Origin of the sequence: Spirosoma sordidisoli, assembly GCF_004138325.1 — a bacterium.
GTDB classification, from domain to species: domain Bacteria; phylum Bacteroidota; class Bacteroidia; order Cytophagales; family Spirosomataceae; genus Spirosoma; species Spirosoma sordidisoli.
Genome location: NZ_SBLB01000001.1, coordinates 634,388 through 692,058 on the forward strand (window position 1 = coordinate 634,388; position 57,671 = coordinate 692,058).

48 protein-coding genes (2 of these 48 running past the window's edge) are annotated in these 57,671 nt (G+C 54.4%); 18 read left to right on the forward strand and 30 right to left on the reverse strand.

What is annotated here, in order from left to right; all coding sequences use genetic code 11:
* Positions 1 to 754: the 5' portion of a DNA/RNA non-specific endonuclease gene (locus EQG79_RS02830; RefSeq protein ID WP_077920178.1), read on the reverse strand. Its footprint begins 281 nt before the window's first position; 754 of the gene's 1,035 nt are visible here — the first part of the coding sequence; it begins with the start codon at positions 752 to 754; the stop codon falls past the left edge of the window.
* A 105-nt stretch (positions 755 to 859) separates the two neighbouring features.
* Between EQG79_RS02830 and EQG79_RS02835 the strand changes: the two genes are divergently transcribed.
* Together EQG79_RS02835 and EQG79_RS02840 are read left to right on the forward strand one after the other, a co-directional pair.
* Positions 860 to 2,083 (forward strand): BaiN/RdsA family NAD(P)/FAD-dependent oxidoreductase, encoded by a 1,224-nt coding sequence (locus tag EQG79_RS02835; RefSeq protein WP_129599790.1) that lies wholly within the window; start codon positions 860 to 862, stop codon positions 2,081 to 2,083.
* A gap of 147 nt (positions 2,084 to 2,230) precedes the next feature.
* Complete coding sequence (locus EQG79_RS02840) at positions 2,231 to 2,893, forward strand: hypothetical protein (RefSeq protein WP_240699256.1); 663 nt, start codon at positions 2,231 to 2,233, stop codon at positions 2,891 to 2,893.
* 63 nt (positions 2,894 to 2,956) lie between these two features.
* Here EQG79_RS02840 and EQG79_RS02845 read toward each other — a convergent pair whose 3' ends face one another.
* The 6 genes from EQG79_RS02845 to EQG79_RS02870 all read right to left on the reverse strand — a co-directional run bounded on the left by EQG79_RS02845 (position 2,957) and on the right by EQG79_RS02870 (position 8,701).
* A complete protein-coding gene (locus EQG79_RS02845; protein ID WP_129599792.1) occupies positions 2,957 to 3,904 on the reverse strand; it encodes a bifunctional riboflavin kinase/FAD synthetase in 948 nt (315 codons plus the stop codon).
* Between the two features lie 81 nt (positions 3,905 to 3,985).
* A complete protein-coding gene (gene truB, locus EQG79_RS02850) occupies positions 3,986 to 4,720 on the reverse strand; it encodes a tRNA pseudouridine(55) synthase TruB (RefSeq protein WP_129599794.1) in 735 nt (244 codons plus the stop codon).
* A gap of 62 nt (positions 4,721 to 4,782) precedes the next feature.
* A complete protein-coding gene (locus tag EQG79_RS02855; RefSeq protein WP_129599796.1) occupies positions 4,783 to 5,628 on the reverse strand; it encodes an undecaprenyl-diphosphate phosphatase in 846 nt (281 codons plus the stop codon).
* Positions 5,629 to 5,765: 137 nt separating this feature from the next.
* Positions 5,766 to 6,095 (reverse strand): DUF3098 domain-containing protein, encoded by a 330-nt coding sequence (locus EQG79_RS02860; protein ID WP_077920184.1) that lies wholly within the window; start codon positions 6,093 to 6,095, stop codon positions 5,766 to 5,768.
* A 15-nt stretch (positions 6,096 to 6,110) separates the two neighbouring features.
* Positions 6,111 to 6,992: a cell division protein FtsX gene (locus EQG79_RS02865; RefSeq protein WP_129599799.1), complete on the reverse strand. Its 882-nt coding sequence runs from the start codon at positions 6,990 to 6,992 to the stop codon at positions 6,111 to 6,113.
* Positions 6,993 to 7,144: 152 nt separating this feature from the next.
* On the reverse strand, positions 7,145 to 8,701 hold the full coding sequence (locus EQG79_RS02870; RefSeq protein ID WP_077920186.1) for a glycoside hydrolase family 32 protein: 1,557 nt from the start codon (positions 8,699 to 8,701) through the stop codon (positions 7,145 to 7,147).
* Positions 8,702 to 8,824: 123 nt separating this feature from the next.
* Between EQG79_RS02870 and EQG79_RS02875 the strand changes: the two genes are divergently transcribed.
* Entirely contained in the window at positions 8,825 to 9,451 is a 627-nt protein-coding gene (locus tag EQG79_RS02875) for a methyltransferase domain-containing protein (RefSeq protein ID WP_077920187.1), read from the forward strand.
* 17 nt (positions 9,452 to 9,468) lie between these two features.
* Here the strand turns inward: EQG79_RS02875 and EQG79_RS02880 are convergent, their stop codons facing one another.
* The 3 genes from EQG79_RS02880 to corA all read right to left on the reverse strand — a co-directional run bounded on the left by EQG79_RS02880 (position 9,469) and on the right by corA (position 11,916).
* Positions 9,469 to 9,924, reverse strand: coding sequence for a hypothetical protein (locus tag EQG79_RS02880; protein ID WP_077920188.1), 456 nt, complete (start codon positions 9,922 to 9,924; stop codon positions 9,469 to 9,471).
* A gap of 104 nt (positions 9,925 to 10,028) precedes the next feature.
* A complete protein-coding gene (locus EQG79_RS02885; RefSeq protein ID WP_129599801.1) occupies positions 10,029 to 10,850 on the reverse strand; it encodes a mechanosensitive ion channel family protein in 822 nt (273 codons plus the stop codon).
* A 115-nt stretch (positions 10,851 to 10,965) separates the two neighbouring features.
* On the reverse strand, positions 10,966 to 11,916 hold the full coding sequence (corA, locus tag EQG79_RS02890) for a magnesium/cobalt transporter CorA (RefSeq protein ID WP_077920190.1): 951 nt from the start codon (positions 11,914 to 11,916) through the stop codon (positions 10,966 to 10,968).
* A 140-nt stretch (positions 11,917 to 12,056) separates the two neighbouring features.
* Here corA and EQG79_RS02895 point away from each other — a divergent pair, with 140 nt between their 5' ends.
* From EQG79_RS02895 to EQG79_RS02915, 5 genes are all read left to right on the forward strand, one after another.
* Positions 12,057 to 14,327, forward strand: a complete 2,271-nt coding sequence (locus tag EQG79_RS02895) for an NADP-dependent malic enzyme (RefSeq protein WP_129599803.1) — start codon at positions 12,057 to 12,059, stop codon at positions 14,325 to 14,327.
* A gap of 2 nt (positions 14,328 to 14,329) precedes the next feature.
* Positions 14,330 to 15,331: a tryptophan--tRNA ligase gene (gene trpS / locus EQG79_RS02900; protein ID WP_077920192.1), complete on the forward strand. Its 1,002-nt coding sequence runs from the start codon at positions 14,330 to 14,332 to the stop codon at positions 15,329 to 15,331.
* Positions 15,332 to 15,453: 122 nt separating this feature from the next.
* Positions 15,454 to 16,368, forward strand: coding sequence for a sugar phosphate isomerase/epimerase family protein (locus EQG79_RS02905; protein WP_077920193.1), 915 nt, complete (start codon positions 15,454 to 15,456; stop codon positions 16,366 to 16,368).
* Positions 16,369 to 16,414: 46 nt separating this feature from the next.
* Entirely contained in the window at positions 16,415 to 16,990 is a 576-nt protein-coding gene (locus tag EQG79_RS02910; RefSeq protein ID WP_077920194.1) for a phosphatase PAP2 family protein, read from the forward strand.
* 117 nt (positions 16,991 to 17,107) lie between these two features.
* A complete protein-coding gene (locus EQG79_RS02915; protein WP_236648651.1) occupies positions 17,108 to 18,265 on the forward strand; it encodes a glycosyltransferase in 1,158 nt (385 codons plus the stop codon).
* Positions 18,266 to 18,275: 10 nt separating this feature from the next.
* Here EQG79_RS02915 and rlmB read toward each other — a convergent pair whose 3' ends face one another.
* Together rlmB and EQG79_RS02925 are read right to left on the reverse strand one after the other, a co-directional pair.
* The gene (gene rlmB / locus EQG79_RS02920) at positions 18,276 to 19,073 is read right to left on the reverse strand and encodes a 23S rRNA (guanosine(2251)-2'-O)-methyltransferase RlmB (protein ID WP_129599805.1); all 798 of its coding nucleotides are present in this window, start codon (positions 19,071 to 19,073) and stop codon (positions 18,276 to 18,278) included.
* A 30-nt stretch (positions 19,074 to 19,103) separates the two neighbouring features.
* On the reverse strand, positions 19,104 to 20,543 hold the full coding sequence (locus tag EQG79_RS02925) for a GWxTD domain-containing protein (protein ID WP_077920196.1): 1,440 nt from the start codon (positions 20,541 to 20,543) through the stop codon (positions 19,104 to 19,106).
* Positions 20,544 to 20,685: 142 nt separating this feature from the next.
* Between EQG79_RS02925 and EQG79_RS02930 the strand changes: the two genes are divergently transcribed.
* Positions 20,686 to 21,468, forward strand: a complete 783-nt coding sequence (locus tag EQG79_RS02930; RefSeq protein ID WP_077920197.1) for a class I SAM-dependent methyltransferase — start codon at positions 20,686 to 20,688, stop codon at positions 21,466 to 21,468.
* Positions 21,469 to 21,986: 518 nt separating this feature from the next.
* A complete protein-coding gene (locus EQG79_RS02935; protein WP_077920198.1) occupies positions 21,987 to 23,255 on the forward strand; it encodes a hypothetical protein in 1,269 nt (422 codons plus the stop codon).
* A gap of 29 nt (positions 23,256 to 23,284) precedes the next feature.
* Here EQG79_RS02935 and EQG79_RS02940 read toward each other — a convergent pair whose 3' ends face one another.
* Both EQG79_RS02940 and EQG79_RS02945 read right to left on the reverse strand, forming a co-directional pair.
* Complete coding sequence (locus EQG79_RS02940; RefSeq protein WP_165358830.1) at positions 23,285 to 25,576, reverse strand: FdhF/YdeP family oxidoreductase; 2,292 nt, start codon at positions 25,574 to 25,576, stop codon at positions 23,285 to 23,287.
* A gap of 12 nt (positions 25,577 to 25,588) precedes the next feature.
* Positions 25,589 to 26,662, reverse strand: a complete 1,074-nt coding sequence (locus tag EQG79_RS02945) for an App1 family protein (protein WP_077920200.1) — start codon at positions 26,660 to 26,662, stop codon at positions 25,589 to 25,591.
* A gap of 48 nt (positions 26,663 to 26,710) precedes the next feature.
* On the opposite strand from EQG79_RS02945, the gene EQG79_RS02950 reads away from it, so the two are divergent.
* Positions 26,711 to 27,589: a diacylglycerol/lipid kinase family protein gene (locus EQG79_RS02950; protein ID WP_129599809.1), complete on the forward strand. Its 879-nt coding sequence runs from the start codon at positions 26,711 to 26,713 to the stop codon at positions 27,587 to 27,589.
* Here EQG79_RS02950 and fdhD read toward each other — a convergent pair.
* From fdhD to pyrR, 3 genes are all read right to left on the reverse strand, one after another.
* Complete coding sequence (fdhD, locus tag EQG79_RS02955) at positions 27,586 to 28,437, reverse strand: formate dehydrogenase accessory sulfurtransferase FdhD (protein ID WP_129599811.1); 852 nt, start codon at positions 28,435 to 28,437, stop codon at positions 27,586 to 27,588. The two genes, EQG79_RS02950 and fdhD, sit on opposite strands and share 4 nt — an antisense overlap.
* 78 nt (positions 28,438 to 28,515) lie before the next feature.
* The gene (locus tag EQG79_RS02960) at positions 28,516 to 30,990 is read right to left on the reverse strand and encodes a DUF5686 and carboxypeptidase-like regulatory domain-containing protein (protein ID WP_129601127.1); all 2,475 of its coding nucleotides are present in this window, start codon (positions 30,988 to 30,990) and stop codon (positions 28,516 to 28,518) included.
* 219 nt (positions 30,991 to 31,209) lie between these two features.
* A complete protein-coding gene (pyrR, locus tag EQG79_RS02965; protein ID WP_077920504.1) occupies positions 31,210 to 31,749 on the reverse strand; it encodes a bifunctional pyr operon transcriptional regulator/uracil phosphoribosyltransferase PyrR in 540 nt (179 codons plus the stop codon).
* 86 nt (positions 31,750 to 31,835) lie between these two features.
* Between pyrR and pth the strand changes: the two genes are divergently transcribed.
* Together pth and EQG79_RS02975 are read left to right on the forward strand one after the other, a co-directional pair.
* Entirely contained in the window at positions 31,836 to 32,399 is a 564-nt protein-coding gene (gene pth, locus EQG79_RS02970; RefSeq protein ID WP_077920204.1) for an aminoacyl-tRNA hydrolase, read from the forward strand.
* Between the two features lie 240 nt (positions 32,400 to 32,639).
* On the forward strand, positions 32,640 to 33,080 hold the full coding sequence (locus EQG79_RS02975; RefSeq protein ID WP_077920205.1) for a hypothetical protein: 441 nt from the start codon (positions 32,640 to 32,642) through the stop codon (positions 33,078 to 33,080).
* 348 nt (positions 33,081 to 33,428) lie between these two features.
* Here the strand turns inward: EQG79_RS02975 and EQG79_RS02980 are convergent, their stop codons facing one another.
* The 6 genes from EQG79_RS02980 to EQG79_RS03005 all read right to left on the reverse strand — a co-directional run bounded on the left by EQG79_RS02980 (position 33,429) and on the right by EQG79_RS03005 (position 44,096).
* Positions 33,429 to 35,915 (reverse strand): outer membrane beta-barrel protein, encoded by a 2,487-nt coding sequence (locus EQG79_RS02980; protein WP_129599813.1) that lies wholly within the window; start codon positions 35,913 to 35,915, stop codon positions 33,429 to 33,431.
* A gap of 256 nt (positions 35,916 to 36,171) precedes the next feature.
* A complete protein-coding gene (locus tag EQG79_RS02985) occupies positions 36,172 to 36,885 on the reverse strand; it encodes an outer membrane beta-barrel protein (protein ID WP_077920505.1) in 714 nt (237 codons plus the stop codon).
* A gap of 286 nt (positions 36,886 to 37,171) precedes the next feature.
* Complete coding sequence (gene rodA / locus EQG79_RS02990; protein ID WP_129599815.1) at positions 37,172 to 38,452, reverse strand: rod shape-determining protein RodA; 1,281 nt, start codon at positions 38,450 to 38,452, stop codon at positions 37,172 to 37,174.
* Between the two features lie 27 nt (positions 38,453 to 38,479).
* Positions 38,480 to 40,432 carry a peptidoglycan D,D-transpeptidase FtsI family protein gene (locus tag EQG79_RS02995; protein WP_129599817.1) on the reverse strand — a complete coding sequence of 651 codons (1,953 nt, stop codon included), beginning with the start codon at positions 40,430 to 40,432 and terminating at the stop codon, positions 38,480 to 38,482.
* A 143-nt stretch (positions 40,433 to 40,575) separates the two neighbouring features.
* Positions 40,576 to 41,598: an SMP-30/gluconolactonase/LRE family protein gene (locus EQG79_RS03000; protein ID WP_129599818.1), complete on the reverse strand. Its 1,023-nt coding sequence runs from the start codon at positions 41,596 to 41,598 to the stop codon at positions 40,576 to 40,578.
* Positions 41,599 to 41,621: 23 nt separating this feature from the next.
* Positions 41,622 to 44,096 carry a TonB-dependent receptor plug domain-containing protein gene (locus EQG79_RS03005; RefSeq protein WP_129599820.1) on the reverse strand — a complete coding sequence of 825 codons (2,475 nt, stop codon included), beginning with the start codon at positions 44,094 to 44,096 and terminating at the stop codon, positions 41,622 to 41,624.
* A gap of 73 nt (positions 44,097 to 44,169) precedes the next feature.
* Between EQG79_RS03005 and EQG79_RS03010 the strand changes: the two genes are divergently transcribed.
* The gene (locus tag EQG79_RS03010; RefSeq protein ID WP_129599822.1) at positions 44,170 to 44,820 is read left to right on the forward strand and encodes an oxidoreductase; all 651 of its coding nucleotides are present in this window, start codon (positions 44,170 to 44,172) and stop codon (positions 44,818 to 44,820) included.
* A 19-nt stretch (positions 44,821 to 44,839) separates the two neighbouring features.
* Here EQG79_RS03010 and EQG79_RS03015 read toward each other — a convergent pair whose 3' ends face one another.
* Positions 44,840 to 47,152 (reverse strand): PAS domain-containing sensor histidine kinase, encoded by a 2,313-nt coding sequence (locus EQG79_RS03015; RefSeq protein WP_129599824.1) that lies wholly within the window; start codon positions 47,150 to 47,152, stop codon positions 44,840 to 44,842.
* Between the two features lie 164 nt (positions 47,153 to 47,316).
* Positions 47,317 to 49,800 (reverse strand): glutaminase family protein, encoded by a 2,484-nt coding sequence (locus tag EQG79_RS03020; RefSeq protein ID WP_129599826.1) that lies wholly within the window; start codon positions 49,798 to 49,800, stop codon positions 47,317 to 47,319.
* A gap of 206 nt (positions 49,801 to 50,006) precedes the next feature.
* Here EQG79_RS03020 and EQG79_RS03025 point away from each other — a divergent pair, with 206 nt between their 5' ends.
* The gene (locus EQG79_RS03025; protein ID WP_077920214.1) at positions 50,007 to 50,480 is read left to right on the forward strand and encodes a GNAT family N-acetyltransferase; all 474 of its coding nucleotides are present in this window, start codon (positions 50,007 to 50,009) and stop codon (positions 50,478 to 50,480) included.
* A complete protein-coding gene (locus EQG79_RS03030; protein ID WP_129599828.1) occupies positions 50,480 to 51,388 on the forward strand; it encodes a serine hydrolase in 909 nt (302 codons plus the stop codon). The genes EQG79_RS03025 and EQG79_RS03030 overlap by 1 nt, the downstream gene beginning before the upstream one ends.
* Positions 51,389 to 51,452: 64 nt before the next feature.
* On the opposite strand, the gene atpH is transcribed toward EQG79_RS03030, so the two are convergent.
* From atpH to EQG79_RS03060, 5 genes are all read right to left on the reverse strand, one after another.
* The gene (gene atpH, locus EQG79_RS03035) at positions 51,453 to 51,992 is read right to left on the reverse strand and encodes an ATP synthase F1 subunit delta (RefSeq protein WP_129599830.1); all 540 of its coding nucleotides are present in this window, start codon (positions 51,990 to 51,992) and stop codon (positions 51,453 to 51,455) included.
* 6 nt (positions 51,993 to 51,998) lie between these two features.
* The gene (locus tag EQG79_RS03040; protein WP_129599832.1) at positions 51,999 to 52,493 is read right to left on the reverse strand and encodes a F0F1 ATP synthase subunit B; all 495 of its coding nucleotides are present in this window, start codon (positions 52,491 to 52,493) and stop codon (positions 51,999 to 52,001) included.
* Between the two features lie 219 nt (positions 52,494 to 52,712).
* Entirely contained in the window at positions 52,713 to 52,961 is a 249-nt protein-coding gene (gene atpE / locus EQG79_RS03045) for an ATP synthase F0 subunit C (protein WP_077920218.1), read from the reverse strand.
* A gap of 52 nt (positions 52,962 to 53,013) precedes the next feature.
* Positions 53,014 to 54,117, reverse strand: a complete 1,104-nt coding sequence (gene atpB, locus EQG79_RS03050) for a F0F1 ATP synthase subunit A (RefSeq protein WP_129599835.1) — start codon at positions 54,115 to 54,117, stop codon at positions 53,014 to 53,016.
* Between the two features lie 486 nt (positions 54,118 to 54,603).
* A complete protein-coding gene (locus EQG79_RS03060) occupies positions 54,604 to 54,873 on the reverse strand; it encodes an AtpZ/AtpI family protein (protein WP_077920221.1) in 270 nt (89 codons plus the stop codon).
* Between the two features lie 118 nt (positions 54,874 to 54,991).
* Here EQG79_RS03060 and porW point away from each other — a divergent pair, with 118 nt between their 5' ends.
* Together porW and EQG79_RS03070 are read left to right on the forward strand one after the other, a co-directional pair.
* Positions 54,992 to 57,241 carry a type IX secretion system periplasmic lipoprotein PorW/SprE gene (gene porW, locus EQG79_RS03065; RefSeq protein ID WP_077920222.1) on the forward strand — a complete coding sequence of 750 codons (2,250 nt, stop codon included), beginning with the start codon at positions 54,992 to 54,994 and terminating at the stop codon, positions 57,239 to 57,241.
* A gap of 87 nt (positions 57,242 to 57,328) precedes the next feature.
* Positions 57,329 to 57,671 carry the 5' end (the start) of a penicillin-binding protein 1A gene (locus tag EQG79_RS03070; protein ID WP_077920223.1) on the forward strand. Its footprint extends 2,015 nt past the window's final position, so 343 of the gene's 2,358 nt are visible here — the first part of the coding sequence; the start codon lies at positions 57,329 to 57,331; its stop codon lies beyond the right edge, outside the window.

A 57,671-nucleotide genomic window follows, 5' to 3' on the forward strand; every position in this document is an offset into this window, starting at 1 on the left:
GTACGGGGCCGGTGATGACGTACAACCCGTTATCGCGGACGGCCCACTTGCGGACCAGTTCCTCCAGTTCACGCCAGATGCCCCGGTTGAACTGCGGAGCCTGCGGGCTGATGTTACTCATGTAAAACGATTCGCGGGTCATGCGCTGGGAGAACTTAAAATCACCCGCCGGAGCCAGGTGCCCACGGTCGTAGCCGGATCGGGTGTAGTCGGAAGGCAGGGCCGAACCCGTTTCGACCAGCGGATCGGGCTGAAACTGCTCCCGGTCGCGGTCGGCATCGCCGGTGATCTCGTACGCCAGTAAAGGGTAAGCTACCCAGTCGGCCTGCTCGTAAGCCTCGCGGTAGCGCAGCACATACCCGTCATGCCGGATAATAGCATCGTCGGGGCGGAACGCTGGCAGCAGAAAATCAACCTGCTTCTCAAAATCGAAACGAACGTTACCGGTTGCCGTCCCTTTTTCGGCCGGTTCAGGCGCGTCGCGACGGTCATCAGAGGCTTCACTTTCGGGTTCGGGCCGATCGCTGGCTACGTCTTCGGTGGGTTCAGGGGCTTTGTAGGGGTTACGCTCCTGCCTGGTCGTTGACGGGCCGAGTCCAACAATCCGCCGAATATCGTTCCAGAAAGCAACAACGGGCTGAGTACGACCGCCGTAGTGCAGAAACAAGCCAATCAGAAAAAAGACGAACAGCAACACGAGGGTGTTGCCGCGTAGCCGGAAGCCCCGACGCATGTATTTTTGTGGTGAGCGCATAGGTGTAAAACTACGAACGGTTTGTGGTTTACGGCAGATCGGGCGCAAGTTAACCGACTGTCACGCGTTTGTGAACCGTAACCGATAAACCCCTGTTTTGCCAGTATGTCTTTGCGTATTGTTGTTATCGGTGGCGGAGCCGCCGGTTTTTTCGGAGCCATCACCGCTGCCGAAACCTTCCCCGATGCCTCCGTCACTATTCTGGAAAAGAATCGTACCGTTCTCAATAAAGTACGCATCTCGGGCGGTGGCCGCTGCAACGTAACCCACGCCTGCTTCGACAATCGGCAACTGGTCAGGTACTATCCACGGGGCGAAAAACCCCTGCGTACCCTGTTGCCTATTTTCGATGCTGCCGCTACCGTGCGCTGGTTCGAGAATCGGGGCGTCAGCCTGAAAACCGAAGCAGACGGGCGGATGTTTCCAACCACCAATACGTCCGAAACCATCGTTGACTGCCTGCTCGACACGGCCCGAAAACTGGGCATTTCGGTCCGGACAAGCTGCGGTGTCGAATCGCTTGACCCGACGGGCGGCAGTTGGACACTACACCTTCTGAACGGCGAACGCCTGGAGGCCGATCGGGTTCTGGTGGCTACGGGCGGGTATCCACAACGCCCCTCCTACGACTGGCTGCCGGAGCAGGACGAACCCCTGATTTCGCCGGTCCCTTCCCTCTTTACGTTCAACGCGCCCGGCAGTTTCCTGCTGCCGCTGGCGGGTGTTTCGGTGTCGGATGCCAAAGTGTATGTGGTAGAGACCCGACAGGAACAACGCGGGCCGGTTTTGCTGACCCACTGGGGCTTCAGCGGTCCAGCCGTGCTGCGGCTGTCGGCCTGGGCGGCCCGCGAGCTGGCCGAGCGGGACTACCGGTTCACGCTGCGGATCAACTGGACGCCCGACCTGAACGACAACTCAGTTCGGGTAGCCCTGCAAAATTTCCGGCAGCAGAACGGCCGCAAGCAGGTTATTTCTCAGAATCCGTTCGGCTTACCGGGTCGGCTCTGGCAGGCGCTGGCCAGCCAGTCAGACATTGCTGCCGAACAGCGCTGGGCCGACCTACCCGCCAAGCCACTCAACCGCCTGGCCGAGCGGATGACCAACAGCCAGTTTGGGGTAGAGGGCAAGAGCACATTCAAGGAAGAGTTTGTCACCTGCGGAGGTATCTCTCTCGACGCGCTGACGCTTCAGACGCTCGAAAGCAGGGCACAGCCGGGCTTGTTTTTTGCGGGCGAAGTCCTGAATGTCGACGGAATTACCGGGGGATTTAATTTCCAAAACGCCTGGACAACAGGCTACATAGCGGGTCGGCACATCGGTACGGTCTAAAAATTACAACGGGCGTTCCAACGGTGTTCATCCCGATCGAGTCATACCTATACGTTTCCGGAACGTGTTGCCTGATTTTTTACCATTATCGACTAGTACATGAAACGATTTGCTATGTCTGTTCTGGCGTTGGTATCATGCTTGACCATGAGCTGCCAGGATAACAACTCAACCATAAATCCCGCGCCGACAACCGGCGTTCTCATCAACGATGCGTTTGCTACCAGCCAGAACGGCTGGGATGGCGACGTATCCGACTACGCTGTCGAACAGCAGTCGCTGATCGAGTTTTCGTTCTCGCATGCCGGGCTCCCCGCCCCACTCGACCAGTCGCAGAAAGCCCTGCGGGTCTTCGGTCGCAACCGCAGCGACGACATTTTCATGTTTGTACGGAAGCAGCTGACGGGCCTGCGTCCCAATACCGACTACAAATTACAGTTCGATGTGGAACTGGCTTCCAGGTATCCGGCCAATAGCATCGGCATTGGTGGCTCGCCGGGCAGCAGCGTCTTTTTGAAAGCCGGCGCTTCGGCCACAAAACCGGAGAAAGTTCTCGACGGGACATTCTATAAACTCAGTGTTGACAAGGGGTCGCAGTCCGATGCCGGCCCGGCAGCCGTACTGATCGGTAACGTGGCCAATGGCAAAGACGTGGAAGAATACACGCTCATTCAGCGGACAAACAAAGAACAGCCCCTGACAGCCCGCACGAATGACAAAGGCGAGTTATGGGTTTTTGTGGGCAGCGACTCAGGCTTCGAGGGTGATCAGGCGCTGTATTACAGTAAAATCAAAGTAACAGCCCTGTAAGTATGTGATAATACAAAACCGCTGGTTTCGCTCCTGCCCGGATGATGCAAAACCAGCGGTTTTTTAGTGACCGGCCAGTACGGTACGCGCCGATTCTTCGTCGCGCTTCAACTGCTCGACCAGCGCCGGCAGCCCATCGAACTTCTGCTCGGGCCGCAGGAACTCCCGAAACCGCAGGGTCAGGTGTTCGCCATAAATATCTTTTTCAAAATCGAAGATGTAGGTCTCGATCGTCTGGTTCGTTCCGGCTACGGTTGGGCGAAAGCCGATGTTGAGCATACCACCCAGCAGCTGATCATTGGCCGACTGCCCGGCGTATAGCACATCGACCGCGTATACGCCGTTGGCCGGAATGAGTTTAACCGGATCATCGACCTGCATGTTAGCCGTCGGGAAACCGATAGTCCGGCCCAGCTGACGTCCCTTTACAATGGTGCCGGTCAGGCTGTAGGGCCGCCCCAGGAACAGGTTCGCCGTGTGCACGTTTCCTTCGCTGAGAGCCGCCCGGATTTTGGACGAGCTAACGCCTACCGCTTCTACGTCCTGCCGGGGTATCTCTTCCACCTCGAACCCGTATTCGCTCTGGTGCGCCCGTATGTAGTCGAAGCCCCCCTCCCGATCACGCCCGAATCGGTGATCATACCCGATAACCAGCTTTTTGGTACCGATTTTATCGATCAGAATCTGACGGATATATTCTTCCGACGTTAGTTGGGAAAATGATCGCGTAAACGGAATCACCACCAGGTGATCAACGCCAGCCTGCTCGAGCAGCGCAATTTTCTCATCCAGCGTGGTCAGCAACTTAAGATCCTGACTGTCGTTGGCCACTACCGTACGGGGATGCGGCCAGTAAGTAATCAGCACCGATTGACCATCGCTAGTCCGGGCTACTTCGGTAAGCCGTTGCAGAATTGTCTGGTGACCGCGATGAACGCCATCGAACGTACCGCTCGTCACTACGGCATTGGGCAACGGCTGAAGGTCGTCAAGACCACGATAAACACGCATTCGTTTCGAAATTGATTGTCATTGGCAAAGCCCTGTCCGGAAGACCGCTAGCCTACCATCGGTGTCCGCTTTACCGTCTTGTTAGTCAGTAGCCGTATCTGATCCGGGCTGCGGCTCAGCGGCTTTAGCGGCCGCTGACGATTTATACCGATCGATAAAGGCTTCGAGCGTTTCGGCCTCTTCGATGCGGAACTCACCGATACGGGTCCGGCGCAGCGCACTCATGTAGGCACCGTTGTTGAGCAGCAACCCCAGATCACGAACCAGACTACGAATATACGTGCCTTTTGAACACACAATCCGGAAGTCGACGGCCGGAAAACGCTCGGCGTTGGTCTCGAACAGCCGCACCGTAACCTGGCGGCTCTTGATCTCCGTCGTTTCGCCCCGCCGGGCTTTTTCGTACAGTCGCTCGCCCCCTACCCGCACCGCCGAGTAGATGGGGGGCACCTGTAAAATATCGCCGGTCAGCTGACGGGCTGCGTCCTGAATCTGGTCGGGCGTGATGCCCGTCGTATCGAATTCGGCGTCGAACTCAGTTTCCAGATCGACAGAGGGGGTGGTTTTTCCCAGTACCAGCGTACCGGTATATTCTTTCTCCTGCGCCTGATACTGATCGATTTGCTTGGTCATTTTGCCGGTGCAGAGAATCAGCAGTCCGGTAGCCAGCGGATCGAGCGTACCGGCATGCCCAATTTTCCTGAACTTACAGGCATACTTCAGTTTATTAGCCACATCGAACGAGGTCCACGTCAGTGGTTTGTCGATCAGAATCAGTTGGCCTGGGTCGGGCGATTGCCCCGTTGGTTGTGACACAGAAATAGACAGAAAAAAGGAGTTTGTAGAGGGGCTTGCCCCCGCACAAACCATAGTCGATTTTACAATACGTCGAGCTTTACGCCGGAAGCTAAGAGGCCCAGCAGCAGCAGGCCGAGCGCAATCCGGTAATAGCCAAACACTTTAAAGCCATAGCGCGTCAGGAACCCGACAAACCCGCGAATGGCAATCAATCCAACCACGAACGCGATGCCGTTGCCGATCAGCAGAATCTGGTAATCGTCGGGCTGCAGCAGCTTGTAACTTTTCAGGAGTTTGTACCCCGACGCAGCCGCCATGGTAGGTACCGCCAGGAAAAACGAAAACTCAGCCGCCTGCGTCCGGGTTAGCCCCTGATACATGCCGCCAATGATCGTTGCCGCCGATCTCGATACGCCCGGAACCATGGCTATGCACTGGAAAAAGCCGATTCGGAGCGCATCAGGTGCCGTGACGTCACGGTCTTTGGGCTGCCGCTTGATGATATCATCGATGAAGACCAGGATGATCCCCCCTACCAGTAACGAAATCGCCACAACCACTACGTTCTCGAGCAGGGAGTCGATAAAGTCATTGAGCAGAAAGCCAATAACGGCCGCGGGGAGGAAAGCAATCAGAATTTTCGCGTAGAAATCGACCAGCCGCTGGGTCTTTTGAGGAAACCGCAGCACCCAGTTGGGCAGCGGAATATCGCCCGTCCGGGTGTCGGTTAGGAACCGACGGTGGTACAGCACCAGCACCGACAGGATACAGCCAAACTGTATATCAACGGTATAGAGTTTGGTGAATTCATTCCCGGCAATACCCGCCAGCGAGGAATAGATAATCATGTGGCCGGTCGAAGAAACCGGCAGGAACTCGGTAAGTCCTTCGATAATGGCCAGGACAATGGCGTGAATCAGATCCATCAAAAGAGGGTATAAAACGGTCCGCCGTACCAGTGATACGGTTGTAACACTGCAAAGATGGGTGAGGTGAACCCAACTTTACAACTTTACCCACGCATAACCGCTACGGCGGACTAATTTATACCGATCTATTCCGGTTAACTCCGGGGCCGGGCCAGAATAGCAAAGAACTCGAGCACAAAGCCACTGAAGACGACCAGGGGGCCCAGGGTCAGGCCCAGAAATCCGAAGCCAAACTCTTCCTTGTCGAGGCTCATGATGAAGAATCCCAGCAGAATAACGCCAATACCGGCCAGCATGATCATGTAGTTACGCCGGCCAAACGGCAACGCAGCCGTTGGCGCCGGTTCTGACGAGCCAAACCGGCTGGTTAAAGGCTTGGGAGCGGCCGTTGCCACAACCGGTGCTTTTTTGGCGGGCTCTTCACGCACCAGCGTGGTTGAACCCAGTTGCTTATCTTTTGCCATAATCGTGTTTTCTTCTCAATACAACTCATCCAGGGTCAGGCCAAGGTACCGATGTACCGCCTGAAACGTACTCAAAAAGCCAATCACTACACCCAGGCCAACCAGCCCCGCCAGCAGCATGGCCATCTTTTCATAATCCTGAAAAGCACCCAGCTCGGGTAGGTTGCGGATGGCGAGCTGCAACGTAATCAGCAGCAGGACCACCGCAATGACCCCTGCCAGAAAACCCTGCCAGATACCGCGGCCTAAAAACGGGCGGGTAATGAACCCGTTGGTTGCTCCGACCAGCTGCATACTCCGGATCAGCATCCGCTGAGAATGCAACGCCAGCCGAATCGTATTGTTCATCAGCACCACGATAATCACGAGCAGCACCAGCGCAAAGGCCGACATGATCAGGTAAATCCGGGTAATGTTGCGGTTGATACTGTCGACCAGGTTTTCCTGGTAAACAACCTCGAATACGCCGTCGATCTGCTCCAGATCAGTTTTTACCCCCTGTAGTTTAGCCTCATCAAAGTACTCTTCGTTGAGCTTTATCCGGTAGCTGTCGCGCAGTGGATTTTCACCCAGAAACTTCGAAAAATCTTCTTTCGTCTCCGCAATAAACTCTTTAGCCGCTACTTCTTTGGTAACCAGCGTTACCTGCGCCGACCCGTTGTTTTTCAACACATAAGGCCGTTCTGACAATGTCCGAAACAGCGCAGCAACTTTGGTTGAGTCGAGATCTTTGTCTAAGAACGCCCGCATCTCGTAGTTCTCGCGGATGTACGTCACCAATCGTTTGGATTGGATGGCCAGCAGCCCGCAAAAACCAATTAAAAACAAAGCCAGTGTCAGACTAAATAAAATCATGCCACTGGGGTACGTACCTACTTTCTTCTTTTTACGAGCCATTCAGGGGTTCGTGTTGGTAAAACAAAATTACGTGAATCAACCGGCGAATGGGCTAATTTAAGAAAATTTAGGGTTTCTATCGCGTTCCGTCCCCGCTTTCGGCGGTAAGGTCAGCGTCTGGCGACCTGCTGGAAGCCGCATACCCCTGCTTTTCATCGCCATATTCCCTCTATAGGCTGTATGATTACTGAACGTAAACCGTCGCCAAAAAATGTTATGCCTGTAGCAGACGGCCCCGGAAATATCTGATTCGTCATGGTAACCTGCCCATCGTTGGCGAAAATCTCGACCGATGATCGGTCAACCCAGACCTGCAGGGTCACCCGACCGTTCTGCGGTTTGAGCGGAGCCGTGAAGCGACCCGGAAAATCTTTGCTGAACCCAGTTTGGCCAGACCGGCTCCGATCCAGGAACAGCTGCTGCCGGACCGGATCGTACCCAATGGCCGTTGCCTCGGTTTCATCCTGGCTGTTTTTTCGAAGCTGCACCCGTACGCCCGGACTTATCTGTTTGGGTTCCAGCTCGAGCGTTAACAGGTACGTATCTGTCGGCAGGCTCGAACCGGCTGTATGGAGCTGTTCGTTTAGCTGGGCCACATCGGTACCGGTCCAGCGGAAGGGGGCTCCCAGTAACGGTTTGAGCTCCTGAATGGGCCGCTGCCGGAGTTCGTAACGTGCCGGTGTGCCACTGTTCTGGAGTTTAACGAGCCGCAACTCGCGGGGCAGCGTCATGGCCCCCCGAAACGGGGCCGTGGGCAGGTCGTTGGCGTACTGCCAGTTGTTCATCCAGCCAATGCTGATAGCGCCCCGGTTGCCTCGTACGGGCAAATTGTTAAACGTGATGGCTGCGTAATAGTCTTTCCCCCAGTCTACGTACCGCACGTCGCCGGGTTTCAGCTCGCTGACGAACGACTTTCCGTCAAACCGACCCAGATAGTACTGCATACCGGACCCACCGGCTGGCGCCCCCCCGCCCATCGACAGCATCAATAGCCACTTGCGCTCCAGTGTACCGTCTACCGGCACCTCTACCAGGTCAGGACATTCCCAGATTGTGGCCGGGCTGTCGGCAGCGGTAAATTCGCCTGATTTGGTCCATTGCTTCAGGTTAGGCGACTGATAGAACAGCGCCTTTTTCTCGGCAGGCAACAGCACCACCATGACCCAGCGCTGCGTAGGCTCGTGCCAGAAGACCTTCGGATCACGAAAATCTTTCTTGTTCAGGTCGATGACGGGGTTGGCGATGTACTTGGTCCAGGTGCGGCCCCGATCCAGGCTGTAGGCAATATGCTGGCTCTGGCGGTTGGTCTGGTGAGCCGTATACACAGCGACCATCGGTATGACCCCATTCTGGCCGAATCCACTGGTGTTATTTTTATCGACGACGCAGCTGCCCGAGAAAATCATGGTTGACCCCTCCTCCGGAATAGCGGGAGGCAGCTCCTTCCAGTGTACGAGGTCGCGGCTGATGGCATGTCCCCAGGTCATATGTCCCCAGCGACTGCCGTATGGATTGTACTGATAAAACAGGTGATACTCCCCGTCGAAATAGACCAGGCCGTTGGGGTCGTTGATCCAGTTGGCGCGGGGCGAAAAATGATACTGAGGCCGGAAGGCCTGTCGGTACGTCGTATCCGTACCGGTTCGCTGCGCCAGCCCCGCTGATGACAGCAAACTACCGAGCCACAGGGCCCATAAAGCACGGATCATAATAAGGAGTAAAACACATTACTGCGCACAAGTACGCTATTCCAGCGCACATTCTGGCACGGGGCCAACAAAACATCCACGTAAATCACTTCGTTAAACAGACCAGCCTTAACCGCCTGCTTTATGATACCAGCCCAAGCATTTCAGCGATACGACGAAACCGATGACGCCCGGTTTTACATCCAGCCCCGGCTGGTCAACCACATCGATGACCGGGCCATCGAGGCTACGACAGCGCTGTTTCGCGAATACCTGCCGGCCAACGGAGCCATTCTGGATCTGATGAGCAGCTGGGTCAGCCATCTCCCCGACGACGTAGCGTATCGACAGGTAACGGGTCTGGGCATGAACGAAACCGAACTACGCGCCAATCCCCGGCTGACCGATTACGTTGTGCAGAACCTCAACCAGCAGCCACTACTCCCCTACGAGACAGCTTCCTTCGATGGCGGCATGGTAACCGTATCGGTTCAGTACCTCACCAATCCCGTTGCCGTTTACCGCGACCTGGGCCGGGTGCTGAAACCTGGGGCGCCCTTTCTAACCGTTTTCTCCAACCGTATGTTCCCCACAAAGGCGGTGGCGATCTGGCAGGCACTCGACGACGTGGGCCATCAGCAACTGGTTCGCAGCTACTACGAGCAGGCCGGCGCTTTTGAGGCAATTACCCTGCTGGACCGTAGCCCGCGTGGCTGGGGCGACCCCTTGTTTGCAGTTGTCGGGTATCGTCGGCCCGACGAAATTGTATAACCAGCCTGGTCCGTTTATCAGCTTTTTTTCCAGCGGTCCAGGACCACACCCGTAACCAGGCCGCCAAACAGGTACCAACCCACAGTCATGGCTACCGTGGCTGACGTGCGGTTGGTGGGCGCTTCGCCCAGCCCCATAGGCCCGGGAAGCGTCACCGCTCCCACTCCCGCCAGGAGCCCCAGCACACCCCCGGCTACTACCGGCTGCCTGTCGCTCAGACCGGCCAGACTGTAATACAGGCCATTCGAAATGATATCACCCAGCATGGCCTGACCATAGAGGGCATTGCCGGTAGGTGGCTGCTCCCCCGCTTTCCGATACCCTTTCTGAATACTGCGCATACCCAGCACATCGGCCCGGGGCGCGTTGGGCACAAACTGCCGAACCGTTTCGTGCAGCACATTCAGCGCCAGGGCACCGGCCAGCCCGCTGCCGAGGGCCTGGGTAAGGGCAGGATTTATCGTTGTAGACATGATTCGCTGAGTACGTTCTATGTATCCAACCCGCCCGGCAGCAAGTTGTTCGGGCGAACCGAGCTACCGGAGGGTAGAAAAGTTAGCCAGTTCGACCCGGCTGGCTACTCATTCGTCACATACAGTTGGGGCTTGGGAGCCTGAATACCGTCTTTCCCAAACTGCCTCGCCATGTTTTCGAGCAGGTAGTAATGGGTTTCCCAGTAGGTGTCGCTCTTTGTCCAGACCCGAACGTCATACTCGCGGGAGTTGGCATTGAGCCTGGCAATCAGCACGTCATGGTCCCGATCTTTGAGCGCATACGGACACGCATCGACGACCGCCCGTATAGAAGCTGCGGTGATGTCGATATCGTTCTGACTACCAACGGTATAGACCTGATCAACGCGAATAACTCCTTTGGTACTGATGTTGGTGATGGCCGAAGTCGACAGGGGGCCGTTCGGCAGAATAGTGGTTTTATTATCGAGCGTAACGAGGGTCGTATCGAAAATACGAATAGCTTCAACATGTCCCGTAAAGCCTTGTGCACTAATGAGGTCGCCCACCCGAAATGGTTTGAATATCAGAATAAGCACCCCACCCGCAAAGTTGGCCAGACTGCCCTGTAACGCTAACCCCACTGCCAGGCCAGCCGCTCCGATAATGGCTACAAACGATGTGGTGGCCACGCCGAGGGTACTGGCTATGCTGAGCAGGAGCAGCACCCGCAATGTTCCATTGACTAATGAAAGCAAAAAGGGCTGAACGTCGCGGTCTACATGCCGCCTGGTCATGATCGTTGACAGCAGCCGGGTTATCCAGCCAATAAGCCAAAGGCCGACAGTGAGAGTGAGTATGGCCAGCACAATACGGCCGCCATACAGCGTAGCGAAAGTGATTACCTGTTCGTAGATGCGCTGTGCGCTTTCCTGAGCATTCTCCATGGGTACGTCCGGTTTAGTTCACCCCTCAGACGCGCACATTCAGAAAGGTAACTCTGCCGGAAGGCCTTCGGAAAAACAGACAGCAGGCCGCCGAATAAACCAGGTCGGGTTTAGCTTACAGCCAGTTCTTACGCCGGAAAACCCATACCGTCAGGGCCGACGACAGCACCATCATCGCCAGCGCAAACGCATAGCCGTACTTCCAGTGAATTTCGGGCATCTCGTCAAAGTTCATCCCCCAGATGCTGGCCAGCAGCGTAGGCGGCAGAAACACCAGCGACACAACGGTGAAGATTTTAACGATCCGGTTCTGTTCCAGATCAATCAGACCGAGGTATGTATTCTGAAGAAATTCGAGCCGTTCAAAAATGAAATTCGTATGATCGATCAGCGAACCAATATCTTTGATCAGGGTACGGAGCCGCTGCTGCTCGGCGTCGCTGAACCAGCCGTCTGACCGGATCATGGACGAAATAACCCGCTGTTTGTCGACCACATTTTCGCGGATATTCATGGTCAGCTCCTGGTAGTCGTTGATATTGAGCAGCATTTCCCGGTCCAGGTTCGCATCCAGGTCGAGCATCCGGTTGATGGCTTTGATCTCGCCCGACACCATTTCGATCAGGTCCGCATCGTAATCGATCCGTGACTCGAAGATCGAAATCAGAATCTGAGCCCCGTCGCTAAACAGGGCCCGGCGCGACTTGATCCGTTTTACGGTATCGGCAAATGATTTCAGGTCAGCGTTCCGGTAAGTGAACAGCGTATCGTCTTTAAGAATAAAACTAACCGGTACCGTTATGTAGCGATGTTCGGGGTCAGGCACCAGAAAGTTGGAATTGGCAATCAGGTAATCGTCTTCCTCGATGTAGCGCGATGAGCTTTCGATCTCCAGCTGCTCCTGCTGGCTCAGAAAATCGACGTCGAATTTTTCTTCCACGCTTTTGATTTCGGCCGCTGTCGGGTTCTGAAGATCGACCCAGAGTGTTCGCTCTGTATCAGAGAATGAATCGATATCGCGGATTTTACGGACGGCTGTTTCGTCCTGCTGGAAGATTCGGATCATGCAATGGTTGAGCAGATAAGCGTTCGGCCGCGAAGTTCGCAGATTGCGCGCTACCACCAAAACAACCGCTGAATTTCGCCCCCTTTCCGTACCTTCGCGCTCCCGAACCGTAGAACAGCATCCATCAGCAACAAACCGTTATGCAGCAGAAAATCCGGCGTGAAGATGCCCTCGATTACCACGCCAAAGGGCGTCCGGGTAAGCTTGAAGTCATTCCTACCAAAGAATATAATACCCAGCGTGACCTCTCCCTGGCCTACTCGCCCGGCGTAGCGGAGCCCTGTCTGGCCATCGAAGCCAATGCCGACGATGCCTATAAATACACGGCCAAGGGCAACCTGGTTGCCGTTATCAGCAATGGTACGGCCGTTCTGGGCCTGGGCGATATCGGAGCCGTAGCCAGTAAGCCGGTTATGGAAGGCAAAGGCCTCCTGTTCAAGATCTACGCTGACATCGACGTATTCGATATCGAGCTCGACACCCGCGACCCCGAGGAGTTTATCCGGACCGTCAAGATTCTGGAGCCCACCTTTGGCGGTGTAAACCTCGAAGACATCAAGGCCCCCGAGTGTTTCGAAATCGAAGAACGGCTGCGGCAGCAGCTGAATATTCCGGTCATGCACGATGACCAGCACGGTACAGCCATCGTGAGTGGAGCAGCCCTGCTCAATGCCCTCGAGCTGGTCAATAAAAAAATCGAAACGGCGCAGTTTGTCATACTCGGCGCCGGTGCTGCGGCTATTTCCTGCGCCCGGCAGTATGTGGCCCTTGGTGCCAAAACCGAGCACATCGTGATGTTCGATGTGAACGGCCCGCTGCGCACGGATCGTACGGACCTCAACGACATTACCCGGCCTTTCGCGACCAGCCGTGACATAAAATCGGTGGCCGAAGCCTTTGTCGGAGCCGATGTGTTTGTTGGTCTCTCGAAAGGCAACATCGTCAGCCAGGACATGATCCGCACCATGGCGGCCGACGCGATTGTGTTTGCCATGGCTAACCCGACGCCCGAGATCAGCTACGACGATGCCATGGCCGCCCGGCCCGACATCATCATGGCAACCGGCCGGTCCGATTACCCCAACCAGGTCAACAACGTGCTGGGCTTCCCGTATATCTTCCGGGGTGCTCTCGACGTACGGGCCACGGAAATCAACGAAGCCATGAAGCTGGCGGCAACCTATGCCCTGGCCGACCTGGCCAAAAAACCCGTTCCGGACATTGTTAACCTGGCCTACGGGCAGGATAACATGGTCTTTGGCCGTACCTATATTTTACCCAAACCCGTTGACCCACGGCTGCTGGCTACTGTCGCACCGGCCGTTGCCCGGGCCGCCATCGAGTCAGGGATGGCCCGCTCTCCCATTACCGACTGGGACGCCTACGAAGCCCAGCTGGCCCGGCGACTGGGGCATGACAACCAGATTTCGCGGGTTATCCTGACCACGGCCAAGACCAACCCCAAACGGGTTGTGTTTGCCGATGCCGAAAACCTGAAAGTGCTGAAAGCCGCGCAGCAGGTACGCGATGATGGGATTGCCTACCCGATTCTGCTGGGTGAAGCAGCCAAAATTCAGAAAATCATCTTCGATAATAACCTCGACCTGGGGCAGATACCGATCATCGATCCGCGTTCGCCCGAACAGGCCGGGCTGATTCAGCGGTTTGCCGACATCTACTTCGACAAGCGCAAACGCAAGGGCGTCAACGCAACCGAGGCCCGCAAGCTGATGTATTATCGCAATTACTTCGGAGCGATGATGGTAGAGACAGGCGAGGCCGATGCGCTGATTTCGGGGCTGACGCGTTCGTATCCCGACACGATCCGGCCGGCGCTACAGGTCATTGGCAAAGAACCGGGCGTCAAAAAAGTAGCGGGTATGTACATCCTGCTCACCAAACGCGGCCCGCTGTTCTTCTCCGACACGACCGTAAACTTCAACCCGACGGCCGACGAAATCGTTGAAATTACCGAACTGACCGCCCGCACCGTCGAGCGGTTCAACATCAAACCGCGCATAGGCCTGGTTACGTACTCGAACTTCGGCAGCGCCAAAGGCGAAGATGCCGAGAAGATGAACCGGGCGGTTGAGATTCTGCAACAGCGGCATCCCGATATGATCGTAGACGGCGAAATACAGGCCCACCTGGCTTTCAACACCGAACTGCTGGAACAGAACCACCCGTTTAGCAAGCTGGTTGGTGAAGGCGCCAATACGCTGATTTTCCCGAATCTGTCGGCAGCCAACATTGCCTATAACCTGATGAGCGAAACGGCCGGTTTCGACACCATCGGCCCCATTCTGCTGGGTATACGTAAACCCGTTTACGTACTTCAGCTGGGCTCTTCAGAACGTGAAATTGTTAACATGGTCGCTATTGCGGTCGTAGAAGCACAAGGGAAGGAATAAAAATGGCACGTATTTTAACCGGTATCCAGTCGAGCGGTCGACCGCATCTGGGCAACATTCTGGGGGCTATCAAACCCGCTATTGATCTGTCGCTGCTCCCCGGCAACGATTCGTTTCTGTTCATTGCCGATCTGCATTCGCTCACCAGCCTGCGCGATGGCAACACCCGGCGCGACTACGTCCGCGCGATAGCCTCTACCTGGCTGGCCTTTGGCCTCGACACCAGCCGCACTACCTTCTGGCGGCAGTCGCGGGTGCCGGAGCATACCGAGCTGGCCTGGTACCTGAACTGCTTTACCCCGGTGCCGATGCTGGAGAACGCGACTTCGTTCAAGGATAAATCGGAGAAGCTGACCGCCGAAGCCGGTAGCAATGCCGCCAGCGCCATCAACGCCGGTTTGTTCACCTACCCGGTTCTGCAGGCGGCTGATATTCTGCTGTACGATGCCGAAGTGATTCCGGTGGGTAAAGATCAGCGGCAACACATTGAAATGACCCGCGATATAGCCGGCGCCCTAAACCGGTCGGTAGGCGCTGACATTCTGGTTCTGCCCGAAGCCCGGATCGACGAACGGCTCATGGTCATTCCCGGCATCGACGGCAAGAAGATGAGTAAGTCGTATAACAACTACATCGACATCTTCCTGCCCGAAAACGAGCTGTATAAGGTGATCAAGAAAATCAAATCAGACTCAACGGCCCTCGAAGACCCCAAGAACCCGGATACCGACATTACGTTTCAGCTCTACAGCCTGCTGGCTTCTGACGAACAGATTCGGGAGATGCGCGGGCTCTACGAAGCCGGCGGATTCGGCTACGGGTCGGCCAAGAAAGCGTTTTACGAGCTGATCGTTCAGAAATACGCCACCGAGCGCGAGCGGTTTACGTTCTACATGACCAACAACGATGAGCTGGAGCGGGAACTGCGCACCGGCGAAGAAAAAGCCCGCGCCGTAGCCAGTCAGACCATTGCCCGCGTGCGCGAGAAGCTCGGCTTCAACTGACCAGCCCAGCCGTTGGTTTCCCGAAATGCTTTCGTCTCGGGAAACCAACGGCACCGGCCAGGGTTGCTGAACTCAATGGCTATTGATAGTTTTGAACGGTATCTATTTCCTACTCCCCCCTTATGTTACACCTCGGCTTTGTATCGGCAATCCTGGCCGATTATGACCTCAACGGCGTGCTGAAATTTGCTTCGGAGCACTCATTCCGATGCGTTGAACTGATGTGCTGGCCCGCCGACAACGCCGACGCCCGCCGGTACGCAGGCGTCACGCACCTGAACGTCGACAAGCTGAACGTTGAGCAGGTGCACGCACTGACCCGTCAGTACGGTATCTCGATCTCGGGCCTTGGCTATTACCCCAACCCCCTCGACCCGGACCCGGAAAAGGCTGAATTTTACCGCGAACACATCCGGAAAATTATTCGGGCGGCAGCGCGGCTGGGTATCCCGGTGGTAAACACCTTTATTGGTCGAAACCCATCGTTGAGCGTAGCGGAGAATCTCAAACTGGTTGCCCAGCACTGGCCCGCCATCGTGAAGGAAGCCGAAGAAAATAACGTCCGGATCGGTATCGAAAACTGCCCTATGTGGTTTACCGACGACGAATGGCCGGGCGGTAAAAACCTGGCCACGACTCCCGCCATCTGGGACCGGCTATTCGAGATTATTCCATCACGGGTACTGGGGCTCAACTATGACCCGAGCCATCTGGTCTGGCAAATGATGGACGAGGTACGGCCCATCTACGACTACCGCGACCGGCTGCACCATATTCACCTCAAAGACGTGAAGGTCTACCGCGACAAACTGAACCGCGTCGGGATCATGGCCAACCCGCTGGAATACCACTCGCCCAAGCTGCCCGGCCTCGGCGACGTTCGCTGGCGCGATTTCTTCGCGGCCCTTACCGATGTTCGCTACCGGGGGCCCGTCTGCATCGAAGTAGAGGACAAAGCTTACGAAGGCAGCCCGGAAGACGTACAGAATGCCATACTCACCGCCCGTAATTACCTGAGCCAGTTTCTGGTGTTATAATCTATTTCCGGGAGGGATTTACGTACCGCCTTTACCTTTGCGCCCCATGCGCGACGCTCTGAACCGACTCGATACCGACCTTTTTCTCTGGCTCAACGGCCAGCACGCTCCCTGGCTCGACCCCATTATGGTTTTCGCCACGGAGCGTAACAGCTGGTTCCCTTTCTATGCCTTGCTGATTGGCTGGCTGGCGGTTCGCTACCGGAAACAGGCGCTGTATTATATTCTGACGCTCGTTGCCGCGGTGGTTTTGAGTGATCAGACCGCATCGGCCCTGCTCAAACCCCTTACCCTGCGCCTACGCCCCTGCCACGAGCCGGCGCTCCAGCCCCTGATCCACCCGGTGCTGGAATGCGGTGGGCTGTATGGGTTTGCCTCATCGCATGCAGCTAACACTTTTACCCTGGCAACAGGACTCTGGTTGCTGGTAGGTCGGGAATATCCGCAGGTCAAATGGGTGTATTTGTGGGCAGCCTTTGTGGCGTACAGCCGTATTTACGTAGGCGCTCACTATCCGCTCGATATACTGGCCGGCGCGGGCATCGGCGTGCTGGCTGCGGTACTCTGTACCCGGATCTACCGGGCGCTTCAACGACGGTCCAGCCAGCAGCGGACTGCCTGAATTTGTCCCGTTTGCACGAATTCCGGCGGGGTTCGACGTATAGCCTAACAATCCGGTTTTACAAGCCGTTGTCAACCTACCCTACAGTTCAAGACGACTCAACGTTTAGGGTAGCTTATGATGAAGCCAGCTAGTACCGGTGTTCTGCCCGATACCCCGACCGACCGACCTCTTTTTGACTCGCCACCTTCTTCGTCCCTGAAAATCAGCGTGGTTGTCCCTGTCCGGAACGAAGCCCATCACCTGACCGATACCCTCGATGCGCTGCGGAACCAGCAGAACGCGAGCGGGCAGGCTATCAACCCCATTATTTTTGAAGTTCTGTTGCTGGCCAACAACTGTACCGACTGTTCGTACGACGTGGCCCGGCGGTATCAGCAGCAGCATCCCGACTTTCCCCTGTTGATTGAACAGATTACCCTGCCTCCCGCCCGGGCTAATATCGGCACTGTACGGCGGTTACTGATGGATGCGGCCTGCCGGCGGTTGACCACGGTCGGGAATTCCAACGGCATCATTGCCTCTACCGATGGCGATACGGTCGTTGATAGTCAATGGATCTATTATACGCTGTGTGAGATTGAAAACGGGAGCGACGCCGTGGGAGGACGGATACTAACCCGACCCGACGGGAGTGCCGTACGACTTTTTCACCTCCGCGACGTTATGTACAGGACCCTCGTGGCGCAGGTCGAAGCCCGGCTCGACCCTCACCCCCACGATCCCTGGCCCCGGCATTTTCAACATTTTGGCGCCAGTATTGCCGTTACCTGCCGCATGTATCGCCAGGCGGGTGGGTTGCCGGAAAAGCCGTTTCTGGAAGATGAAGCCTTTTATCGGGCTATGCTCCGGACCGATGCCAAAGTCCGGAAAAGCCCCAACGTGCGGGTATTTACGTCGACCCGCACCCAGGGCCAGGTAGAGATCGGCTTTTCCGAGCAGTTGCGCTACTGGGCAACCATGGGGCTCTCGGGGCAGCGGCAACTGGCCGAACCAGCTGAAGCCGTCATTACCCGCATCCGACACCGGCACCGGCTTCGTCGTTGCTGGCTCCGCCGGGCGCAGAACAGCCAGCCCGATTGTCTGGTCAGTATTGCCCAGGGGTTGCTGATCGACCCCACCTGGCTGGCGACGGAGTTTGCGATCGCGCCTTACTTCGGGCAGCTGTGGGAAAAAGTAGACGAAAAAATGGCGGCAGGCCGGTGGGCGGCTCACTGGCAACCCGTTCCGATCACAACCGCCATCCAGACGCTGCGTGCGTTTTTACAAACGTAACAGGGGCTTACTACTCAGCCTGTTGCTGCATGGTTCGCTGCCGTACCGCTTCATACAGAACGACGCCGGTAGCTACAGATACGTTGAGCGACCCTACTGAACCCAGCAGCGGAATTTTCACGTGCGTATCGGTCATTCGTAGCAGTTCGGGAGAAATACCGTCTTCTTCAGACCCCATGATGACAGCAATCGGGCCAGTCAGATCGGTGCTGCGTTCGTACAGATCCCGGTTCGATTTTTCGGTACAGGCCACTACCGTAATCCCTGACTCCTGCAGGTACTTGACCGTTTCGGTCAGGTCAGGCTCCCGGCAAACCGATATATGGTTGAGCGCCCCCGACGACGTTTTCATCGCGTCGGAGTTGATAGCCGCAGCCCCCCGCCCCGGAATAACGATGCACTGCACTCCGGTACACTCGGCCGTACGGGCAATAGCTCCGAAATTACGGACGTCGGTGATGCGGTCGAGCAGCAGAAAAAACGGCGTTTCGCCCCGTTCGAACACATCGGCAATGACGTTGGAGAGTTTGACGTACTGCACCTGCGCCACCAGGCAAACAACCCCCTGGTGGTTTTTGCGCGTTAGGCGGTCGAGTTTTTCGACGGGTACGCGCTGGATGGTGACCCGGTTCTGGAAGGCCAGATTCTGGATGTCGGGATGACTGAGCCCCTTTTCCATGTACAGCTTGTCGATCTGCTGATCGGACCGAAGCGTTTCGAGAACGGACTGGATACCAAATACCATCTCGTCCGGCTGGGGACGAAACTGTGGACGGGAGCGAAAATTACGATTAGACTGCTGGGGCATTGATAGTAAATATAAAACCGGACCGGGCGCTTACTCCCGAATCGTTCCTGTTCGCCAGGCTTCTACGATAGGGTACCAGATTGGCTGATACTCGATGTAGCGAACCAGCTCGTAATGGTCTTCTACGAATTGGTTCGGTTTTTTGGTGAACGTAAAGTTGGTTTCCGGAACGTTGGCCCGACGGTTATAAACCCACACTTCGCGCTCGCGGTTCCGCTGTACGCGATCAGGCGCTCCCAGCACGATATAAATCATGCCTTTGTCGGTTTTCCAGCCTTCTTTATAACTGGTAAAGAGACGGTTGGCTTCTTCAACCCGATCAAAATAGGCTTTCAGCGTTCGGCGGGCTACTTCCTCATTACCCGACATGAGGCTGAGCCAGTACCGGTCAAAGGCTTTTTTGGTATCCTGGGCCTGGTTCAACTCACCAATTTCGGTACTGGTACTCATGTACAGTACCGGCCTGATGAGCTTCTCGGGGCGCGTCATCTTCGGAAATCGTTTGTCTGCCACAACCAGGCCAATGCCGCTGGCATCGGTGGTATCTTCCATAAAATAATACAGGCCTTCTTTGGGCAGAACAAACGGCTGATTTGTCGTAATGGTCAGTGTTGAGTCGACATTGAGTGATTTGGGCGCCGGCCGGGGCGAGGTATTCATGGGCGACGAAGCCGCGTCGAACTCGTGCCGATAGCGGAAGCCAAACAGCGGTTTGCTCGTACCGTTCACATCGCGGATAACCACGGTATCGCCCGCGTTGACATAGTTACGAAGCTCCGGCTTCCGGCCATTTTTCCCGTACAGGGTGAACCGATCACTCAGCCGAAGGCCTCTGAAACGCACAGCCAGGTCGTTGCGCGCCTTGGTGCCTGAGTTGATTTCGGTAAACTCGGTCAGCAGAATGGCACTGGCCGCTTCTTTGGGCCGATTAACATCAAAACTGATCGTCAGGTAATGACCATCGTAGCTGACGTTTTGTGCCGTTAGGGGTACATTGCCGTACCCCAGCCGTTCGCGGTTGTTGTAATCCGGGTAGAGCACATACGCAATGATGAAATGACTGGCAAAATCAGCGGGATTGGTAACGACTTCGCCCTGTGGGGTCCGGGCCGTGATGTCCATGAAAACCCGGACGGTAGAGGAGTCGATCGCCAGAAACTTTCCTTTGATTGATGTCACAGCCCACTCCGTAGTGGGTTTGTTGGTAGCCATGGCATCGGTGGCATTAACCGGTCCATCGGCAATCCGGACAGGCGCTGCCGCCGACGGTCGGTTGTCGGGACGACGCTCGTTACTGCCGGGGTTGGCGGATAAGGGAGGGCTGGCGGGTCGATTACCCGTTGCGGGCGCATTTCGGGACGCGGCCGTTCGGGCTTCGTACTCGGCCGTAGCCCGGTCTTTCTGCGACGGCTTGCTGCTCGAGCAGGCCGATACCAGGGCAATAAAGAATAGTATAAACAGCGTTCGCATAATCAGAGATTCGCAGGCGATTAGTATCGATCAGATCACTTGTCTGCCTATAACGAAAAATGGGGGGCGTTCGGGTTATGAAGCCGGTTCATTTTTCTTTACTTCTACAAAAGAGTAATTTTACTGTCCGAATTGCAAACGCATGTATAAGACCACTGAGATTACCTCCGCCGAGATTGCGTCCGATAACCCTGTTCACCAGCGGTTACTGTATCCATATACTAAAGCCGCCACGATGGTTACGGGCCATGTACTCGAAATCGGCTGCGGCTGGGGTCGGGGGCTGGAGCTGCTCACCAAAGCAGCCTCCCAGTATACAGGCATCGACAAAAACACCGAACTCATTACGGCACTGAGCGCTGCGTATCCGGCCTCTACCTTCATTGCCGCCAATATTCCTCCGCTGAGTGGTGCCGACGGGAAGCCACTGCCCGACAATACCTTCGATTTCATTGTAACGTTTCAGGTTATCGAGCATATTGAAAATGACGATCTGTTCATCAGGGAAGCCCATCGGGTACTGAAGCCCGGCGGGAAACTGCTGCTGACCACCGTCAACAAAACGTTTTCGCTCACCCGCAATCCCTGGCACGTTCGGGAGTACACGGCCGGTGAGCTAAAAGCGCTCATCAACCGCTACTTCAAGACGGTCGATACGCAGGGCATTCATGGCAACGAAAAAGTCATGACCTATTACGAGCAGAACAAAGCCTCGGTGCAGAAGCTGACCCGATTCGATATTTTCAACCTGCAGTATCGGCTGCCCCGGCGGCTTCTTCAGGTTCCTTATGACATCATGAACCGGCTGAACCGAAACCGACTGTTACAGGCCGATGGGCTGGCTGCCGAGATCGATTACACCGACTACCTGACCAGTTCCGATCCGGCCGGTAGCCTGGATTTTTTCTATATTGCGACGAAGTAAGCCAGCAGGCCTACTGGACCGCTCATCCAACTATGGTTACAAAGAGGCTACGTTATCGGCCCTTTGCTCCGTAAAACCCATGCAGGCGCTCATTTATTGGGCCAGGGCTGGCATTAATCAAGTTAGCCACTTAACTTACTAGTCGATTTGTAAGCTGGCCTGGTCAGCCGACTGCCGATTCTGTCTTTTTAGACAGCCTGACCGGCGTCGATGGCAGGCAGCTTTACGAATTATCTCCTAGTCCTGCCGGTTCGTTTTACCCGTCGGGTGTCCAACAACCGAGTGGCCTTTTCTTTACTTGATGGCAGTACGATAGTGCGAGGTTCGCCTATCGAATTACGAATAACAGACAGACAATCACTGTGACAGGCCAACAGCCCGTAGCTTCTGTAGCAGAGGCAGGCAATGGCCCACAGGTATTGGCCTGATTAGCTCAACGTGAACAGGGCTGGCGAATTAGGGTCAGCCCCGCCTTCGAAAAGCGGTCTTATTCGTACTCACTTCCTCTCTTACTGCGTATGCTCGTTGCTCTCGTTAAAGTTATTCTGGCGCTAAGCCTGATAGCTGCCTTCCGGTTTGTGTTACGCTTCAAGCCCCGCTTCGATGCTTTTTTCAAGGGCAGAAGCGATGTCTGGCTGGCTTTCATGTGGGTTTCGTTGCGGCTCGTTCCTTTTCTGGGCCTGTACACCATCCTTAACTTCAAGGCCACTTCGGACCTGATCGGGTTTTACAATGGCGCTGTTGCGGCCGAGCAGGGGCTGATACCTTACCGCGATTTTGTTACCGTATACGCACCCTTCTATTCGTACCTGACCGCCATACCCATCCAGTTCTGGAATGATCCGCGGGCCATTATTATTCTGATGATGGTGGTAGAGGGCCTGGCGGTCTGGCTTACCTACCGTCTTTACCGACTGACGCTGACCACCGTTCTGCTGTATCTGTTATTGCCAGCCACTCTGCTGCTCTGCGTTATTGGCGGGCAGGAAGACGTCTGGATGTGGGCTTTCGGTCTGCTCACGATTCCACTTATCCAGCGGAACCGGATCCTAAGTGCGGGTATTGTGCTGGGCCTGGCTATGGTTGCCACCAAGGCGCTGTTTGTGCTGTTTGTGCCCATCATTTTCTTCTGGGTTGATAACAAAGTAAAGCTGCTGGTGGGCATGCTGCTGGTTGGCGGCCCGGTACTGGCTTGGCTCTATACCGTGGGCGACTGGACGTTTCTGATGCCGATTCAGCTTACCCAGGATCCGCTGGCTCCTAACCTGCGGTCGGTACTCCACCCGATTCTGGGCGTTTTGCTCGACCGGTTTCCACTGCGTCTGTTCAACTACATGGCGCTGATCAGCGTGGTTATCATCTCGGTCAGTACCGTATTGCGCTGGAAAAAAGCCGGGCTCCCCTACCCGGCTATGCTGGCCCGCGCCTGGGTACTTGTTTATACCCTGATCATGTTTCTGGTGCCCAGCGCTTATGCAGTCTACGCCTTTGGTTTCATGCTGCCCATCGTAGCGGGCGGCCTGCCCATCTGGCAGCGTGGCCGCCCCCTGACCGTGTTGTTGCTGTTCAACCTGTTAACCACCGTACAGCCCACGGCCTGGTGGCGCCTGGGGCAGCGGTCCTACTTTTTCTCGGACCTCACCTCTCCGCTCTTTCTGCTGGAGTACACCATGCAGCTGGGGATAATCGGTTGCCTGCTGTACTTTGTCGTTACGATCTGGTCAACGACGCAGCCTTTAGCCCAATCCGTGGCGGGTCCTGGCGCGAGGCCCCGGCAGGCGTATTAACCGGGGCCCATTAGTCCTGGCTATCTCATCTACTCCCCGTCCGGCGTTATGGTGACGACGATGGATTTGGAGGTTGGCGTATGGCTTTTGTCGGCAACCGAGTCGATCGGAATCAGCACGTTGGTTTCGGGGAAATAGGCCGCACAACAACCACGCGGTATGGCATACGGCACAACCACGAATCGGTGGGCGGTGCGGGTTGTCTCGCCATAGTGGCTATGGAGGTTCACGAGCTGCCGGTCGCGCAGGCCCAGCATCGATATATCCTCCTGATTCATGAAAATGACGCGCCGTTCGTTATAGATGCCCCGATACCGATCATCATTGCCGTATACGGTGGTATTGAACTGGTCATGACTCCGAACCGTCATCAGGAGTAACTCGCCGGGCTTCAGCGTATGGGACGTGGGCGTGTTTACCGTGAAATGAGCCTTCCCGTCTTTGGTAGTGAACCGCCGTTCGCGCGGGCCGTTGGGCAGGTAGAAGCCACCCGGCTTACGGATTCGCTCGTTATACCGTTCAAAACCCGGAACGACCTGCTCGATCAAATCCCGGATGCCGTCATAATTGGCCGCCAGGCCACTCCAGTCTACGGTCGATTTTTCGGCCAGCGTGGCCCGGGCCAGTTCCGCCACGATAGCTACCTCGCTTTTCAGATGGTTTGAAATGGGGGCGAGTACCCCGTGCGACTGGGCCACCACCCCGGTGGTGCTCTCACAGCTCACAAACTGCTCCCCCGAGGGTTGCCGGTCGCGATCGGTACGGCCGAGACAGGGCAGAATAAGGGCCGTTTCGCCATGAATCAGGTGGCTCCGGTTCAGCTTGGTCGACACATGGACCGTCAGGCGGCAGGCCCGCAAGGCGTCGGCCGTGTAGTCGGTATCCGATACCGCCATGGCAAAGTTTCCGCCCAGGCCGATAAACACCCTGGCCCGGCCTTCGTGCATGGCCCGTACGGCGGCCACCGTGTCGTAACCTGGTTTACGCGGAGGTTCGAACCCGAATACCCGTTGCAGCGAATCCAGAAACTCGGGTTTAGGCTTTTCATAGATCCCCATCGTCCGGTCACCCTGTACGTTACTATGCCCCCGTATGGGCGAGGCTCCTCCCCCCTCGATCCCGATGCTCCCTTTCAGCAACAACAGGTTGATCACTTCATTGATCGTATCGACGGCGTTGCGATGCTGGGTCAGCCCCATTGCCCAGCAAATAATCAGCTTAGGCGTATACTTGAACAGATCAACAGCCTCCCGAATTTGATTGAGGGGCAGACCGCACTGCCCAGCCAGCTCGTTGAGATCATAGGTATCCAGATCAGCCACGAACGCGTCGTAGCCCGCCGTGTAGGTCCGGATAAAATCCTGATCGAGTACCTTACCCGGTGCTTTTGCTTCTTCTTCGAGCAGAATTTTGCACATAGCTTTCAGCAAAGCCAGGTCGGTATTGATCGGAATCTGCAGGAACAGGTCGGTCAGCTTCTCGCCCCCCAGCAACAGATCGCGCGGACTTTGCGGGTACTTGAATGCCAGCAGGCCTGCCTCTTTCAAGGGGTTTACCGAAATGATTTTGGCTCCGTTTCGCTTGGCTTCTTCCAGCGGGGTCAGCATGCGGGGCGCGTTGGTCCCCGGATTCTGGCCCATAATCATAATCACATCGGCCTTTTCGTAGTCGTCGTACTTAACCGACGCCTTCCCTAGCCCGATCGTCTCGCCCAGGGATGTACTCGTCGACTCGTGGCACATGTTCGAACAGTCAGGCATGTTGTTGGTGCCAAACTGACGCACAAACAGCTGATAGACGAAAGCAGCCTCGTTACTGGTACGGCCCGAGGTGTAAAACACAGCCTCATCGGGCGAGTCGAGAGCGTTCAGCTGATCGGCGATGAGTTGAAACGCAGCGTCCCAGGTAATGGGTTCGTAATGGGTTGCGCCCGGTTTCAGCACCATAGGCTGCGTAAGCCGTCCCTGTTGCCCCAACCACAAGTCGTTTTTCTGGAGCAATTCAGCCACCGAATAGCGCTGAAACAATACCGGCGAAGCCGTATGCTTGGTCATCACCTCATCGGCCACGGCCTTGGCTCCACTCTCGCAGTATTCGGCTATGCTCGACCGGTCGCCGTCGGGATCGGGCCAGGCACAGGACGGGCAGTCGAATCCGTCTTTCTGATTGAGGTTAACGAGGGCTTTCCAGCCACGGCCGGGTCCGGTAGCCGACAAAATATGCTGAAACGACTTCACAACGGCCGTAACACCGGCAGCTTCGGTTTTAGGCTGGCCAACGGTCAGGTCGCCGGTAAGTTCTTCGGGGGGTGTATTGGTCATGATGGGTATGGGCTATGTAGCGGCCAGGCCTAAGCCAACCGAATGTTGCCGGGCTTCAGCGCTATGGGAAAAATAACAGCAAGGTATGTGTAGAGCCTCAATCCGACTCAGCGTTTCGCGGGTTTTGTCCTGATTTCTGTCGTTTACCTGCCGAATATACACGCATCGGATCTGACGGGTAAAATGCTCGGCCACCGATGCATAGATAGTGGGGTCTTCCTGGGTATCGTCGCCGAGCAATACGAACTGCTGATCAGGATAGGTCTCTATGATCCTGACAATCCGGTCGAACTTGGTACGGTGCTTATTCTGACCGGTCTTGAGCAGCTGATGAATTTGTTTGAGCTGACTCAACAGGTAAACGCCCATCGGTAATCCGTTATTCTGCGAAAACTCAAGAATGGGATCATAGAGGTTCCATTCGCTGCTCGACACGTAAAAGAAAGCGTTGGTCGCGTCAGGCCCGCTGTCGGCTTCGGCCAGCAGCTGGTAATGGGCCACAACGCCGTCGAAAGGCTGGCGACTATGGGCGTTCTGGGTCAGCAACACCAGCAGTCGTTTCGCAATCGTAGCCGAATGCGAAATCAGAAAGGTGTCGTCGATATCGGAAATAAACGCAAATCGGGTTGGATGCGGCACCAGCACCTGACCCTCGCCCTCCGCCAGGATCGTTTCGGGGTTGATTGTCTGCGAAACCAGCTCGGCTTTGACCGGATGCCAGCCGGGCAGCACGGGTTCGGGCATCGGCAGGTCGACTCGAAAATAGCCATCTACATCGGCGCGGGTCTCGGTCGTCTGCCCGTTACACTGCACCCGAACCGTAGCATGTGGGTAAGGCCTGGCCAAAAATAACCGCACTAGGCTGAACATATTGACCAGCACACTGTGGCGGTACTTCCGGCGGGGATGAGCCGACTGTTTAAATACCGTCCCATGAATGGTTAGCCGTTGGGCGTTACCAAAACCACGGTACACCTTAACGGTGGGCTGGTCGGTGAGCCGCAGCCACGTTAAGAAATATCGTTTCAGCGTGCCTTTTGAGCTTATATTTTGTTTAACAGATAATGCGGGTCGAGCAGCTTCCATAACGCCTGGATCGGTACACCTATTTATAACCGCCAAATCACTGATAAGTTGACATTTTTATTCGCCATAAATCCGGTGTCGGGCGGACGCGACAAATCGGACTGGGAAGAAGGAATCCGCCAGTTTTTTGCCGACTTGCCCCACACAGTCCATGTACTGGAGCTCAACGGAAAAACCGACGACGAGTTAGTCAGACAACAGATTGCCCTTCACCAGCCCGACCGGGTTGTGGCCGTTGGGGGCGACGGAACCATTAAATGCGTAGGCACACAGCTGCTCGGAACGGATACCGTACTGGGTATTTTGCCGGCAGGCTCGGCCAACGGACTGGCGCGGGAGCTGGGCATTCCACCCGATATCGAGGCCAGCCTCAGCGTACTGGTAAACGGAACGCCAAAACCGGTCGATGTTATCTCGATCAACGAGGGCGACATTTGTCTTCACCTGGGCGATATTGGCCTGAACGCGCGGGTAGTCAAACACTATCAGGACAACAACTGGCGGGGCATGTTCGGCTACCTGCGGGCGGTTATCAAAGCCCTTCAGACCCGGCAGCTGCTGCGGGTCGAGATCAACCTGGGCGAAACCTGCGTGTCGAGAGCAGCGCTCATGGTCGTGCTGGCCAACGCCCGGATGTACGGCACGGGCGCCGTAATCAACCCTGATGGCGACATGTCTGACGGGCAATTTGAGGTTGTCATTTTCCGGCGGCTGGCCATCTGGGAAATTCTGAAACTATTCTGGCGCTACCGGCCCTTCGACCCACGCAGTATTGAAATTTATCCCGCTACCTCTATCAGCGTCGAAACGCGCCGAAAAGCGTATTTCCAGATCGATGGCGAGTACAGGGGGCGCATCAACCAACTCAAAGCCGCCATCAGGCCGGGGGCGCTGACGATCCTGGTACCGCCCGAAATAGCTCCTTAACTGGCGGAGACCGAAGCCTGGCTGATCCGGTCCGGTTCGCTGTAGATGTTGAAGCGGCCGTTTCGGACAAACCCGACTAAAGTCATACAAGCCTCCTGCGCCATGTGAACGGCCAGACTTGAGGGTGCTCCTACGGCTGTCAGTAACGGCACTCCGGCGCGCCAGCTTTTCTGGACCAGCTCGACTCCGATCCGACCACTCAGAAAAACACCGTACTGGCTAAGCGGCAGCCAGCCCTGCCAGAACGCGGCTCCGATGAGTTTGTCGAGGGCATTATGCCGCCCGATATCCTCCCGAACCAGCCGTACCATTCCCTGGGCGTCGAATAAAGCAGCCGCGTGAATACCACCCGTGTGCGCAAAAGCCGTTTGCCTGTGCCGAACCGTATCGGGTAGCGCGTTTACTACCAGCGGATTAATGATCAACGATGAGTGGAGTGGCCCACTGGTCTGCGCCATCACCGCTTCGATGGTCGTTTTACCACACAGACCGCAGCTCGACGAGGTAAATGTATTCCGTTCGAGCCGGGACCAGTCTACAGCTACCCCTGGTCGGAGTTCGATCCGTATTACATTACCTTCCTTGTCGGCATCCTGAACACAATGACGGCACGATAGCACATCGCCCGGGCTTTGAATTATTCCTTCAGAAAACAGAAAACCGGCTGCCAGTTCTTCGTCATGACCCGGCGTTCGCATCGTAACCGACACCGACCGCTGCTGACGGTCGTTGGCGGGTCCGAAGCCCAGCCGGATTTCGAGCGGCTCTTCAACCGCCAGCAGATCCGGGACTTCGGACCAGCTGTCGTCAGTAACTTTATGAACGGTAGTGGGGGCAACTAAGGGCATCGCTGTATCTGGATTGATACACCAATAACGCCAATTCTCCAAAATAGTTGATGACTGGCATCGCTGCGATTATACTGATTAGAAGCCGAGAGACGCGGCTGCTTTAATAGCGAACCGATTCACTGGCAAGCCATTGGGACCGGGGTCCAGGTAAGTTAACCGATGGATAGCCTGCAGCCGGAGTATCTTAAAGATGTTTTCGATGCCATACCCAACTTCCAGATAAGGTGTACTGCTATCCAGCGTACCAAACCGAATGGGCTTTTGCCCATTGGGAAGAGGTTTGCTGGTTTCGATGGCCTGATTGGCTTTACTCATACTTCCCCAGAGCGCATCGACATTGGCTACGAGCCGCCAGTTGAGTTTCCGGATGGCCGGAATCCGGTTGAACAGCAGGCCTTCGAACCGGTGCTGCATATGAATGGCCACAAACCGATCGCTCACAAATTCATAGAACTGCATTCGGTTGAAGGTGTTGGTGGTAAGCAGCGGAGTCGGATTGCCGATGTGCGGAAATAATAACGGTACCGGTATGGTTGATGGTGTATAACCAGCGGTAAGCAGATAAGATAAACGGCCCAGCGGCCCCAGCCGTAGCGACTGCTGCGCCCGCAGCGTCAGCCGGTCGTAGCTGTAACCGCCCCCCATTGAGCGGGCCCCGTGGGTATACCGAATGGTTAGGACCGGAGCTCGTTTCGTGCCGAGCGTAATGCGCTCGTTGCCATCCATGATATACTTCTCCTTGCGCGCCAGCCGGGCCTCTACCGACCAGTATGTATCGATAATATCGGACCGCAGGGGCGACAGGTCTCCCAGCTCAGGCTGTAGTCTATACTGAAATGGAAAAGTCGGGTCGAACGTACGGCTTCCAAGTGTAGCCGTCAGCAGGATACCCCGAACGGGTTCGGTTCTGAAAAAGGCTTCCTGAACGCGTGTTCGATACGCTCCTCTGTATTTGCCAAAGCGACTCAGCGCATAAAACATACGATTGCCCCCGACCAGCTCCGGGGTAATCCCCAGCCGTTCCAGATCGTATGACATCCGAACGCCAACCAGCGTCCATCGCTGGCGGGAGAAGAGGTAATCCGCTTCAGCACCGTATTTAAACTGGTTGTCATATGTACCATAAGCCAAGTAACCACGCAGTATGACATGCCGGCTAAAGTCATCGTTAGTCCGAAAACCCAGCCGTATCCGGAGACCCTCCAGACTGTTGGCAGCCAGCATGTATGGGTACGGACCCAGATCAAAACCACCCAGTTTGTAGAAACCCGTTATGGCAATCTGGCCAACGGCTTCGGCTTTTTTGACGGCTGGAATAGCACGCAGCTGTTCGATCATGCGCTCGGCTTTCCGGTCTGAACGGCCCAGCGAGTCGGGGCCAGCCAGATCACGCTGGGCCGATGCCCAGAACGCATCATTGGGCGTAGTTACCGTATCCACTGGCTCTACAGGCTGCTCATAGAAAGAAACCGGTCGAATCTTATTAATAATCAGATGGCTGCTGCGCATCGTTAGCTCGGCGCGCATACCCAGCGAGTTTTTACCGATACCGGTTAGGTCGGCGGTTAGTTTCAGACTGACCGGGAGCCAGCCGCTGGGTTGGCCGGAACCAGCCAGCGAATCGGTAACGGGCTCGAGTTCCTGCTCGATAGTCAGTTTGCGAACATAGTTCAGGTTGGCCCGGTCGCCAATACGGGCTTCAATCTGGCAGAGAGCAAACGTACTAGTATCAATCCAGACTTTGCCGATAAAGGCCAGGTCTTCAGGGCGCTTCGGATCGAACTGGATCTCGTAACAGATCCGATCACCTAACTGAGTAGTATCGGCCAGAAAAAAATGGTACCAGTTTTTCCAGTTGTCGCCCGTTGGCGAGGCAAAGTCCTTACCCAGTATGGGAATGTAGTTGTCGTAGAAATTCTGACTAACCAGGTTTGTACCGCCCAGTAGCTGCGAACTCAGACCAGCATCATCGACAGCCACGCCCCGAATACGGGTTTTACGAATATCTTCCCGACGAACTTTTGGATTAGAACGCACATAGTAGCGAGAAACCGACTCAGACAGCAACAACGGCAGCAACCGATTTCCTTCATCGTCAAACATGGAGTCGGCCTGGCTCATTCCTTCTTTGACCCGCTTCATCAGCGGATTCTGGCTCATACGGGCCGATACATGACTCAGCGCAACGCTGGTTTTCGTATAGGTATCACCTTCATAAGCGGCCAGTCGATTGCGGTCATTGACGGTTCGGTTCTTACGCAGTTGACGGAGTACACGAAAAGCCGGATTTTCGCCCGCCCGTACAACCACCTCCTGCAGGGCATTCCCGGCGGGGGTCAATTTGAAATCAAGGGCCTGGGTTGGTCGCTCTTTATCGACAAATTGCCGAAGCATGGCATAGCCCAGCGAGCTGACAGCTATCGAATCGGTCAATACCTTGACCGTGAGTGTAAAACGCCCGTTATCGTCGGTCAGGGTGCCAGCCCGACTGCCTACCAGTACAACACTGGCAAAGGGAACGGGCTCGCCGGTTCGTGCATCGGTAACCATACCCGTTACCGTAAAGGTTGTCTGGGCATGAACAGGTAAAAGTGATGTGAATAGTAGGAATGCAATGAGTACAGGTTTCACCAGGGGTACAAGTCGTAGTTAACGGTCTGCTAAGTTACAAGTCCGTACCCTGCTCCCACAACACTTTGAGTTAAAGGAGCATTAATATGCGTTCAAGTGTATTTATGCAAGCATGAATTGCTTACCGTCCTGTACGCATTAACCGACCAGCCAGATTCGGTCGGCGTCGGCGCCCTGCTCGGTCCATTCGACCAGTACCCGCTGTGATTCAAGGGTATTGACGCGTTTGCCGGTATAATCTGGCCGGATCGGCAGGTCACGGTTGTAACGCCGGTCAATGAGCACCAGCAGTTCGACCTGGCGGGGGCGGCCAAACGCGGTCATGGCGTCCATAGCGGCCCGGACCATACGCCCGGTAGCCAGCACATCGTCAATCAGCACAACACGCTTATCTTCGATAATAAAGGGAACATTCGTGGTATTGGGCCGCAGGGGCGTGTCGCGCCGACGGAAGTCATCGCGGTAGAACGTAGCGTCCAGATAACCAAGCGGCACTGAATAACCCAACGTCCGGTTCAGCTCACGACCCACCCGATCGGCGAAATAAATGCCGCGCGGCTGCATACCCAGTATAACAGTATTGGCAAAATCCTGGTGGTTTTCAATCAATTGCTGCGCCAGGCGACTAATCACAATTTCGAGTAGCGGGCTGGACAGAATCAGGCGTTGTTGGTTCATGGGGTAAAAATAGTTGGAAGTCGTTAGTTTTTCCATTGGTAATTTTGCGTCCGCTGTATGCGTGGCATTCGTTACCTGTTTTACAAATGGCTAAGTTTCTTCTGGTAGGTCTGGGCAACATCGGACCTGAATACGCACTAACCCGCCATAATGCGGGCTTTATGGTTCTTGACCGGCTGGCGGCCCAGTATGGGTTTGATTTCAGCATGACTCGCCTGGCCTACACGGCTAAATGGCAGCACAAAGGCAAGCAGCTCTTCTTTATCAAACCAACGACATACATGAACCTGAGTGGGCGGGCGGTACTGTATTATCTCAAGCAGGAGAATATCCCTGTCGAAAATATGCTCGTGATCACCGACGACAAGGATTTGCCCTTTGGCAAGCTCCGGCTCAAACCGAAGGGATCGCCGGGTGGTCATAATGGATTACGCAATATCGATGAGGTACTTAACACCCAGGAATACGCCAGATTACGGGTAGGGATCGGAAATAATTTCTCGAAAGGCCGTCAGGTCGACTTCGTTTTGGGGCAGTTTCCGGAAGACGAATTGGTCCAATTACCCGACTATCTGGACCGCGCGGGTGATGCCGTACTTAGTTTTTGTACTATGGGGATACAGTACGCGATGAACAATTACAATCAGTAATATAACTTTTTAAAGTATTTTAAAATAATCACAAACAATATGTTCAGCATGTAACTACCTATTTGACAAAAATATTATTCTGGTAAATCGAAAATTAAGCCGAATAATTTCAGATTTAACCTAGAACACAACATTAAAAACCAAATATTATTCCGAAAAGACCCAATATTCGGTTTGTATTTTAAAAACTTCTATAGACATTTGTGTGTTCTTTAACTGAAACAAAAATAGAACAATACTATGAAATCGCGTGTTATCTTTGCATCGTTGATTCTTGGATTAGGGTTGACGATTTCTCAGGCAGACGCGGCTACCACCACCAACACTGATGATAGCCCGGCAGCCAACAAGCCGGCAAGTGCCATGCTTGTCAATGGTTCGCAAACGCAGTTCGCTGCCTATGTCGGACAAAACTTTGCCAAGTTTGCGCAGACTACCAACTGGGTAAACTTTATGAGTACCATCTCGTTGTATAATCAAAACCCAGCCGCTGTGCTTAAGCTCAGCCCCGCCAGGCGTCTTGAATTCAACCAGGCCGTTGCTCAGTTAAATAATCAACTGGCGAAAGGTAAAAATACCGAAGCCAGCCGCTGGATTACTCAGGCCAATCATACGGCCCGGATGATCAACTACCTCTGGGATGTTGAACGTTCAAACAGCGAAGGCTCTGACATTCAGTAATTTTAAATAAATACTGAAATAGTCGAGTTCTTGGAACAGAAAAGGGTAAAAGTTAGTTTTTCATGTAGAAAAGGTTAAGGGTTTAGGAATAGTCAGTATAAGGTTCTCCGCTCAGATCGGGGAACCTTATCTTTTTTATAAGCATTTGTACACCGTTTATGACCCCACCAGGGCTACTAATAAAGCCGTCTCTAAGTCGGTTTTGCCCGTTGGCTGTATCTTACCAGCCGGGTCCTGGCGGCTCTTTATTCGATTATTGCAGTCAACAAAAAAGCCATTCCTCAAGACGGGAATGGCTTTCGCGTTTTCTTAACCTAAACTAAGTCCATTTGAATGCGTTGTTGCCGGTTAGTTGTTACCGCCAACCCGTCCCTGTTCAGCTGAGGTAGCCGAGGAGCGCTGACGGGCGGCCTTTACGTTCTGGTTACCGAACCGGTATGTGAAGTTGAGCATGATCCGGCGGCTCTCCCAGCGCGATCCGACGTAGAAATTGATATCCTGTACGACCGCCCGGCCCCGGAACTGGTTCAGCCAGAACGGATCGTTGATGTTTAGTTTCAGACTGCCTTTACCGTCCAGTACCTTCTTCTGAACGCCCACCGTAAAGCCGCCCATCGGCTGGGCCTGGTAGAAACCGTACTGAGAAGCCGAATTGTACCAGCCCGAAAGCTCAGCAGACAGGGTTTTGCTCAGCGTGAAGTTGTTGGAGGTGTAGAGGTTGTAGGCCAGCAGCTTTACTTCGTAGGGTACTCCCGAATAGAACGTCTGGTAATGCTGGTAATAACCGCTCACATTATTCTGCATCCGCCACCATTTGGCTACCATGACCGGAAAGCTCACGTTCAGGTTGATGTTGTCCATGTAGCCCAGGTTTTCGGGCGTTACGTAGGTGATATTCCGCTCCGGAATCTGACGCGGGGTTTCGCGGTTGATAAAATCGGTGGTCCGGCTAAAGCCCAGTGTCGTGGTGAAGGCATCCTTGTATACGTGAGTCAGCTCAATGGAGTTGGTGTATTGCGGCCGCAGGAACGGATTTCCCTGCTGGTAGGTGTATGGGTCGAGGTAATACACGAAGGGGTTCAGATTCTGGTAGTCGGGCCGATCGATCCGGCGGCTAAACGACAGGTTCAGGACATTAGTCGAATCCAGGGGCTGCGATAGAAACAAGGTAGGAAACACATTCAGGTAACTGCGCTCTACTCGTTGGCTCAACGTAATGGAGTTACCTACCGAGCGGGTGTGTTCGGCCCGCAGGCCCGCCTGTACTTTCAGCTTCTTACCCAGTTTACCGGCAAAGTTCACGTAGGCAGCATTGATGTTCTCGTCATACTTGAAGTGGTTCGACCGGCTGGCGTCGAAGAGCCACTGCCGCGACTCCTGTTGCAGCGTATCGAAGATGGTGTTGTTGTCGGCGTTGACAAAACTGCTTTTCAGACCGGCTTCCAGTTTTGCCCCGTTTTTGAGCGGGTGTACATAATCGGTCTTGAACGCCATGATGTTGATCGTTGAAGGCATCGTATTTCGTACATCCTGCCGCGGCTGGGTCACTACGTTCTCGTTATTCAGATAGGTAGTGCTCAGGTTAGACAGGTTGGTGCCCGTATACCGAACGTAGTCGGCATCAGCTGTCCATTCGCGGCCTTTTCCGTCGAAATCGTATTTGTAATTCAGGTTACCGGTCCAGTTTGTGAGCGGGTTTTTGAAGTACGTCTGCGTAGTGGGCCGACTTACGACCTGGCGATTTTCATCCAGGATCAGGGTGTTATTCAACCCATCAGACTCCCAGTTGTTCGAGAAGCCGTTGACCAGCACGCCCACCGTACTTTTCTGACTGATGAAATAATCGAGTCCTGCCTTGTAAGAGTGCCCCACAAAGTGGTTAGGGCGGTACGACTTCTGTTCGAAATAGGTCTTGGTGCCGTTAAACGGAATGACCCGGTTAATTTCGTTGCTCTGGGCACTCTCCCGGTTCACGTAGCTGTAGTTACCGAAGAGGTTTACCTTACTGTCGCGGTGGTTCAGGTTCAGCGAGGTGTTGAACTTGGGCAGATCGTCGCGGCCGCCACTCAGATTGTTGAACCAGCCGTAGCCGGTACCGAGCGTAAACGTACCGTTGGTGCCGAAGTTCTTGTTCTTTTTCATCTTGATATTGATGATCCCCGAGTTACCGGCCGCGTCGTACTTGGAACCAGGATTGGTGATGATCTCGATGGTGGCAATATTGTCGGAAGTCGTGTTCTTGAGCAGGTTAGATACTTCCTGCTGGGAGAGGTACGTCTGCTTACCGTCTATGTACACGATAACTCCGGACTTACCCTTCAGCTGAATCTGGTCATTCTGGCGGTCAATGGTTACGCCGGGGGCTTTTTCCAGCACTTCCAGGGCAGTATTCCCGCTGGCAACAATGCTGTTTTCGACGTTGACCACGGTGCGGTCAACCTGCTGCTCGATAAAGGGTTTTTTGGCTACCACGTTTACTTCCGACAGGTTCTTCGACTCATCGGGCATGGCCAGTGCTGGTAACTCGATGGCCGGATGAGCCTCATCGACTACGAACGGAGCACTATACGTTTTGCGGTAACCGATCTGCTGAGCCACCACCATATAGCGCCCGGCCCCTACGTTCTCGAAAGCAAATTTGCCCGCAGCATCGCTGATCGACCCTTTAGCCATAGTCGAATCAGTGGCTTTCAGTAACATCATCGTTGTGAACTCCAGTGGTTTGCCGGCTGAAGTGGCCACTAATCCGCTAACCGTACCTCGGGTGAGTACCTGACCAAATGTAGCCGTCAGGGAGGTCATGAGCAGTGTTAAGAAGAGAAAGGTCCGTTTCATAATGTATTGCTTTTTTCGAAGGTCGGGTGTGTTAGTGCCGCCGTAGTACAATGTAAAGGTAGGTAGTGGGCATCACAAAGTACCTGTTCTTACACAAGCGGTCTGATCGGATGGATAAGCGGATTTGACGGGGAGATAAGCGTACTGGAGAGGATTTTCTAAAAGATGGGCTTCAGACTAACTATGTTGCATCTGCCCTGAAAAAAATTCTGGCCCGGCCGGTACGCCCTAAACCGGACCAGAATATACCAGCTGATTATAGCTTGAAACCAACCGCCCATACACTGGCATCGGGTCCAAGTCCTGGCTCAAAGGGGCTTTTGGGCTCGTAGCGGAAGAAGAGTTTAGCCTCGTGGCGGAAACCCAGCTCGGTAGTCAATCCCCAGCGCACCTGGTTGAGGTTGTAAGAACCGTGCGTCCTGACGGCCCGGGCACCCTCTGCCTTAACTTTGGTGTAACTGTCGACTCGCAGACCGGCGTAAGCTCCCAGGCCCAGGGTCAGCCCCGACCGGAACGACAGGTTCAGGATCACGGGCAGGTTCAGCTGGGTGGTGACCAGCTTAGACCGGCGCAGGTCTACGTTGGCTGATTCTACGATAAGCTGGTTGTTCTGCTCTACGAGGGTGTTGTTGCCTTCGAACATAAAATTGTTCCAGGCTATTTCGGGTCCGGTTACGAGCCGCAGCTTGGTAGCCCCCTTTGCTATGAGCGGAATCCGCTTCTGCCAGCCCAGCGCTACAAAACGCGAACCGATTGGCCGGAATTCGTACCCACGGGGCAGTGTGCCGCTGAAGTTGTTCAGGCCAATGTAGATGCTGAAATCACTGGCAATCCGCTCGGCCCGTCTGGTTGAATACGACCGCGTGGTATGCGTTGCCGAGTCTTTCTCAATAGTGATTGTCGTTTGGGCAAACGATGCGGCCGAAGTCAGAGTCAGGGCCGTGGTGAGGAGGTGATATATAGCTTTCATGACAGTTGTCAGATTGATCGTGGTTGAAAAGTTGACGGTGTGTCGATCAGCGCTAATCGTTTCCCGGTGTTGTTTGATCAGAAGATGTATAAAGCCCGCTGACAGGTTGCATGGGCTTTGCGTTTTTTTCTGTTTTTTTTCAAACACCCTTTTTCTGGTACCATACATCTCTAAAAATCAATGATTTATATAGACACTCTCCCAACCTCACTATACAAAAAAGCCCTTCATCGGCGCCGGGCAGTAGCCAGGGCGATGAAGGGCCATCCTTTCGGACAAGTTCAGTTCACCTCCGCATGAGGGCGGTACGGCGGGAATCTAGTCTCAGAAAAATGAACAGCAGGATCGAGAACGACCAGAGCGACGATCCACCATAGCTGAAGAACGGCAGCGGAATTCCGATAACGGGCATGAGTCCGATGGTCATACCGATATTGACCATGACGTGGAAGAAGATTATACCTGCCACGCAGTAGCCGTAGACCCGGGCAAATTTACTGCGTTGCTTCTCGGCCAGGATAACGATTCGGGACAGTAGTCCGATGAAGAGCGCAATGACAATCATGCTGCCGATAAAACCGTGCTCCTCCCCTATGGTGCAGAAGATAAAGTCGGTGCTCTGTTCCGGTACGAAATCGAATTTTGTCTGGGTTCCTTCCAGAAAGCCTTTCCCCTGAAGCCGCCCGGATCCGATCGCTATTTTTGCCTGGGTCACGTTCCAGCCTACCCCCAGCGGGTCGATTGTTGGGTCGACAAGTACCTTGATGCGGTTTCGCTGGTGCTTCTGCAGCACATTGTTGACAAAGAAATCGACACCGGTAACGAGCGCCATCATGGCTGCGCCGATCATGGCCATGGACAATAGGTTCCGGGTCGTGCGGTTGTAGCGGGGCATCAGGAGTACAATGATCCCGTACAGCACCACAATGCCGGCAAAAATGTACAGCTTCGGAAAAACCAGCGCCAGCACGAATAGAGCCGCTACGCTAATACCCAGGGCCGGTATCCAGCCCGGGAGCCCCTCGCGGTAGAGCATGATAACGAACGAAGCAAAAACCAGCGTTGAGCCGGTTTCGTTGGAGGCCAGAATCAGAATACAGGGCAGCACGATAATGCCGCCGATGCGAAGCAGCTCTTTGGTTCGGCCAAGGTTCATGCCCGGCACATCGAGATACTTGGCCAGCGCCAGCGCCGTAGCCACTTTGGCAAACTCGGCGGGTTGTATAGAAAACGCGCCAAACTTAAACCACGACCGCGACCCGTTTATGTTCGACCCGGCAACCAGTACCAGCAGCAGCATCAGAATCATAAACGCGTAAAACACGTACGCAAACGAGTCGAAGAATTTATGGTTGATGACCAGAATACAAATGATGAGCAGCACGGTAGTACCAATCCACATCATTTGCTTACCCGCATTGGTGGTCATATCGAACAGGCTCGTATGGTCTTCGGGACTGTATACGGCGGCATACACATTGAGCCAGCCCATGGTTACACAGCCCAGGTACAGCACCAGCGTCAGCCAGTCGATGTGTTGCGCAAAAGGATCGTTCGTACGAGACAAAGACACTAGTATATTGAGTTTACGGGATTAATGTCCACTGGCGGCAGCTACGGCAACCGGTTTGGGACTGGTAGCCGTCATGAGCGGCTTGGCTTCGGGGGTTTTCCGGACCGTATCCTTCCTGGGAGCGGCTGGTTTTTTCGGAACGGGCATCCGGCTCACCGGGGGCAGGTAGTTGGCGGCTTTCACCTGCTCATCCAGCTTTTTGGCTTCCGTTTTCCGTTTCAGATAGCGCTCGGCTACCAGAGCCGCTACAGAAGCGGCCGCCTTGCCTCCCCAGCCTGCGTTTTCGACGAAAACGGCTACGGCTATTTTGGGGTTGTTCATCGGCGCGAACCCGATAAAGATGGAGTGGTCAAACTTATGCCCGTACTTGTTATTCTGCGACGTACCGGTTTTACCGCACAAATCAATACCCTCGATATTAGCGAGTGGGGTTACGGTACCGTGGGATACGGCAGCACGCATGCCGTCGATAACGGGCAGAAAATGCTTGTAGTCGATGCCGGTCTCGTGGCGCTCGAAATATTCGGCCGGCACGCCAACGCCGGGCTTGTTTAATCCTTTGATGTAATGCGGGGTGATGTACCAGCCGCGATTGGCGATTGTGGCCGCCAGATTGACCAGCTTCAACGGGCTGATCAGCAACTCACCCTCGCCGATACTGAGCGAGTACACGTTGGAGAATTTCCAGCGCAGCGCCCCCCGGTAGGCTTTATCATAGTATTCGGGCGTGGGCAAGTTACCCTTCAGCTCGCTGGGCAGGTCGATGCCGAGCCGCGCACCGATACCGAACTTTTCGGCCATGCTGTGCCATTCCTTCAGACCAATTGCCGAGGCCTTAAAGGTATTATGCTCGCCGTTGAAATACAGGAACTTGCGAAAAACGTGGTAGAAATACGGATTACAGGAGTTCTGCACCGCCCCCCGCAGGTTATTGCCTCCGCGGCAGTGACAACGCATTGGCGAACCGCTGTGGCCGTATACGGTATTGGGGTAGAGCGACCCCTGCTGCTGAGCAATCAGCGCCTGGATCAGCTTAAACGTGGAGCCGGGCCGGTAGCTGGCCATAACGGGCCGGTTAATGAGCGGTTTGTAGGGGTTTTTAATCAGCGCCCGGTAATTCTTGGAAAAGAAACGGCTCGACAGCAGGTTCGGGTCGTAGGTCGGCGCCGATACTGACACCAGAATTTCGCCGGTAGCGGGTTCAACCGCCAGCACGGCCCCCACTTTGTTCTGCATCAGGCTGTCGGCGTATTTCTGCACCTCAACGTCGATCCCGGTAATCAGGTTTTGGCCCGCAATAGCCAGCGTATCGAAGGCCCCGTTCTTCCAGGAGCCTTTATTTACACCCCGCACGTTCTGCATCATAAACTTAACCCCCCGTTTACCGCGCAGTTGTTCTTCATACTGCTCTTCCAGGCCGTTATGCCCCACATAATCGCCCTGTCGGTAATAAAGGATATCCTGTTCTTCAAGCTGTTTTTTGCTGATTTCACTCACGTAGCCCAGCGCATTGGCCATCGTGTGGGCCGGGTACGTACGCATGGAACTTATCACCGGCTCAAAGCCCCGGTAGTCGACGAGTGCATCCTGTATGCGGGCAAAATCTTCTTTGGACAGCTGCCGCATGAACAGCGATGGCTTCACGGGCGAGTAATTTTTAGCCAGCCCCATAATGCTGTCGAACTCGGATGTAGTGATGTTCATCATCCGGCAGAAAGCAACCGTATCGGGAATCCTGACCTGTTTGGGCGTTACGTACAGGTCATAGACGGGGGTGTTGTAAACAATGAGCTGATTATTGCGATCATAAATCTGCCCCCGATACGGAATCTCGACCACCCGCTTGATCGAGTTTTTCGATGCGCCCAGCGAGTATGTATCATCCAGTACCTGTAGGTAAAAAAGGCGGGCCAGATACGTTAGCCCAACCAGACAGAACACCCCGATAATGACCCACTTCCGGTTCTCCAACATGACAATTACTACCTAAACCAAGTTACGATTCTATAACGCAAACCAAAGATAAGCAAAGCTTATGAGGTATTATGAATGATAAACGTCAGGTAGTTGGGCAGACTTGTATGCCCCATTTATCTTTCCTACTTCATCCTGCTTTTTTACCATCCACGCGCCGATGTTTTTACCCGGCAGAGGTACATGTCAGCCGTTATATAAAGCGTACGTCCATCATCGCCCCAGGCACAGTTGGCAGTAGCAACGCCGGTTTTAATATATCCCAGCAACTCGCCCGACGCCGACAGCACCAGCACCCCACCCGGACCACTGGTCCAAATGTTACCATCCCGGTCGAGCTTCAGCCCGTCGAATCCACCGCGCAGGTCCTGCTTCTTCAGCCCATCGGCGCCGAAAATTGCCTTTCCTTTTCCGACCGATCCGTCTGTCTGGAGCGGATAAGCCATTATTACCGGATTATTGGGATCCGACTGGGCTACATACAACGTTTTTTCGTCGGGCGATAACGCAACCCCATTGGGCCGGGTCAGATCGCCTACTACGAGACTTACCGCCCCGTCGGGTCCGATACGATATACGCCGAACCCATCGGTTTCCCGGCTGGTATCGTTTTCGCGTTTGGGCATACCGTATGGCGGATCGGTGAAATAGTAGCTCCCGTTCGAGTGAGCGACCACATCGTTCGGACTGTTCAGTCGTTTACCCTGATACCGGTCGGCGAGTGTTACTTTACCTCCGCTGCCATCCAGCGGCATGGCCGATACGCGCCGGTCGCCGTGTTCACAGAAGATGAGTCGGCCTTTCGGGTCAATGGTCAATCCGTTAGAGCCGGGTTCCTCGCTGTAGTTTCCCAGCCCCGTATAGCCCGAAGGCTTCAGAAACGTACTCAGCCCATCTTTTTCGGTCCAGCGGAATACGGTGTTCTGCGGCACATCTGAAAAGAGAAGAAACGACTCTGCCGGAGCTGTTCGTTTTACCCATACCGGCCCCTCAGACCAAACAAACCCACTGGCTATGACGTCTATTTTCGCGTCTTTGGGCAGGAGTTTGTCCAGCCGCGTATCCAGTCTGATTATCTGCCCAATGGTTGGGTAGGCGGGCTGAGCCAGTACCGGCGCAGGGGCTGTCAGCACCAGCAACGCCATCAGTAATCGGTTTGTGTTCATCAGATAAAAGGGTTTGGTCTGCCTTACTCGATTCGAATGGTTTGCCGACCCAGGCCGGGCATGCCTGTAGCCGTAGCTCCCTCGACCCGTAGGCGCAGTTTTGTTTTTGCATCTGATGCAAAGAAAGAAACAACGGCTTTTCCGTCAGCCCCTGTCTGAATCTGAGGATTCCAGTACAGCGTAGTGCGGTAATCAGGGCGGATGTGCTCTGGCTTTTTGACGTCGTACCGGGGGGCGTAAAACTCCCGTACCGGTGCGTAGCCCGGAAGTTTGGCAACCAGCGTGCCGGGAGCCGCTTCCTTGGCCAAGTCATAGTCAGGCGAACCGCGTTTGGTCAGCACCGATATAACCCCACCCGCAGCCCGCGAGCCGTAAATAGCCGCCGATCCTCCTTTCAGAATATCGACCTGATCGACGTCGTTTACCGATATGCTCATAACCCCCTGCAGGTCCATGGGCGTACCATCTACTACGAACAGAGGTTCTATGGCCCCGCCAAAATTGGCAGCCCCCCGAATCTGAACCTTGGCGCTGAAACCCGAACCGGTCACCTGAACGCCCGCTACCCGCCCCTGAATCACGTCCAGAATCGTTATCCGGCCCGCGGTATTGTTCTGGTCGAACTTTACCGTCGCATCGGCCGCACCGTATATTTTCCGGCTATCGGGTGGCTGATTCTTTTTGGCTTTTACGGTTACCGCCTGGAGCAGCACCTCCCGGTTATTACGAATCTGGCGCTCAATCTCCATGTACTCATTGGTGCGTCGGATAAATTCATCATACGCGTCGCGATCGAACTCAACCGGGTTGAGCGGAGGACGCACGATCGTAACGGGGGGTGTCAGCAGCTGGTCGAGCGTAATAACCAGATCCCGGTTCGTTTTTCCTTTCGTTCCCTGAATGAGCACGGTTGTCGTATCCGTGAAGTCCAGATCATAGGCTGCATAGTTGCCCCGCTCGTCGGTTTCGCCCGTCATCATCTCTCTAGAACTGTCGCGTTTGGCAACGATGAAGGTCAGGCGTACTTTACCACCTATATCTTTTTGGTTCGGTCGAACAACGCGCCCCGTCAGGGCCAGTCCGCGCTCTACCGGAAACGTAACGGGTGGAATGGTACCCGACAGCACATCAGCCCACACAAAGCGTCGCCACCCCTGCGTCATCATGAGCAGATCGAGTTTGAGAGCCCGGTCGGCATGCGCAGGATTGAAGTAGTAATCTGGCTGCTCTATAGTTCCTGTCAGATCTGACTCGAGCAGTAAATGGGACGTAATAGACGCGCGGTTGGAGTCAGTTTCCGGCGAAAGCCGATCGTCTACAACCGCCAGCGACAGGTTGGCGGGAGCCGGACTGCCGTCGGCATCGGTGGTGGTCAGGGTCAGGTTGATCTGGTCGCGGGTACGGTAAGCCGACTTCCCAGCCTTCACCTGAACGTTTATTCGTTCATTTTTATCGATGAAGATCAGCCGCTCGCAGACGGGTTTGTTGGTCTCATCGAAGAGCGTCAGCTGGGCGATACCTTCGGGGAACTGCGCTTTGGTCAACTGAGCCACCGACGATTTCTTGGCCAGCGACACTTTAGCCACGTGAATAATCTGACCACGAGTCTGAGCCACCAGCGTCATGGCCGCTGCCGGATCTGTACTGGTCTTGTTATGCCGGAAGTAGACCCGGACATTGTCTTTGCTGGATAAATTATCGACCTGCATCAATGCCCCCTGCGGCTGTACGGCTGGTAAAGGGTAGCTGGCAAATGTTCCTTCCGGCTGCCGCACAAAGGCTGTATACTGCTGTCCGGCCTCGGGTTTGATGGACAGATAGCCCATCCCCAGGTGGGTACTGGCGAAACCAACTACGGTATCTTTCCGGCTGTCGAGTACGAATCCCTGGATAGCCTGACTACGGCCCGATACACTGGTAGCCCGGAAAGCTACCCGGCTATCCAGCCCTTCAATGAGTTGCCCGCCTTCGGGCATAAACTGTACATCGAGCCGGGGGGTGGCTGCGTTCGCTGCCGTGGGCGTTCCCGTTGTCCCGCCGGTGCGCAGGACAGCCAGCGTTTTAGTAAAAAAGTACGCATCGGGGTAGTTGCGCATGAAATTGGTATAGGCCCGAAGCTGGTAACTACCGGCTGGTAACGAGTCGGGCAAGGCCAGCTGCCCGGGGGCGTAACTGGCTACCGCCCGAAACTGAGCCCGCAGGCGTACCTGTTTCGCGGCCACATCGACCAGGTCAACATACAGGACCTTGCTTATCGTATCGGCTGTATGGGTGTTCCCGCCAAACAAATACCCTTTGATCCAGATTGTTTCACCAGCCAGATAGGCCTCCCGGTCGGTGTGCAGATACACTTTTTCTACGGGTCTTTCAATGCTGTACCGTTCAAACTGGTCAATCAAACGCTTGACGAAGTCATCGTCGATGTACCGAAATGCGGTCAGGCCTGTTATCGAAAGCAGGATAAATGCAAAAAAAGAACGGTGGTTTAGTAAACGCATAAAATAGATTTAAGATGGGTGGACCTTTGTTTGTTGATATCGCGACTAAATTAGCGAAAATACCCCTCTCTATATGATGACATCTTCCTCAAAAACGGCTTTACTGATTGGAGCAACGGGCCTGATTGGCGACCTGCTCACTCATCAGCTGGTTAACTCCCCAGACTATTCCAGCGTAAAAGTACTGATTCGCAAGTCGTTAACCTGGCAGCACCCCCGTTTGCAGGAAGTACAATTTGATTTTGACCACCCCAATGGGCTTCTCACCCAGGCCGACGATATCTTCTGCTGTTTAGGCACTACAATGAAAAAAGCCGGCTCGCGGGATGCCTTCCGGAAAGTCGATTACCAATACCCCCTGGACATTGCCCGGCTCGGCCTGGCAAACGGGGCCAAACAGTTCTCGATTGTGACGGCCATGGGGGCTGATACCAACTCATCTTTTTTCTACAATCGGGTGAAGGGCGAAGTAGAACGCGATCTGACCGCGCTGGGATACCCTACCCTGCTGATTTTCCGCCCGTCGCTCCTGCTCGGCAACCGGACTGAAAACCGGTTCGGCGAACGGTTGGCCGAGGGGGCCATGCGCCTGTTTGCTCCCCTGATTCCGGCCAGATACCGGGGTGTCGACGCGGCCAAAGTGGCCAATGCCATGCGGCAAACCGCCCAGCAGGGTCTAACAGGGAAACATATTTTTGAGTCCGATGCGCTGCAAGGCTATTAACCGCGGGCAGTGAACCCGCTTATTTATCAACGGGGAGGTAAACCAGAAACGTTGATCCCTGATTCAACTGGCTGGTTGCGGTAATCATACCACCATGATTTTCGGCGACCTTCTTGCAGATAGCCAGCCCCACACCTGATCCGGCAAACTGACTTTTGCTGTTTAACCGCTGAAATACCTGAAAAATACGATCCAGGTATTTCTCTTCGAACCCAATCCCATTGTCGACTACGCAGAGTTCGATGAACGGTCGACCTTCCGCGCTGTTTTTCAGATTGTCGGGCAGTTCGGCCGTGTTGACCCGGCGGCAGCGAATCTCTACGGCTGGCGAAATGTGCTGCCGGCGAAATTTAATGGCGTTGGTGATCAGGTTCTGAAACAGCTGATAAAGCTGTAACCGATGCCCCGAAATAACCGGCAGGCTATCGATCCTGATAGTAGCCTGTGCTTCATGGATGGCTGTGCTGAGGTCTTCGGTTAACTCGGCCAGGAGTTCGTTCAGCGAGACGGGCAAAAACGATTCCTGCTGGGTAGATAATCGGGAAAAGGTCAATAGGTCCCGAATCAGCATCGACATACGTTCGGCCGACGACTGCATTCGGTCGATATAGCCCATTGCCGTTCCATCCAGCTGGTTTACGGCATGCATTTGCAGCAGATTTCCGAAGGCCTGAATCTTGCGCAGTGGCTCCTGCAGGTCGTGACTGGCCACGTAGGCAAATTGCTGCAGATTGTCGTTGGAGCGGAGCAGGTCGCGGTTGGCGGCTTCGAGCTGAGCGCGGTTCTGCTGGCTTTCGGACACATCGAGGTAGGTAAACAACACGCCATCACCTTGTTTGACATACTGGGCATCATACCAGCCGTTGATACCATGAGCCCGATAATCAAGCAGCCGCCGGAGTGGCTCTCCGGTTTCGACTACCTGAACCAAATCGTCGAAGTGACCATTCGTTCGGTTGCTCGGGTAATTCTGCAACATCAACAACCCAGCCATCTCCTCTACCGAACGGCCCGTAACACGCGCGTTGGTTGGATTGGTCAGGGCATGTACGAAATCGACAATCTGCCCGGCTTCATCGCGTATAGCCTGGTACAGCACAATACCGGTCGGTGAATTATTGACTACGGCCTGGAGCAAATCGGCCTGCCGCTTTTTTTCCTCATCGGCTTCCCTGAGCCTGGTTACGTCGAGGAATGTGAGCAAAACGGCATCCCCCAGCTTGACCAGGTAATATTCAAACCAGCCCCGTATGCCGTATCGGTTGTACTCTTCGCTAAACTGCCGGGCCTCACCCGTGCGGTTTACGCTCTCCATGACCTGGAAAAGCGGAATCTGCTGCCAACCCGGAAACAAAGCCGAAATCAGCTGATTGGTCATACCCTCTACCGTATGCCCGGCCAGTTCGGCGTTGAAGCGGTTGGTAAGCCGGTACCGAAAATCGACGACCTGGCCCGACTGCTCCCCTAATCCGTAAATGGCTTCGGCCAGAATAATACCGACCGGCGCATTGTCAACAACGCTTTGCAACAGATCGAACTGTTGGTCGCTACGCAGCCCGATGCGTTTCAGATCGGTACTGTTCTGGAAGGTGAGTATGACTCCATCTTTAAACTTTCGACCCGAGATGGTATACCATCGGTTTTGATTGGGGTAGTACTGCTCCTTGATAAATGGTTCGTTTTGTTCGATGACGGCAACGTACTGCTGAAAGGAGCCTACCTGTTCAGTTTGGGGATATAAGGTACGCAGCGTTTTCCCCACAAGCTCATTGACCTGCATCCCGTTCATGTGGGCGCCGGTCTCGTTTATACGCACCAGCCGGAAATCGCTGATCCCGCCGTCCTGATCTCTGATGGCTTCGAACACCGAAATGCCCAGTAGCGACGTACTGAAAACCACGTCGATAAAGTCGTTCAGTTCAGTCTGCTCCTGTCGGGCCTGTACAGTGACCGAAATATCGGTATATGCGATCAGTACACCTCCGTTGAATTCGTCGGCCGTAATGGTATACCAACCCATATTCGGGTAACAGTCGGTGTGTCTGATGCAAACGTCATAGGACAGAGAAGCCCCTGATTCGGCAACCCGTAAAAGCTCACGAAATCGGTCGGTATCAATCCCTTTAGGCATCTGCTGACTCATGAGCTGCCCAATAGCTACCGATCTCGAACAGCCCAGCATGATCTCGGCCAGCCGGTTGGCCATCGACAGTTGCAGGTCAACAGGGGCGCTGGTTTGGTTGTCGTAAACGGGCTGATACAACAACATGCCGTTGCGCGAGGTATCCAGGATACGTTGCGCCATTGCCACTGCCGAGAGATCTGTTTGCATGAGGTCGTCTGGAGATGGTTATACAGCTGTGATGATGTATACACGTGTTGTCCGCCCCATTAAAGGTAGTGCATTTAAAAAATACGACACAACCCCGGTTCCTGCTTTTTCGGGCAAAAAGCCCCTGGCAACTGGTTGCCCGTAAGTTGCCAGGGGCCTTTCATTTAGTGTAGTTTCTTCACCTGCAGCAGCTTGATAAAATAGCCACCCACTACTGATCGGGCCTGAAAGCCTACTTTGGTACCGGTCGTCGTTTCGTGCCAGTCGTTCAGTGGCACCCGGTCGGGCGTCTCGTTGGCAAACCTGAGTACCGGCGCTATGAGTGCCTCAAAATCAGCGGGGCGGTCGGCCAGCGTTGCGGTCCAGATGATCCAGTCTGATTTCGTATAGGTTTTTCGGCTATCCAGCGGCAGGCCGAATGGTTGCTGTTTGGTCAGGTAATAAGCCAGTTCCCGACGGGCCACTTCGTCCGGAAAGACGTTTAGCTTAAGCAGCTTATCCCAGACCAGGTTGTACTTCTGGCTCCAGGTGCCGGGGTTTTCGAAGGTGAGGCTGTAGTGATCCCCATCATCGGCCAGTTTCATCCATTTGCGGGCCAGGTCACGCGCCATATCTATATACTCCTGCTCCCGCGCTTTATCGCCCAGCCGTCCGGCCAGGTAGCCGTAGCAGGCAATGCCCATGATGGCCTTAACCGACAGATTGGCGTTGCGGGCAATATGCCCGGCAAAGTCGTCGGTACAGAGCTGATTGGCCGGATCGAACCCATGCTGAATCAGGTAGTCGGTCCAGAGGGTTAGCGAGGCCCAGTGCTGACGGGCATAATTGGCATTTCCCTCTACGGCGGCAATGGCGGCCGTCAGAATAAGCATGTTGCCACACTCCTCAACGGGCATGTCTTCGCCGTAGGTCTGCCCGTTAGCCAGCGGATAGGTGCCGACGTCGTGGGCCGCGAAGGGTTTGTTCCACCGCCCACTTTCCGAATACTGGAAAATGGGCTCCATCATACCCTTGAGCAAATTGGGATTGTAGAGCAGAAACAAGGGCGCCGATGGATACGTCACATCAACGGTGCCGATAGAGCCGTTCGAGAAGTTTTCTTTCGAGAAGAAAAACAGCTCTCCTTTGGGTCCGGCTACCAGTTTATGGGCCGCAATAGCCTGCCGGTAAGCCAGCACACACAGGTCGGCGTAGGTAGCCCCACCCGCTTTCAGCGCATCGGCGTAGAGTTGTCTGTCGAACGCATCGCATTGCTTTTGCAGCGTTGTATAGTCGGTTTCGGCGTCCTGTAACGCCTGCTCCATACTGGTGAGTCCGTCCGTCGACTGGTGATAGCGACGCCACCAGGCGTTGAGCGGCTGCCCGAAATACTCAACGGACTTCACGTCGTCGTACCCCAGCAAGAGGTGCTGTTCAACGGGCTTTTCGCCGACCTGCCCCAGGGCCATACTGGTAGCCAGCACGGGCAGACTATCGCTGACCAGACGCGGCATTCGTTCGTGCAGGTCGGTTACGCGCCCCTCTCGCTCAAACTGATTCAGGGCGCTGGCCAGTGAACCAATCCGCCGGCTCGTGTTTGGCCCCACTACCGACGCGACGTAGAAATGGCCCCAGTCGATTCGAACATCGTCCCCTTTCCGGCCGAGCACCTTCTGCTCCACCGTACCGACCCGCATGTAATCGAGCGCGGCACTGCCCGGGCGGTTAACCCGGCCGCGCTGCCACGTTACCAGCTGATCGGGCGTGTTTACAGCTAACTCGGCTGACGCATCCGTGTAGAGTTGTACGTCATGTTTTTTGCCATCCGTTGCCCGCACGGTAAAGGTCAGGTACTGGACGGGCCGTGACAAAACATCCAGATTGGTCATCAGCAACGGCGACAGAAACGTTACCGTCAGCTCAACGCCAGCCGCGTTAAAGACAAATTCGGACCGGGTCGCCGTCATACGCCGGGCCGTTTGTTCGGCGGGTTTGTAGTGAAGCAGCCGCTGTTCTACCAGACCCAGATCGACAAAACCGGGGCCCGAAAAATTCTCACTATGAAACGCGATGATATTTCGTCCCTTGCGCAGGACCTCTGATGCGTTTCGATGGGTGGGGGTTAGTCGGTAATCCGGCGATACGCCACCTACTTTTGCGACGCGCTCGCCATTGATGAACAGCTCATAGTTATCGTTCTGAATAGCGTTGACCAGCAACGGACCATCCGGTACCTGATCGAGCACAACTTCGCGCCGAACGTACAGGTTCGGCGTTGTCCAACTAGTCTCGTCACCGGCGCGACTTCCGAAATGTCCCGTTCCTTTTGTCCACTGGCTATCGTCGAACGCCGGGCTCATCCAGTCGTCAGAAGCTGGTTTCTCGGTCAGATAGCGGGCCGCATAGGCACCCTGCCGGGCGGTGGGGACAATGGTTTCGCCTGCAAACGAGGGGTTACCCATAAATCGAAACGTTTGCCCATCTACCCGAATCAGTCCGTTCAGCTGGTTTGGCTGGCCCGTCCAGTGCCGGGTAGCGTCCTGATGTAGCTGAGGCCCAAATGACCAGACACTGGTGTAGGGATCAATGGTCAATAAGGGGATAGCGGGCGGGTTCAAACGGGTCTCACTGACCACGTCTGGCTGCGCAACTGCTGCAGATGCATTCATGATAAGAGCAAAGATTACGGTTATGTACGTGTAGGCAAAAGTAGAACAAGGATTATACCAATTGCATCTATAGATCATATATTTAAACTATTTTAATACGAAAACGAAAAAGGCTCCAGAATATGACGAATCTTCCTGTTGTGGCCGATACTTGTCAAACGAAGCGCTGAAACAGCGAACTTGGCCCTATCAAGCGCTTGGTTTCTATGCAAAAGGATAATCCTGTTCATTTTACCCCGCCAGCTGACGGTTCTATTCGTCGGGCCACGCTGGCCGACGCTTCTATCATTTTTCAGTTTATCTGCGATCTCGAAAACCAGACACTGGACAGCGCACTTTTCCTGGCGGTATTCGAGCGTAACCTGGCTAATCCGCAGATCCATTACCTGATTGCAGTACAGGCAGATGAGCCCGTTGGCTTCGTCAGCTGCCACATACAGTATCTTCTGCATCATACGGGCAAGGTGGGCGAAATTCAGGAACTCTACGTTCATCCCAACTGGCGAAAGCAACGCATAGGTCAGCAACTGCTCGACGCCGTTGCCCAGATCGGGACCGAAGAAGGACTCGTCAATCTGGAGGTGACTACCAATCAAAAACGGGTCGACACGCTTCGGTTCTACGAGCGGGAGTCGTTTCTTTGCACCCACTATAAACTGGTTAAATCTGTTTCTTTCTGATGCGTTTTCTTGTCTCAACGCTTTACTGCTGCCTGCTGGGTCTGATCACATATGCCCAGCCCGCGCGCCAATCAACCCTTGAAAAACGATTACAGACAGCGTTAACCGGTTTTCGGGGCGATGTGGGAGTTTACGTTCGTAACCTCCGAACGGGTCAGACCGTAGCCATCAATGCTGACACGCTTTTCCCAACCGCCAGCACCATTAAAATTCCGATCCAGTGCGGGTTATTCGACAAGATTCATCAGGGTGAACTTACCTACGGGCAGGTGTTGACCTATAAAGATTCGCTGCGTTACGGGGATGACATTGTAGGGTCGCTTAAAGACGGCGCTAAAATTCCGCTGAGCGAAGTCGTTATGCTCATGGAAACCGTCAGCGATAATACCGCCAGCTTATGGTGTCAGGCATTGGCCGGTGGTGGAGCCGCCATCAATGCCTGGCTGGACAAAAATGGATTTCCCCAAACCCGGGTCAACTCACGCACACCCGGTCGAAAAGGGTATTGGAGCCAGTATGGCTGGGGACAAACCACGCCCCGCGAGCTGGCTAATCTACTGGTATACATTCGGGAGGGAAAAGCCGTTAGCCCCGATGCCAGCGACGAGATGTATCGGAATCTGGGTCGTCAGTACTGGGACAATGATGGCCTGTCGCAACTGCCACCCGAGATAAAAACGGCTGCCAAAAATGGGGCTGTAGACCGGTCCCGTTCGGAGGTAGTACTGGTACATGCTCCCCACGGCAACTATGTATACTGCGTCATGACCAAAAATCAGAAAGACGAAAGCTGGGAGCGGTCCAACGAGGGGTTCACGCTATTGCGCAACGTGTCGGCTATTCTCTGGCAGCATTTCGAACCAAAATCGACCTGGAAGCCTGCTAAGAATTACGAAAAATGGTGGTGAGCCACTAACACAAAAGCCGCCCACAGACTCTGCGGGCGGCTTTTTTTATTGTATTGTGTATTTCTTAGTTCATAAACTTCAGGCGCATCTCGTTTAGTTGATTGCGAATCGAGCCATCGATCTGCTGATCACCCACCCGAAGAATATAGCCCCCAATCAGTTTAGAGTCTACTCGCTCGTCGAGTTCAATGATCTTACTGCCGGTTGTCTTCGTAACGATTGCCTTGAATTTAGCACGAAGTTCATCGGTCAGCGGTACCGTCGTGATGACAGTAGCGTGCTCGATTCCTTTCATACGGTCGTGCTGACTGATATACTCATCAGCAATAGCATCAACGATGGCTTCGCGATTCTTACGGGCAATGATGGCCAGAAACGACATGGTTACCGGGTTGAGCCGGGGACCAAACACCTGCTTAACGATCGAATTTTTCTTCTCAGCCCGAACAATCGGGTTTTTCAGAATCAGGTTGAGCTGACGATTTTTGATCAGCGTATCCCGGAAAAGCTTCATGTCTTCATAAAGCACGTCGGTAATTCCCTGTTCCTTGGCCAAATCTAACAACGACTTGGCATAACGCGCGGCTACACTAGCAACGGCCATAATCGGTTAGTTTAAGCGAGAGTTAGACACCAGATCGTTTACCAGCTTCTCCTGCGATGATTTATCGCTCAGTTCCTTGCGGAGTACTTTCTCGGCGATATCCAGCGAGAGCGTAACTACCTCTTTTTTCATCTGAGCTACCAGAGCCTGCCGCTCGTTCTGCATAGCTTCGCGCGCCTGTTCCAGAATCCGTTTGCCTTCTGCCTCGGCTTTCACGCGCGAGTCAGCGACCATCTTATCGGCCGTTTCTTTGGCTCCCCGCAGGATAGCTTCCCGCTCCGTACGGGCCTGGGCCAGTAACTTATCGTTATCGGCTTTCAGCGCCGTCATTTCCTGACGGGTTTTTTCGGCCAGGTCAAGGGCACTTTGAATGTTGTTTTCGCGCTCGTTCAGACTTTCCGTGATGGGTTTCCAGGCAAAGGCGCGAAGAATCAGAAACAGGCCGAGGAAAACGACCACCTGCCAGAACAGCAGACCAAGATCGGGAGTAAGCAGATCCATTTTATGGAGTTCGATTTATAAGTGTTGACTTCGAATGTTCTTGTCTACGACTTGTGATCAACGCCCAAACGGGGCGTTTACAAATCGGGGTCAATCTTTTGTTGAAAGACGTCCGCTGGCTGGCAAGCCCAAACCAGACGGACGTTTCTCGGATACGCGGTGGGTAATGACGCCAGTGCCTAATGCAACCAGCTTACCCGGATACATTTTCTGCCGGGATTAGGCGGTAGCCACCAGCAGACAGATAACAGCTGCGAACAGAGCCACGGCCTCGATCAGAGCCGCGATGATCAGCATGGCGGTTTGGATACGACCAGCAGCTTCTGGCTGGCGGGCGATACCCTCCATAGCCGAACCACCGATACGACCAATACCCAGACCAGCGCCGATAGCAGCCAGACCAGCACCGATAGCAGCACCCATAATGGCTACGCTACCCGTGGCCTCCAACAGCAAAGCAAACAACATTGCGAACATGAACAGAACTATTTATAAGTGAAACGAAACAAAAGATTGCAAATTAATGGGCTTCTGCGCCTTCGAAACCGATACCGTGATCAGCTTCGTGATGCTCCTCTACCGCGCTGCCGATGTACATGGCGGTCAGCAGCGTGAAGATGAACGCCTGCAGGAACGCAACCAGCAACTCGATCAAATTCAGGAAGAGCGTGAAGAACAGCACAACCGGGCTGATAGCAATACTGGTTGTCATACCACCCAGGCTGTTAGCCATGAAGATCAGGCCGAGTAAGCTCAGGATGATGATGTGACCAGCCGTGATATTGGCAAACAACCGGACCATCAGCGAGATCGGCTTCATGAATACACCGACAATTTCGACCGGAATCATGATTGGCAGAACGAACCAGGGCACTCCCGTTGGTTTGACGATGTGCATCCAGTAATGCTTGTTCCCACTGAACGACACGATCAGGAACGTAATCACGGCCAGAACCAGGGTAACGGCAATATTACCCGTCAGGTTAGCAGCACCCGGCAGCAACCCCAGCAGGTTGTTAACCAGAATGAAGAAGAACAGCGTCAGCAGGTATGGCAGATACTTGACGTATTTGGGGCCAATGCTGGGCTTGGCAATTTCGTCGCGAACAAACAGGATGATCGGCTCCAGGAACGACTGTAGCCCTTTCGGCGCCTTGCCCCGGTTTTTGGCGTAAGACCGGCTAACGGCCGGGAAGATGCTCAACAGAATGATAGCACTCAGCAGCAGCGATGCGACGTTCTTCGTGATAGAAAAGTTATAAAACTTGGCTTCGTGGTCGTCATTGCCCGCTGCGTCGACCCGGTGAATTTTGCCGTGTATCTGCTTGTATCCGTTATACACCTGATCGTGTGCCAGGCGTGATGACGAGAAGACTTCGAGCCCCCGGTCGGGTGAGTACAAAATAACGGGAAGCGGGATGGTAACGCCATGCGCCAGTTCCCAACCATGCTCATCCTTAATGTGGTGCATGATCATTCCGCCTACGTCGAATCCCTCTTTACGGGTTTCGCCGTGTTCAGCGGTTTCGCCTTCATGACCGTGTTCCTGGGCTTGAGTAAAGGCTATCGGACTCATTACGAGTGCGATAGCGAGCAGCAATCTATTTAGAATCGAACGCATCATCTGATGGTACTGATCGGTTTTACGAATTTTGGCGCAATTTACGATTAATGCCCCAAACCTCAAAGCCCGTGTAGATTATATACAGGACAAGAAAATCCAAAACGAAGGTTCGGCGATCAGCGACGGATTGAAACAAAAAGAAACCGACAAAAATCAGTCCCACGATAAACCGGGCTACAGTAGCCGCCAGGTATAAGGGCACAAATCGCTCCTGATTACCCTGCAAACCCGTTTCTACCAGCCGGTGAGTCAGTACAGAGACGCTGACGAAGAAGACAAGTATAGTTTTCCAGAAGGGATGCAACCAGGGTACAGCGTAATATCGTTCGGCTATGAAAAATACAATCGCAAGGAATCCAGTGAAGAGTAGGGTGCGAAACATGAAATAAAAAAAGTAACAGGTTAGTTACCGGGACTCGTACGTCCACGCCAGCCACGGCAACGTAGTGGGCCAGATGGCATACTGTACTGGTCTGCCCTGCTGGTTTACCGGGTCAACTGTTTGATGAACAAATAAAGCGAGGCACCGATGGCGGTGAGTGATAGAACAATGGTCCAGATTGGGCGCGCATTACCCTGCCACTCGTCGATCTTCAGCCCAGCATACACGCCGAGACCAATAGTGCCCAGCATCTGAAACGCAATGCCGCTGTACTGCGCAAACGACGTCGTTTTCTCGGTGGCTTTCGAGACCAGATCGTTTCTGTCGGGCTTTTTGTCCTCGTTTGGGGCCGGTGAATCCGCTTGACTGTCCATTGTTTTGCAGGAATTGGTACAATATAAACACCAAAATTCGTTAATTTGGCCTAACGTTACATACCGCTGGTCCGGCTCTGAGCGTTTTTATCGTTGAGTATGACGTGCCACCCCCTGAATGTTCCGCTATCTCTGTAATCGTTCTTTCTTGCTGCTAACGGTCGTTTTCGGATTAACGACGGCTAGTCTGACCTCCTGTTCACAATACAGCACCAAACCGATCAGCAAAGGATACCATAATCTCACGGCCCACTATAACGCCTACGTAATTGCCCGTGATCAGATCAATGTAGCGGAGCAGGTCTTCTTCAAAACCCGTCAGGAAAATTACAACCAGCTTTTACCCATTCTGCTTCCGGTCGATTCAAACGCTATTGCTTCGGTTCGGCCTCAGCTCGACGATGCCATCAAGAAAGCATCGCTGATTCCAGAACGTCATCAGAACAGTAAATGGCTCGATAATGCCTATATTCTGATTGGGCGGGCCCGCCTGCTGAAACAGGATCTGCCGAATGCTATTGAGGTTTTCAAATACGTCAACACCAAGGGAACAAGTGAAACTGACAAGCACACGGCGCTGGTTGGCCTGATGCGGGCGTATGTAGAAGCCGACGACTACACGAATGCCCTGAACGTTTCCGAATACCTGCGCACCCAACCCCTCAACAAAACCAACACCCGCGATTTTTACCTGACCAAAGCGTATCTCCACCAGCGCCGGGGCGAATACGGCCTGGCTGTCGGTATTCTGGAGGCTACTTTCCCAGCGCTGAAAAGGGGAGAACAAACCGCCCGGCTGCATTTGATTGCCGGTCAGCTGTACGATTTGATCGGTCAGCCAGCCAAAGCCGTTGAGCAGTACAGAACCGTGCTGCGCGCCCGCCCTAACTATGACCAGTCGTTCTATGCCAACCTGTACGCTATTCAAAGCAACGGCCTGACGGGTGATCAAAAACGGCTGGCGCAGTCGACCGAAACGTTTGAGTCGATGCTGAACGACCGGAAAAACGTCGACCTGAAGGATAAGATTTACTTTACCATGGGGTTGCTGGAAGCCCGCTCCGGCCGGATCGATAAAGCCATCGGTTATTACAGTCGGTCAGTTCGGGAAGCGGGCGCCAATACCTCCCAGGTTCCCTACACCTATCTGGAAATGGGTCGGCTTTATTTTGAGAAAAAAGCCAACTACGCCAAAGCGAAAGTGTATTACGACAGTGCCCTGGCCCTACTACCCCGCCAGGCGCCGGAATACGCAGCCCTGCTAACCCGAAAAAAGACGCTCGACGATTTTGTTCAGTATACCACAACGATCCGGACGGACGACAGTCTGTTAACCCTGGCTCAGCTGGACCGGACTTCGCTCAATCAACAGCTTGACAAAATACTGGCGCAGCAGGATAAAGAAGATCGGGCGCAGGCCGCCCTGGCTCAGCAAATCATTGACCGGGCCAGTTCAGGCGCTGGTACTTCAATGCCCGGCGCGACCAACTCCAATCTGACGCCCAGCGAACGATGGGTACTTTATAACCCTATTGCCCTGAACCAGGGCCGACAGGAGTTTTCGGCTCGCTGGGGTAACCGCCCGCTTGAAGACAACTGGCGTCGCAGCACCAAAGAAGCCTCCGGCGCTATCGCTAATCTGTCGAGTCCGCTAAACGGAAACTCCCCTGCCGATGCCATAAACCCGAATGCTACCCTGCAACCGGCTACCGTTACGGGCGGGGCTACCAACGGGAACCCGCCCAGCCAGAACGCCCGCCGGGATGCTTTACTGGCTAAACTGCCCTTTTCTAAAGAAGCACAGGCGCAGGCGAACCAGCGCATCGAAAATGCGTTGTATAAACTAGGCAAGCTCTATAAATTTGACCTGAATCAGCCCGCCGATGCGATTCCGACGTTTGAGCAGCTGTTGACGCGCTATCCGGCAACCCTGCAAAAACCGGAGGTTTACTACCTGCTTCATTTGTCGAACGAGCAGTTGGGACGCACGTCGGTCTGGAAAGACAAATTGTTGGCCGAGTATCCGAATACATCGTATGCTCGCCTGACGGGTCGGGCCACTACCCAGACCACGGATTCAGAAGCGCAGGCCGTTGCTACGTATACGCAGATTTATGAGCTGTACAAAGCCAACAACATAACCGAAGCGCTGGCCCGGGCAGAGACGGCATTGGGCGGGATGGCAGGCACCAAAATGGAGGATAAGCTGGCTATGCTGCGGGTCATGCTCATTGGGCGGGTACAGACAACGGATGCCTATCGGCAGGCGTTGAGCGAGTTTATACGCGATTATCCAACCAGCACACTGCTGCCCAGAGCCAAAGAAATGCAGTCGGCCGCGAATCAGGCAACGGCAAAGCGGAAATAAGTTTATGTGTGTTGTTCTGAGCTGGCTACGTTCCGAAAAAACCTGGTGGCTCAGACCAATATACCCACTAATTGTAAACAGTAAAAAATGATCGAGTTCGCTCCCGGTCCTTACCGAAAATTGATTCGAACTATCTGGCGCTTTTCGCTGATCGGCATCGTTCTGCTGATCGTATATGTAGTAGCGGTCAGCTATAATTTCTTCTGGTTGTTTGGTGGTATGCCCAGTCTGAAGGCACTGGAGAACCCCAAAAGCGAAGAAGCCTCAGAGGTATACACCGCCGATAATCAGCTGCTGGGTAAGTATTACGTAGAAAACCGGACACCTATCGAAATATCGCAGGTGTCGCCGAATGTAACGTCGGCTCTGCTGGCTACTGAAGACGCCCGTTTTGTGAAACACTCTGGCATCGACCCCCGATCGCTGTTTC

Coding starts and splice junctions, on each gene's coding strand:
- EQG79_RS02960 (WP_129601127.1), bottom strand. CDS start 30,990: ATGGTTACCGATGCACGAACCGGCGAGCCCGTTCCCTTTGCCAGTGTT.
- trpS (WP_077920192.1), top strand. CDS start 14,330: ATGGCACGTATTTTAACCGGTATCCAGTCGAGCGGTCGACCGCATCTG.
- EQG79_RS03010 (WP_129599822.1), top strand. CDS start 44,170: ATGATGACATCTTCCTCAAAAACGGCTTTACTGATTGGAGCAACGGGC.
- EQG79_RS03025 (WP_077920214.1), top strand. CDS start 50,007: ATGCAAAAGGATAATCCTGTTCATTTTACCCCGCCAGCTGACGGTTCT.
- EQG79_RS02870 (WP_077920186.1), bottom strand. CDS start 8,701: ATGATCCGTGCTTTATGGGCCCTGTGGCTCGGTAGTTTGCTGTCATCA.
- EQG79_RS02940 (WP_165358830.1), bottom strand. CDS start 25,576: ATGACCAATACACCCCCCGAAGAACTTACCGGCGACCTGACCGTTGGC.
- EQG79_RS03020 (WP_129599826.1), bottom strand. CDS start 49,800: ATGAATGCATCTGCAGCAGTTGCGCAGCCAGACGTGGTCAGTGAGACC.
- EQG79_RS02935 (WP_077920198.1), top strand. CDS start 21,987: ATGCTCGTTGCTCTCGTTAAAGTTATTCTGGCGCTAAGCCTGATAGCT.
- EQG79_RS02995 (WP_129599817.1), bottom strand. CDS start 40,432: ATGTTGGAGAACCGGAAGTGGGTCATTATCGGGGTGTTCTGTCTGGTT.
- EQG79_RS02905 (WP_077920193.1), top strand. CDS start 15,454: ATGTTACACCTCGGCTTTGTATCGGCAATCCTGGCCGATTATGACCTC.
- EQG79_RS02880 (WP_077920188.1), bottom strand. CDS start 9,924: ATGTCTACAACGATAAATCCTGCCCTTACCCAGGCCCTCGGCAGCGGG.
- EQG79_RS03040 (WP_129599832.1), bottom strand. CDS start 52,493: ATGGATCTGCTTACTCCCGATCTTGGTCTGCTGTTCTGGCAGGTGGTC.
- EQG79_RS03015 (WP_129599824.1), bottom strand. CDS start 47,152: ATGCAAACAGATCTCTCGGCAGTGGCAATGGCGCAACGTATCCTGGAT.
- EQG79_RS02910 (WP_077920194.1), top strand. CDS start 16,415: ATGCGCGACGCTCTGAACCGACTCGATACCGACCTTTTTCTCTGGCTC.
- EQG79_RS02975 (WP_077920205.1), top strand. CDS start 32,640: ATGAAATCGCGTGTTATCTTTGCATCGTTGATTCTTGGATTAGGGTTG.
- EQG79_RS02875 (WP_077920187.1), top strand. CDS start 8,825: ATGATACCAGCCCAAGCATTTCAGCGATACGACGAAACCGATGACGCC.
- atpH (WP_129599830.1), bottom strand. CDS start 51,992: ATGGCCGTTGCTAGTGTAGCCGCGCGTTATGCCAAGTCGTTGTTAGAT.
- porW (WP_077920222.1), top strand. CDS start 54,992: ATGTTCCGCTATCTCTGTAATCGTTCTTTCTTGCTGCTAACGGTCGTT.
- EQG79_RS02855 (WP_129599796.1), bottom strand. CDS start 5,628: ATGGATCTGATTCACGCCATTGTCCTGGCCATTATCGAAGGACTTACC.
- EQG79_RS03005 (WP_129599820.1), bottom strand. CDS start 44,096: ATGCGTTTACTAAACCACCGTTCTTTTTTTGCATTTATCCTGCTTTCG.
- fdhD (WP_129599811.1), bottom strand. CDS start 28,437: ATGCCCTTAGTTGCCCCCACTACCGTTCATAAAGTTACTGACGACAGC.
- EQG79_RS02895 (WP_129599803.1), top strand. CDS start 12,057: ATGCAGCAGAAAATCCGGCGTGAAGATGCCCTCGATTACCACGCCAAA.
- atpB (WP_129599835.1), bottom strand. CDS start 54,117: ATGATGCGTTCGATTCTAAATAGATTGCTGCTCGCTATCGCACTCGTA.
- EQG79_RS02885 (WP_129599801.1), bottom strand. CDS start 10,850: ATGGAGAATGCTCAGGAAAGCGCACAGCGCATCTACGAACAGGTAATC.
- EQG79_RS03060 (WP_077920221.1), bottom strand. CDS start 54,873: ATGGACAGTCAAGCGGATTCACCGGCCCCAAACGAGGACAAAAAGCCC.
- EQG79_RS03030 (WP_129599828.1), top strand. CDS start 50,480: ATGCGTTTTCTTGTCTCAACGCTTTACTGCTGCCTGCTGGGTCTGATC.
- EQG79_RS02980 (WP_129599813.1), bottom strand. CDS start 35,915: ATGAAACGGACCTTTCTCTTCTTAACACTGCTCATGACCTCCCTGACG.
- corA (WP_077920190.1), bottom strand. CDS start 11,916: ATGATCCGAATCTTCCAGCAGGACGAAACAGCCGTCCGTAAAATCCGC.
- EQG79_RS02865 (WP_129599799.1), bottom strand. CDS start 6,992: ATGGCTCGTAAAAAGAAGAAAGTAGGTACGTACCCCAGTGGCATGATT.
- atpE (WP_077920218.1), bottom strand. CDS start 52,961: ATGTTGTTTGCTTTGCTGTTGGAGGCCACGGGTAGCGTAGCCATTATG.
- rlmB (WP_129599805.1), bottom strand. CDS start 19,073: ATGCCCCAGCAGTCTAATCGTAATTTTCGCTCCCGTCCACAGTTTCGT.
- pth (WP_077920204.1), top strand. CDS start 31,836: ATGGCTAAGTTTCTTCTGGTAGGTCTGGGCAACATCGGACCTGAATAC.
- EQG79_RS02930 (WP_077920197.1), top strand. CDS start 20,686: ATGTATAAGACCACTGAGATTACCTCCGCCGAGATTGCGTCCGATAAC.
- EQG79_RS02985 (WP_077920505.1), bottom strand. CDS start 36,885: ATGAAAGCTATATATCACCTCCTCACCACGGCCCTGACTCTGACTTCG.
- EQG79_RS03000 (WP_129599818.1), bottom strand. CDS start 41,598: ATGAACACAAACCGATTACTGATGGCGTTGCTGGTGCTGACAGCCCCT.
- EQG79_RS02835 (WP_129599790.1), top strand. CDS start 860: ATGTCTTTGCGTATTGTTGTTATCGGTGGCGGAGCCGCCGGTTTTTTC.
- EQG79_RS02840 (WP_240699256.1), top strand. CDS start 2,231: ATGAGCTGCCAGGATAACAACTCAACCATAAATCCCGCGCCGACAACC.
- EQG79_RS02845 (WP_129599792.1), bottom strand. CDS start 3,904: ATGCGTGTTTATCGTGGTCTTGACGACCTTCAGCCGTTGCCCAATGCC.
- EQG79_RS02915 (WP_236648651.1), top strand. CDS start 17,108: ATGATGAAGCCAGCTAGTACCGGTGTTCTGCCCGATACCCCGACCGAC.
- EQG79_RS02925 (WP_077920196.1), bottom strand. CDS start 20,543: ATGCGAACGCTGTTTATACTATTCTTTATTGCCCTGGTATCGGCCTGC.
- pyrR (WP_077920504.1), bottom strand. CDS start 31,749: ATGAACCAACAACGCCTGATTCTGTCCAGCCCGCTACTCGAAATTGTG.
- EQG79_RS02945 (WP_077920200.1), bottom strand. CDS start 26,662: ATGGAAGCTGCTCGACCCGCATTATCTGTTAAACAAAATATAAGCTCA.
- EQG79_RS02860 (WP_077920184.1), bottom strand. CDS start 6,095: ATGGCAAAAGATAAGCAACTGGGTTCAACCACGCTGGTGCGTGAAGAG.